The organism is Ruegeria sp. CDSC025 (assembly GCF_059610805.1).
The window spans coordinates 114,609-170,478 of record NZ_JBXWOJ010000006.1 but is presented as its reverse complement, the minus strand read 5'-3'; the positions used below and the strand labels follow the sequence as shown (position 1 = coordinate 170,478).

The 55,870-nt window shown below is 57.3% G+C and carries 56 protein-coding genes, 1 tRNA gene and 2 pseudogenes (1 of these 59 running past the window's edge); 25 read left to right on the top strand and 34 right to left on the bottom strand.

Annotation, left to right across the window (positions count from 1 at the left end):
• The 5 genes and pseudogenes from AC2FH8_RS11195 to AC2FH8_RS11175 form a co-directional block, all read left to right on the top strand.
• Positions 1–1,226: the 3' portion of a UxaA family hydrolase gene (locus tag AC2FH8_RS11195; protein WP_496689783.1), read on the top strand. The gene continues 277 nt to the left of window position 1, outside the view; only the last 1,226 of its 1,503 coding nucleotides appear in the window; its start codon lies off the left edge, out of view; the stop codon is at positions 1,224–1,226.
• Complete coding sequence (locus tag AC2FH8_RS11190; RefSeq protein ID WP_142634776.1) at positions 1,223–2,227, top strand: Gfo/Idh/MocA family protein; 1,005 nt, start codon at positions 1,223–1,225, stop codon at positions 2,225–2,227. Before AC2FH8_RS11195 ends, AC2FH8_RS11190 begins: the two co-directional genes overlap by 4 nt.
• Before the next feature lie 98 nt (positions 2,228–2,325).
• Positions 2,326–3,255: pseudogene (locus AC2FH8_RS11185) on the top strand (NAD(P)-dependent oxidoreductase); the annotation flags it as partial.
• A gap of 3 nt (positions 3,256–3,258) precedes the next feature.
• Positions 3,259–4,140, top strand: a complete 882-nt coding sequence (locus AC2FH8_RS11180; protein ID WP_142634780.1) for a DMT family transporter — start codon at positions 3,259–3,261, stop codon at positions 4,138–4,140.
• Positions 4,137–5,000: a sugar kinase gene (locus AC2FH8_RS11175; RefSeq protein WP_142634782.1), complete on the top strand. Its 864-nt coding sequence runs from the start codon at positions 4,137–4,139 to the stop codon at positions 4,998–5,000. Before AC2FH8_RS11180 ends, AC2FH8_RS11175 begins: the two co-directional genes overlap by 4 nt.
• On the opposite strand, the gene AC2FH8_RS11170 is transcribed toward AC2FH8_RS11175, so the two are convergent.
• Positions 4,987–6,183 (bottom strand): mannitol dehydrogenase family protein, encoded by a 1,197-nt coding sequence (locus AC2FH8_RS11170; RefSeq protein ID WP_496689782.1) that lies wholly within the window; start codon positions 6,181–6,183, stop codon positions 4,987–4,989. The two genes, AC2FH8_RS11175 and AC2FH8_RS11170, sit on opposite strands and share 14 nt — an antisense overlap.
• On the bottom strand, positions 6,184–7,527 hold the full coding sequence (gene uxaC, locus AC2FH8_RS11165; protein ID WP_496689811.1) for a glucuronate isomerase: 1,344 nt from the start codon (positions 7,525–7,527) through the stop codon (positions 6,184–6,186).
• Between the two features lie 123 nt (positions 7,528–7,650).
• On the opposite strand from uxaC, the gene AC2FH8_RS11160 reads away from it, so the two are divergent.
• The 7 genes from AC2FH8_RS11160 to AC2FH8_RS11130 all read left to right on the top strand — a co-directional run bounded on the left by AC2FH8_RS11160 (position 7,651) and on the right by AC2FH8_RS11130 (position 14,415).
• Positions 7,651–8,667, top strand: a complete 1,017-nt coding sequence (locus AC2FH8_RS11160) for a Gfo/Idh/MocA family protein (protein WP_496689781.1) — start codon at positions 7,651–7,653, stop codon at positions 8,665–8,667.
• Complete coding sequence (locus AC2FH8_RS11155) at positions 8,664–9,665, top strand: Gfo/Idh/MocA family protein (RefSeq protein ID WP_271946125.1); 1,002 nt, start codon at positions 8,664–8,666, stop codon at positions 9,663–9,665. The genes AC2FH8_RS11160 and AC2FH8_RS11155 overlap by 4 nt, the downstream gene beginning before the upstream one ends.
• A complete protein-coding gene (locus AC2FH8_RS11150) occupies positions 9,662–10,714 on the top strand; it encodes a Gfo/Idh/MocA family protein (protein ID WP_496689780.1) in 1,053 nt (350 codons plus the stop codon). The genes AC2FH8_RS11155 and AC2FH8_RS11150 overlap by 4 nt, the downstream gene beginning before the upstream one ends.
• Positions 10,711–11,892: a mannonate dehydratase gene (gene uxuA / locus AC2FH8_RS11145; RefSeq protein ID WP_496689779.1), complete on the top strand. Its 1,182-nt coding sequence runs from the start codon at positions 10,711–10,713 to the stop codon at positions 11,890–11,892. Before AC2FH8_RS11150 ends, uxuA begins: the two co-directional genes overlap by 4 nt.
• Before the next feature lie 225 nt (positions 11,893–12,117).
• Positions 12,118–13,008: an NAD(P)-dependent oxidoreductase gene (locus AC2FH8_RS11140; protein WP_496689778.1), complete on the top strand. Its 891-nt coding sequence runs from the start codon at positions 12,118–12,120 to the stop codon at positions 13,006–13,008.
• Between the two features lie 12 nt (positions 13,009–13,020).
• Positions 13,021–13,884: a sugar phosphate isomerase/epimerase family protein gene (locus AC2FH8_RS11135; protein ID WP_496689777.1), complete on the top strand. Its 864-nt coding sequence runs from the start codon at positions 13,021–13,023 to the stop codon at positions 13,882–13,884.
• Positions 13,885–13,995: 111 nt separating this feature from the next.
• A complete protein-coding gene (locus AC2FH8_RS11130; protein ID WP_496689776.1) occupies positions 13,996–14,415 on the top strand; it encodes a secondary thiamine-phosphate synthase enzyme YjbQ in 420 nt (139 codons plus the stop codon).
• A gap of 30 nt (positions 14,416–14,445) precedes the next feature.
• Here AC2FH8_RS11130 and AC2FH8_RS11125 read toward each other — a convergent pair whose 3' ends face one another.
• The 8 genes from AC2FH8_RS11125 to AC2FH8_RS11090 form a co-directional block, all read right to left on the bottom strand.
• Entirely contained in the window at positions 14,446–15,216 is a 771-nt protein-coding gene (locus tag AC2FH8_RS11125) for an SDR family oxidoreductase (protein WP_496689775.1), read from the bottom strand.
• Entirely contained in the window at positions 15,213–16,253 is a 1,041-nt protein-coding gene (locus AC2FH8_RS11120) for a zinc-dependent alcohol dehydrogenase (RefSeq protein ID WP_496689774.1), read from the bottom strand. The genes AC2FH8_RS11125 and AC2FH8_RS11120 overlap by 4 nt, the downstream gene beginning before the upstream one ends.
• Positions 16,250–17,350 (bottom strand): mandelate racemase/muconate lactonizing enzyme family protein, encoded by a 1,101-nt coding sequence (locus tag AC2FH8_RS11115; RefSeq protein ID WP_496689773.1) that lies wholly within the window; start codon positions 17,348–17,350, stop codon positions 16,250–16,252. The genes AC2FH8_RS11120 and AC2FH8_RS11115 overlap by 4 nt, the downstream gene beginning before the upstream one ends.
• The gene (locus AC2FH8_RS11110; protein ID WP_142634806.1) at positions 17,347–18,345 is read right to left on the bottom strand and encodes an ABC transporter permease; all 999 of its coding nucleotides are present in this window, start codon (positions 18,343–18,345) and stop codon (positions 17,347–17,349) included. Before AC2FH8_RS11110 ends, AC2FH8_RS11115 begins: the two co-directional genes overlap by 4 nt.
• Before the next feature lie 3 nt (positions 18,346–18,348).
• A complete protein-coding gene (locus tag AC2FH8_RS11105) occupies positions 18,349–19,326 on the bottom strand; it encodes an ABC transporter permease (protein ID WP_271946110.1) in 978 nt (325 codons plus the stop codon).
• Complete coding sequence (locus AC2FH8_RS11100; RefSeq protein WP_271946108.1) at positions 19,311–20,843, bottom strand: sugar ABC transporter ATP-binding protein; 1,533 nt, start codon at positions 20,841–20,843, stop codon at positions 19,311–19,313. Before AC2FH8_RS11100 ends, AC2FH8_RS11105 begins: the two co-directional genes overlap by 16 nt.
• 67 nt (positions 20,844–20,910) lie before the next feature.
• On the bottom strand, positions 20,911–21,885 hold the full coding sequence (locus tag AC2FH8_RS11095) for an ABC transporter substrate-binding protein (protein ID WP_271946106.1): 975 nt from the start codon (positions 21,883–21,885) through the stop codon (positions 20,911–20,913).
• A gap of 54 nt (positions 21,886–21,939) precedes the next feature.
• Positions 21,940–23,406, bottom strand: a complete 1,467-nt coding sequence (locus AC2FH8_RS11090; RefSeq protein ID WP_221929474.1) for an aldehyde dehydrogenase family protein — start codon at positions 23,404–23,406, stop codon at positions 21,940–21,942.
• 166 nt (positions 23,407–23,572) lie between these two features.
• Here AC2FH8_RS11090 and AC2FH8_RS11085 point away from each other — a divergent pair, with 166 nt between their 5' ends.
• Together AC2FH8_RS11085 and AC2FH8_RS11080 are read left to right on the top strand one after the other, a co-directional pair.
• A complete protein-coding gene (locus AC2FH8_RS11085) occupies positions 23,573–24,673 on the top strand; it encodes a LacI family DNA-binding transcriptional regulator (RefSeq protein ID WP_246097150.1) in 1,101 nt (366 codons plus the stop codon).
• Between the two features lie 10 nt (positions 24,674–24,683).
• On the top strand, positions 24,684–26,336 hold the full coding sequence (locus tag AC2FH8_RS11080) for a GMC family oxidoreductase (RefSeq protein WP_496689772.1): 1,653 nt from the start codon (positions 24,684–24,686) through the stop codon (positions 26,334–26,336).
• Here the strand turns inward: AC2FH8_RS11080 and AC2FH8_RS11075 are convergent.
• From AC2FH8_RS11075 to AC2FH8_RS11060, 4 genes and pseudogenes are all read right to left on the bottom strand, one after another.
• Positions 26,318–26,512, bottom strand: a pseudogene (locus AC2FH8_RS11075) (IS6 family transposase); the annotation flags it as partial. The gene AC2FH8_RS11080 and the pseudogene AC2FH8_RS11075 overlap by 19 nt on opposite strands.
• Before the next feature lie 142 nt (positions 26,513–26,654).
• Positions 26,655–27,251 (bottom strand): DUF3604 domain-containing protein, encoded by a 597-nt coding sequence (locus tag AC2FH8_RS11070; RefSeq protein ID WP_496689810.1) that lies wholly within the window; start codon positions 27,249–27,251, stop codon positions 26,655–26,657.
• Positions 27,146–28,045 (bottom strand): DUF3604 domain-containing protein, encoded by a 900-nt coding sequence (locus tag AC2FH8_RS11065; protein WP_496689771.1) that lies wholly within the window; start codon positions 28,043–28,045, stop codon positions 27,146–27,148. The genes AC2FH8_RS11070 and AC2FH8_RS11065 overlap by 106 nt, the downstream gene beginning before the upstream one ends.
• Before the next feature lie 434 nt (positions 28,046–28,479).
• Positions 28,480–28,569 (bottom strand) — tRNA-Ser (locus AC2FH8_RS11060).
• Between the two features lie 204 nt (positions 28,570–28,773).
• On the opposite strand from AC2FH8_RS11060, the gene AC2FH8_RS11055 reads away from it, so the two are divergent.
• The 8 genes from AC2FH8_RS11055 to AC2FH8_RS11020 all read left to right on the top strand — a co-directional run bounded on the left by AC2FH8_RS11055 (position 28,774) and on the right by AC2FH8_RS11020 (position 36,256).
• The gene (locus tag AC2FH8_RS11055; protein ID WP_496689770.1) at positions 28,774–29,958 is read left to right on the top strand and encodes an SPOR domain-containing protein; all 1,185 of its coding nucleotides are present in this window, start codon (positions 28,774–28,776) and stop codon (positions 29,956–29,958) included.
• A 64-nt stretch (positions 29,959–30,022) separates the two neighbouring features.
• Positions 30,023–31,144, top strand: a complete 1,122-nt coding sequence (locus AC2FH8_RS11050) for a D-alanyl-D-alanine carboxypeptidase family protein (RefSeq protein WP_271950137.1) — start codon at positions 30,023–30,025, stop codon at positions 31,142–31,144.
• A complete protein-coding gene (gene tmk, locus AC2FH8_RS11045) occupies positions 31,141–31,764 on the top strand; it encodes a dTMP kinase (RefSeq protein ID WP_271950139.1) in 624 nt (207 codons plus the stop codon). The genes AC2FH8_RS11050 and tmk overlap by 4 nt, the downstream gene beginning before the upstream one ends.
• Before the next feature lie 10 nt (positions 31,765–31,774).
• Positions 31,775–32,896, top strand: coding sequence for a DNA polymerase III subunit delta' (locus tag AC2FH8_RS11040; RefSeq protein WP_271950141.1), 1,122 nt, complete (start codon positions 31,775–31,777; stop codon positions 32,894–32,896).
• Positions 32,893–33,699, top strand: a complete 807-nt coding sequence (locus AC2FH8_RS11035) for a TatD family hydrolase (RefSeq protein ID WP_496689769.1) — start codon at positions 32,893–32,895, stop codon at positions 33,697–33,699. The genes AC2FH8_RS11040 and AC2FH8_RS11035 overlap by 4 nt, the downstream gene beginning before the upstream one ends.
• A complete protein-coding gene (locus AC2FH8_RS11030; RefSeq protein WP_142634836.1) occupies positions 33,696–34,493 on the top strand; it encodes an MBL fold metallo-hydrolase in 798 nt (265 codons plus the stop codon). Before AC2FH8_RS11035 ends, AC2FH8_RS11030 begins: the two co-directional genes overlap by 4 nt.
• Positions 34,494–34,555: 62 nt before the next feature.
• Positions 34,556–35,488, top strand: coding sequence for an AEC family transporter (locus AC2FH8_RS11025; protein ID WP_496689768.1), 933 nt, complete (start codon positions 34,556–34,558; stop codon positions 35,486–35,488).
• Between the two features lie 69 nt (positions 35,489–35,557).
• Positions 35,558–36,256 (top strand): CbiX/SirB N-terminal domain-containing protein, encoded by a 699-nt coding sequence (locus AC2FH8_RS11020; protein WP_496689767.1) that lies wholly within the window; start codon positions 35,558–35,560, stop codon positions 36,254–36,256.
• Positions 36,257–36,301: 45 nt separating this feature from the next.
• Here the strand turns inward: AC2FH8_RS11020 and AC2FH8_RS11015 are convergent, their stop codons facing one another.
• The 5 genes from AC2FH8_RS11015 to AC2FH8_RS10995 all read right to left on the bottom strand — a co-directional run bounded on the left by AC2FH8_RS11015 (position 36,302) and on the right by AC2FH8_RS10995 (position 40,686).
• The gene (locus AC2FH8_RS11015; protein WP_281994860.1) at positions 36,302–37,297 is read right to left on the bottom strand and encodes a diguanylate cyclase domain-containing protein; all 996 of its coding nucleotides are present in this window, start codon (positions 37,295–37,297) and stop codon (positions 36,302–36,304) included.
• Complete coding sequence (locus tag AC2FH8_RS11010) at positions 37,294–37,881, bottom strand: heme NO-binding domain-containing protein (RefSeq protein WP_271950151.1); 588 nt, start codon at positions 37,879–37,881, stop codon at positions 37,294–37,296. Before AC2FH8_RS11010 ends, AC2FH8_RS11015 begins: the two co-directional genes overlap by 4 nt.
• Before the next feature lie 121 nt (positions 37,882–38,002).
• The gene (locus AC2FH8_RS11005) at positions 38,003–39,562 is read right to left on the bottom strand and encodes a trimethylamine methyltransferase family protein (RefSeq protein WP_281994861.1); all 1,560 of its coding nucleotides are present in this window, start codon (positions 39,560–39,562) and stop codon (positions 38,003–38,005) included.
• Between the two features lie 118 nt (positions 39,563–39,680).
• On the bottom strand, positions 39,681–40,376 hold the full coding sequence (locus AC2FH8_RS11000) for an HAD family hydrolase (RefSeq protein ID WP_271950155.1): 696 nt from the start codon (positions 40,374–40,376) through the stop codon (positions 39,681–39,683).
• Positions 40,377–40,401: 25 nt separating this feature from the next.
• The gene (locus AC2FH8_RS10995; protein WP_142634849.1) at positions 40,402–40,686 is read right to left on the bottom strand and encodes a DUF3572 domain-containing protein; all 285 of its coding nucleotides are present in this window, start codon (positions 40,684–40,686) and stop codon (positions 40,402–40,404) included.
• Positions 40,687–40,752: 66 nt separating this feature from the next.
• Between AC2FH8_RS10995 and AC2FH8_RS10990 the strand changes: the two genes are divergently transcribed.
• Positions 40,753–42,174 (top strand): diguanylate cyclase, encoded by a 1,422-nt coding sequence (locus tag AC2FH8_RS10990; protein WP_496689766.1) that lies wholly within the window; start codon positions 40,753–40,755, stop codon positions 42,172–42,174.
• A gap of 5 nt (positions 42,175–42,179) precedes the next feature.
• Here the strand turns inward: AC2FH8_RS10990 and AC2FH8_RS10985 are convergent, their stop codons facing one another.
• Genes AC2FH8_RS10985 through AC2FH8_RS10970 form a run of 4 tightly spaced genes read right to left on the bottom strand, consistent with a single transcriptional unit; the run spans position 42,180 to position 44,072 of the window.
• Positions 42,180–42,653 (bottom strand): periplasmic heavy metal sensor, encoded by a 474-nt coding sequence (locus tag AC2FH8_RS10985; protein WP_271950157.1) that lies wholly within the window; start codon positions 42,651–42,653, stop codon positions 42,180–42,182.
• Positions 42,650–42,991 (bottom strand): hypothetical protein, encoded by a 342-nt coding sequence (locus AC2FH8_RS10980; RefSeq protein ID WP_496689765.1) that lies wholly within the window; start codon positions 42,989–42,991, stop codon positions 42,650–42,652. The genes AC2FH8_RS10985 and AC2FH8_RS10980 overlap by 4 nt, the downstream gene beginning before the upstream one ends.
• Positions 42,984–43,598, bottom strand: coding sequence for an RNA polymerase sigma factor (locus AC2FH8_RS10975; RefSeq protein WP_271950161.1), 615 nt, complete (start codon positions 43,596–43,598; stop codon positions 42,984–42,986). Before AC2FH8_RS10975 ends, AC2FH8_RS10980 begins: the two co-directional genes overlap by 8 nt.
• A 6-nt stretch (positions 43,599–43,604) precedes the next feature.
• Complete coding sequence (locus AC2FH8_RS10970) at positions 43,605–44,072, bottom strand: EF-hand domain-containing protein (RefSeq protein WP_496689764.1); 468 nt, start codon at positions 44,070–44,072, stop codon at positions 43,605–43,607.
• Positions 44,073–44,294: 222 nt separating this feature from the next.
• Here AC2FH8_RS10970 and AC2FH8_RS10965 point away from each other — a divergent pair, with 222 nt between their 5' ends.
• Together AC2FH8_RS10965 and AC2FH8_RS10960 are read left to right on the top strand one after the other, a co-directional pair.
• Positions 44,295–44,693 carry a DUF983 domain-containing protein gene (locus AC2FH8_RS10965; protein WP_142634860.1) on the top strand — a complete coding sequence of 133 codons (399 nt, stop codon included), beginning with the start codon at positions 44,295–44,297 and terminating at the stop codon, positions 44,691–44,693.
• Between the two features lie 25 nt (positions 44,694–44,718).
• A complete protein-coding gene (locus AC2FH8_RS10960) occupies positions 44,719–45,423 on the top strand; it encodes an NUDIX hydrolase (protein ID WP_282021545.1) in 705 nt (234 codons plus the stop codon).
• 6 nt (positions 45,424–45,429) lie between these two features.
• Here AC2FH8_RS10960 and AC2FH8_RS10955 read toward each other — a convergent pair whose 3' ends face one another.
• From AC2FH8_RS10955 to AC2FH8_RS10905, 11 genes are all read right to left on the bottom strand, one after another.
• Positions 45,430–47,097, bottom strand: coding sequence for a ribonuclease J (locus tag AC2FH8_RS10955; RefSeq protein ID WP_496689763.1), 1,668 nt, complete (start codon positions 47,095–47,097; stop codon positions 45,430–45,432).
• Positions 47,094–47,873 carry a type III pantothenate kinase gene (locus tag AC2FH8_RS10950; RefSeq protein ID WP_142634866.1) on the bottom strand — a complete coding sequence of 260 codons (780 nt, stop codon included), beginning with the start codon at positions 47,871–47,873 and terminating at the stop codon, positions 47,094–47,096. Before AC2FH8_RS10950 ends, AC2FH8_RS10955 begins: the two co-directional genes overlap by 4 nt.
• Before the next feature lie 11 nt (positions 47,874–47,884).
• A complete protein-coding gene (locus AC2FH8_RS10945; protein ID WP_281972819.1) occupies positions 47,885–48,634 on the bottom strand; it encodes a biotin--[acetyl-CoA-carboxylase] ligase in 750 nt (249 codons plus the stop codon).
• Between the two features lie 36 nt (positions 48,635–48,670).
• The gene (gene nuoN / locus AC2FH8_RS10940) at positions 48,671–50,113 is read right to left on the bottom strand and encodes an NADH-quinone oxidoreductase subunit NuoN (protein ID WP_496689762.1); all 1,443 of its coding nucleotides are present in this window, start codon (positions 50,111–50,113) and stop codon (positions 48,671–48,673) included.
• Between the two features lie 15 nt (positions 50,114–50,128).
• On the bottom strand, positions 50,129–51,673 hold the full coding sequence (locus tag AC2FH8_RS10935; RefSeq protein WP_496689761.1) for an NADH-quinone oxidoreductase subunit M: 1,545 nt from the start codon (positions 51,671–51,673) through the stop codon (positions 50,129–50,131).
• Positions 51,673–53,823, bottom strand: a complete 2,151-nt coding sequence (gene nuoL, locus AC2FH8_RS10930; protein ID WP_496689760.1) for an NADH-quinone oxidoreductase subunit L — start codon at positions 53,821–53,823, stop codon at positions 51,673–51,675. Before nuoL ends, AC2FH8_RS10935 begins: the two co-directional genes overlap by 1 nt.
• 6 nt (positions 53,824–53,829) lie before the next feature.
• Entirely contained in the window at positions 53,830–54,135 is a 306-nt protein-coding gene (nuoK, locus tag AC2FH8_RS10925) for an NADH-quinone oxidoreductase subunit NuoK (protein WP_050602759.1), read from the bottom strand.
• A 4-nt stretch (positions 54,136–54,139) separates the two neighbouring features.
• Complete coding sequence (locus AC2FH8_RS10920) at positions 54,140–54,499, bottom strand: hypothetical protein (RefSeq protein ID WP_496689759.1); 360 nt, start codon at positions 54,497–54,499, stop codon at positions 54,140–54,142.
• A 125-nt stretch (positions 54,500–54,624) separates the two neighbouring features.
• A complete protein-coding gene (locus AC2FH8_RS10915) occupies positions 54,625–55,227 on the bottom strand; it encodes an NADH-quinone oxidoreductase subunit J (RefSeq protein ID WP_480636068.1) in 603 nt (200 codons plus the stop codon).
• Positions 55,224–55,634: a carboxymuconolactone decarboxylase family protein gene (locus AC2FH8_RS10910; RefSeq protein ID WP_496689758.1), complete on the bottom strand. Its 411-nt coding sequence runs from the start codon at positions 55,632–55,634 to the stop codon at positions 55,224–55,226. The genes AC2FH8_RS10915 and AC2FH8_RS10910 overlap by 4 nt, the downstream gene beginning before the upstream one ends.
• Positions 55,627–55,863 (bottom strand): hypothetical protein, encoded by a 237-nt coding sequence (locus AC2FH8_RS10905; protein WP_496689757.1) that lies wholly within the window; start codon positions 55,861–55,863, stop codon positions 55,627–55,629. The genes AC2FH8_RS10910 and AC2FH8_RS10905 overlap by 8 nt, the downstream gene beginning before the upstream one ends.
• Between the last annotated feature and the right edge of the window lie 7 nt (positions 55,864–55,870).

Genomic DNA, 55,870 nt, shown 5'->3' with positions numbered 1-55,870 from the left:
CCATGAAACCCGCCACCTCGGTCGATACGTTCATGGGCTACCACCGGGACAACGGTCGGTTCGGTACGCGCAATTACATCGCGGTTCTGACCACCGTGAACTGTTCGGCGACTGCGGCCCGCATGATTGCCAACCACTTCACACCGGACAAGCTGGCAGAGTTTCCGAACGTCGACGGCGTGGTTGCCTTTGTCCACGGAACGGGCTGCGGAATGGCCGACTCTGGCGACGGTTTCGAAGCTCTTCAACGGGTCATGTGGGGGTTTGCGAAACATCCCAACCACGCTGCTGTTCTGATGGTCGGTCTGGGCTGCGAGATGAACCAGATCGACTGGCTGTTGGACGCGTATGGGCTGAAGCAGAGCCCCACCTTCCATACGATGAACATCCAGAACGTCGCCGGATTGCGCCGGACCGTGGAAATGGGCATCAGCAAGATCAACCAGATGCTGCCCCTTGCCAATGAAGCGCGGCGCAGCGAAGCCCCGGCGTCCGAACTGATGGTTGCGCTGCAATGCGGTGGATCGGACGCTTGGTCAGGTGTGACCGCGAACCCTGCGCTCGGACATGCCTGCGACCTGTTGATTGCCCAAGGAGGCACAGGAGTCCTTGCGGAAACGCCCGAAATCTATGGAGCCGAACACCTTTTAACCCGCCGCGCCCTTGGTCGTGCAACTGGGGACAAACTGATCGGACTGATCGATTGGTGGCAGGACTATACCGCTCGCAATCACGGTTCGATGGACAACAACCCAAGCCCCGGCAACAAGCAAGGCGGTCTGACGACCATCCTTGAGAAATCGCTGGGGGCAGCGGCGAAGGGCGGAACCACCCCTTTGACCGGTGTATTCAAATACGCCGAACCCATCACCGCCAAAGGCTTCACCTTCATGGACAGCCCCGGATATGACCCAGCCTCGGTGACTGGGCAGATTGCGGCCGGGTGCAACCTTGTGTGCTTCACCACGGGACGCGGCTCTGCATTTGGGTCCAAACCGGCACCCACGCTGAAAATCGCTACTAACTCTGAGTTGGCAGCGCGCATGCCCGAAGACATGGACGTGGATGCGGGCGACATTCTGACCAAAGGTACCAGCGTCGAAGAAAAAGGACGGGAAATATACCAACTGCTGCTCCAAGTCGCCTCGGGCGCGCGGACCAAGTCCGAGGCGCAGGGCTTGGGTGACTACGAATTCGTTCCCTGGCAAATCGGAGCGGTGATGTGAAAAGGATCCTTGTAGCCGGCGGTGGATTGATCGGTATCCGCCACGTCCGCGCCGTGATTGAGCATCCCGGCTGTATGTTGGTCGGGTTGGCCGATCCAGATGGCTCGATCAAGATAGACGTGCCGCGTTTTGCTAGTGTGGACGAGGTGCAGGACCCGGTGGATGGCGTCATCATTGCGACGCCGACCCGCCTGCATGCAGAACACGGCATTCTGGCCGCATCCCGCGGTTGGCACATGCTAATCGAAAAGCCGGTTGCCGCATCAGTCGATGATGCCCTGCGCCTGAGGACGGCCGTTCGCCAGGCTAATGTCCGCAGCCTTGTAGGCCACCATCGGCGTTATCACACAACCTTGCAGCAACTGAAAGAGGTGATCGCGCAAGGTACGATCGGACAAGTTATCAACGTCTCGTTGCTGTGGGCCATGCGCAAACCCGAGAGTTATTTTGAACAGAACTGGCGGACTTTCGATGGCAGCCCAGTCATGATCAACCTGGTGCATGATATCGATGTCATGCGCTTTGTGATCGGAGAAATCTCAGATGTCGTCGCCCTGCCTGGCGCGTCGATCCGCGGATCAGATCGGATAGAAAGCGGGGCTATCGCGATCGCGTTCGAAAACGGCGCAACGGGCACTATCAGCTTTGCCGACACCGCACCCAGCCCTTGGGGGTTTGAGGCCGGAACCGGCGAAAACCCGAACATCGGCACAACCCGACAGGACATGATGTGGATCACTGGAACCAAGGGCGCTGTAAGTTTTCCTTCCATGACCCTGTGGCGTGGTAAGGATTGGGGCACTGCGGCCCAAAAAGACCAACTTCTACGACCGAAACAGAAACGCGAGCCGCTGGAGGCCCAGTTGGATCACTTCCTTGACGTGATCGACGGCGCCTCACCGTTGATCGACGTCGAGGATGCGGCCCGGACGCTCGAGGTCACATCACGGATAGAACAGGGGCTAAAAGCGCGGTCAGCTCGAGCGCGGGCACCGACCTGAAGGAAATCCGGCCCCGGCGAAGAACCGGGCCACCCAAAAACCTATGATTACACGCCGGGCAATATGAGCATCCGAACTTCAAAACCGCCCGCGCCAGACACAAGAATGAAAACCAGAGACATTTACGGAAAGGGAAACCAATGAGCAAACCATCAATCGGGTTTATCGGCTTGGGACTAATGGGCGGAGCCATGGTGAACCGACTGTTGGACCAAGGATACTCGGTCACGGTATTGGGAAACCGCGACCGCACATACCTGGACGCCGCGATTGACCGAGGCGCCCGCGAGATGGAAAACGCCCACGAGCTGGCTCAGGCCAGTGACATCGTGATGCTGTGCATGGGTACCTCCGAACAGGTCGAGGGCCGTATGCGCGGTGCAGATGGAGTGATTTCGGGATTGAAACCCGGGGCGATCGTCATCGACTTTGGCACCTCGCTTCCAGGCAGCACACGCGCCTTGGCCGAGGAGGTTGCCGCAGCCGGCGGAAGCTATCTTGATGCGCCGCTTGGCCGTACGCCTTCGCACGCGCTAGAGGGCAAGCTCAACATTATGACTTCCGGCGACAAGGCTGCCTTTGACAAGGCCGAGCCGACACTGAAAGACTTGGGCGAAAACGTTTTTTACCTTGGCCCCGTTGGGTCCGGACACACGATCAAGCTGATCAACAACTTCTTCGGAATGACCGTCGCGAACGCAATGGCCGAAGCTTTTGCCATGGCAGATATTACCGGTGTTGACCGCAAGCAGGTGTATGACGTTATGGCCGCAGGGCCGCTGTATTCCGGAATGATGGATTTCGTCAAAGCCTACGGCGTCGAGGATGACCCAAATCAGCTGGCCTTTGCCATCAAGAACGCGGCAAAAGATCTTGGGTATTATGACCGCATGGCACGCGAGGCAGGCGTTACCAGCGTGATGTCGCAGGGCGCGCTTTCGGCGCTGATTGACGCGCGCGACCACGGTCAGGCGGACGACATGGTCAGCCAGATGGTTGACTACTACGTCAAGCGTTTCAACACCTGATCGATGGCCGTCACCGCCAGCCCCACTGCGGACCTGCCGCGCCTTGGCATCGTGCTGATGTTGACGGCGTGGCTATTCTTTTCGCTGGTGGATCTTGGGGCCAAGTGGTTGGCGTTGGCGGGCGTGCCGGCATTTCAGTTGGCATTCATGCGCTATGCGGGGCACTTTGTGATCTCTGTGGGCGTGATCGCCAAGGGCGGGATTGAGGCCAGCAGGTTCAAGACCGACCATCCATGGCAGGTCATTAGCCGGGCCTTGCTGCTGATCTCGGCGACCGTTTTCAATTTTTATGCCCTGCGGTTTTTGCCTCTGACCGTCGTGTCAGCAATCATGTTCTCAAGCCCGGTCATCGTGTGTTTTCTGTCCGTCTTCGTTTTGAAAGAACGCGTGGGTCCATGGCGTTGGGCGGCTATTACCCTGGGCTTTCTGGGGGTGTTGGTTGTCGTGCGGCCGTTTGGTTCAGCCTTTCATCCGACCATGCTGTTGATCGTCTACAATGCCACCGCTTTGGCCTTGTACTCGATCATGACGCGCAAGCTGTCCGGGGTTGTTGCCGTGGACACCATGCAATTCTACCTTGGGCTTACCGGGACGGTGGTTCTGCTGCCGTTCGCCATATGGTTTTGGGTCCAGCCAGAAAACACTTGGAGCCTGATTGTACTGATCGGCCTTGGCGTCTTTGGCTGGTGCGGGCATCAACTATTGACGAACGCGCATCGGTTCGGAACGGCGAACCAGTTGATGCCATTCACCTATTCGTTCCTGATCTACGTTGCGATTTGGGGCTATTTGTTCTTTGACACGGTACCGGGCGCATTCACTTTGGCAGGGGCTGTTCTAATCATGACTGCCGGTCTCATCATCTGGAAGAGAGAAAAGAAATGACGCGAATTGCCTGCATCGGCGAAGCAATGATCGAATTGTCCATGCTGGAAACCGGTGCAAAGGTGGGCGTCGCGGGGGATACGCTGAACACGGCCATCTACATGCACCGCGCCGCTCCTGATCTGCAGGTGGAGTATATGACATGTCTGGGCGACGACCCGTTCTCAGGGCGCATCGCCGGCTTTATCGCCAGTCATGGAATCGGGACATCCGGCATCCGCATCATTCCCAACGCTTCTCCGGGACTATACGCGATCACGACCTCTGCGGACGGTGAACGCAGCTTTACCTATTGGCGCAGCGAGGCGGCCGCCCGCCAGCTTTTTGCCGATCATGACTTCAGCTCGCTGAAAGGTTACGACGTGCTGTACTTGTCAGGGATTTCCGTGGCCATTCTTCCGCATTCGGTGAGGCTTGCGCTTCTGGACTGGCTAGAAGGCTCTTCAGTTCGGTTGGTCTATGACAGCAATTTTCGTCCGCGTCTCTGGGACAGCGTCGAACACGCCCGGCAGATCAACCAACGGCTTTGGCAGCGTGCAGATATTGCCCTACCATCCATCGACGACGAGATGGCACTGTTCGGGGAAAGCGCGGATCAAGTGGCGGCACGCTTTGCCGATCATCACGGTGTCGGTGCATTGAAACGCGGAGAGGATGGCCCTCTGCCCATTGGTCAGAACATTGACCAAACCTATGAGCCTGCCAAAAACGTGCTGGATACCACAGCGGCGGGCGACAGTTTCAACGGTGGCTACCTCGCTGCCTTGCTGACAGGAAAATCGCAGGCCAAGGCCCTGATGGCCGGACACAATCTGGCGTCCACCGTTGTTCAGTTCCGCGGCGCGATCATTCCCGGATAAGTGACGCGAGATCCTCAGCGCCAACAAGGTCCAAAAGTGGCACTACCGGATCTGGCTGTTTGACAGCCGAGGCGATTTCCAACGCGCAAGGATCGTTCAGCGTCCTGCCCTTGGCGGTCTCGGACATGCAAAAGGAGATCCAGGCCCGCATCCCTGCAATCACCGCCTGAGAGCCGGTCTCACGGAGTGTGGGAACAAAGCGATACGGCAGCTTTTGGCTGCCATCCATCGCGATTTGGTCCAGACGGTGCGCCAGCTCGAGGTTTTCAAAGCGGCGCAACAAAGCCTCGGCATAGTCCGGAACCTGTACTTGCAGTGCTGCGGGCAGCGTTGCGCCCGCATCCTTCATCAACTCGGAAACCAGCGGGCGCAAAACCGGGTCTCGAACCGCTTCGTGGACGTAGGTCAGGCCTCGCTCCAAGCCGCCATAAGCCAACAGGGAATGGGCACCGTTCAACATGCGCAGCTTTCGCATCTCGTGCGGGGCTACGTCATCGACCAGTTGCACGCCCGGCCAATCCGGGTGCGGACCGGCGAAACTGTCTTCGATAACCCACTCCGAAAACGCCTCGGTCGGAACAGCCATAGGATCGCCGCTGATTGCGCGAACGGCGTCCGTGGTAGCCGGGGTGATCCGGTCGACCATCGCGTTTGGAAAGCGAACGGCATTCCAATTCACGTCCAGGCCGGCTGCATTCGCAAAATCGGCAACTGCCATTTCGAGCGTTTTGCCGTTTTCCATGCGATTGTCACAGCTTAGCACCGTTACTGGCTTGCACCGTTCCGCAAGGCCATAAGCTAAAAAACCGATCAGCGTCACAGGCCATTGCCCTGCCAGATCGGCGGCAATCGCTGGGTCCTGAAGGTTCAGATTGCCCGCGGCGTCCAAGTGATAACCTTTCTCGGTAACGGTTGCCGAAATGATCTCGGCATCCGCCATCACATCAAAAATCTCTGCGCAATCCTTGGGCGCGACCAGAACATCCCGCAGAGCTTTGATGCGCCGGACGCCCTGCCCCTGTACGCACAAATCGTACTCGAAACCTTGTCGCGCCAATCCATCCCGAACCGAGGATGAACGCAGGCTGACGCCGACAACGCCCCATCCGCCCGCATGATCGGTGTAGTCCAGTAAATGCGCCCGGGCGAAGTTTCCAAGGCCGAAGTGAAGAATTGTACCCATCTAGCTTTGCAATCCGTAAACCTGTTTCGCCAGATCGACCGCTAACAACCGCGCCAGATGCTCGGCACTGTCCCGACCGAAATAGCCGCGCGCAACCTGCTGGGCCAGATGAATCGCCACCCCCCGTCGCCACAGGTCGTGACGTGCAGGAATGGACAGAAAAGCCCGCGTATCGTCATTGAATCCGGCCAAATTGTAATATCCGGCCGTTTCAACGACCTGATCGAAATACCGCGCAATCCCGGCTGGGCTGTCGTGGAACCACCAAGGCGGCCCTATCCTAAGGCACGGCCAATGTCCCGCCATAGGGGCCAATTCACGGGCATAGGTGCTTTCGTCCAATGTGAAGAGTATAATGCGCAGTTCCGCCGAGTTTCCAACCCTGTTCAACAGCGCCTCAAGGCCCGTGACCCAATCCATCGCGATTGGAATGTCGGCCCCCTTGTCCCGTCCGAAGTCCCGCATTACCGCGTGGTTCGTGTTGCGCTTGCTGCCAGCATGTATCTGCATGGTCAGACCATCATCGACAGACATCTGCGCCATTTCGATCAGCATATGCCCATAGAACCGGCGAGCATCTTGTTCGGTACCTTCCCGCCGTCTCAGCCGTTGGTACAGCGCATCCGGGTCTTCCAGCCACTCGATCTGCACACGTTCGATACCGTGGTCGGTGGCAGTACATCCCAGCTGGATGAAATAAGCCCGCCGCATTCGCAGCGCGTTGAGGTAGCCATCATAGCTGCCCAGATCGCAGCCTGTCAGCTCAGCCAACTTGTTCAGGTTGTGTACGAACTCCGGGTCCGCCCCATCCAAAACCCCGTCTGGGCGGAACGTCGGAACAACGCGCCCGCCCCAACCACTTGTATGAATCTCCCGATGCTCCGCGAGGCCGTCGAGAGCAGAATCCGTGGTGGCCAGAACCTCGATCCCAAACCTGTCGAACAAAGCCCTCGGACGAAATTCGGGTCGCACCAGCTTTTCTGAGATCTTATCATAAATCAGGTCAGCCGTGCGCGAAGACAACTCCTCAGACACGCCCAACGTTTCTTGCAGCACGTAGTACATCCATATCCGAGATGGCGTTCCCAGAAACAGATGCCAGTTCTCGGCAAAGGTGCGAAATACGGCGCGAGGATCCTTCTTTCGCCCCTCTTCCCCAACGCCAAGTTCGGACAAGGGAACGCCCTGCGAATAGAGCATACGAAACACGTAATGGTCGGGAACCACCAGCAGCTCGGCCGGGTTGGGAAACGGCTCATCGGCTGCAAACCACCCCGGATCGCAGTGACCATGCGGAGACACGATCGGCAGGTTCTTGATGCCCAAGTACAGGTCTTCCGCCATGCCATTCAAATTATCGGTCAATTCTTCCTCCGATACTGCTGCCCGCAATTGTTAACACAGTTTTTAATGGTTGCATCTTTCCCGTTCGAACCCGCAGACTGACCGGGTGATCCGGGGGAATGAATGAATATTGCGCTGATTGGTTTGGGGATGGTTTCGGGCACGCATGTGGCTGCCATTCGGGCATCGGACCAAGGCCTCAATCTTGCCGGCGTCCTCGGGCGCAATCCTGAAAAAGCAGCTGAGTTCGCGCAGCGAAACGACACCCGCACATTCAGCTCGGTCGAGGAAATCGCAAACGAACCAGACGTCGACTTTGCGATCATCGCAACCCCGCCTGATCAGCGCACAGAGTTGGTGCGGGTTCTTTCGACCGCTTCGAAACCGATCCTGATGGAAAAGCCCATCGAAAGAACGCTGGACGCCGCGACGGCCATTGTCGAGCAGTGCGAGGTGTCTGGTGTTCCGCTGGGCATAGTCTTTCAGCACCGCGCCCGCGCCGCTTCGCAGGCGCTGAAATCAGCCATTGAACAGGGTGAGCTGGGCGCGATCGCCACGGTGGAGATCCGTGTCCCCTGGTGGCGTGATCAGAGCTACTATGACGAGCCGGGTCGCGGCACTTACGCTCGCGACGGAGGCGGTGTCATGATCTCGCAGGCAATCCACACGCTTGACCTTGCGATGTGGCTGCTGGGGCCGATCTCGGGCATTCAAGCCATGATGAGAAAAACTCCGTTACACGATCTCGAGGCCGAGGATTGGGCAGGTGCAATCCTTGAAATGGATAACGGCGCGGTGGGAACGTTGATGGCAACTACTGCCGAATATCCTGGGGCCGCTGAATCTATCACGATCCAGGGCACGCGCGCCAAAGCGCATCTGGATTCAGGTGTCCTGACCTTGACCACTTTCGATGGACGGAAATCCACGGTTGGCGAAACGTCCGCCACAGGCGGAGGGGCCGATCCCATGGCGTTCACCCATGAATGGCACCAGACGGTTATCGAGGATTTCGCCAAGACCGTCGCCGGTGGAACGAGGCCGCTGGCCAGCGGACGCAGTGCCCTTTTGACTCACGCCGTCATAGACGCGATGCAGATCGCCAATCGAACCGGCCAGAAAACACGAGTCGCCTCATGAGCCTGACCTGCGTCGCCCTTGGTCTGGACCACCGCCATATCTATGGCATGACGGAAAACATGCGTAAAATCGGCGTGGACTGTGTCGGCTACTGGACACAAGGCGATCCAGAAACGCTACCGGGCTACGTCAAAAGGTTTCCCAATATTCCGCGGCTGGCCCGATTGGAAGACGCCCTAACCTGCGGGGCGGATCTAGCGCTGATTTCCGCAATTCCGGCAGATAGGGCCGCGTTGACGATTCGCGCTATGCAGAACGGCATGGATGTCATGAGCGACAAGCCGGGCTGCACGACGTTTGAGCAACTCGACCAGATCAAGCGAACGGTCGCGGACACCGGTCGAATCTGGTCGGTAAATTTTTCCGAACGATTTGAAACGCCGGTCAGCACCATGGCGACCGAGTTGGTCGAGGCCGGTGCCATAGGGCGCGTGATCCAAACGGTCGGACTTGGCCCGCACCGATTGAACCGGGCAACCCGGCCGGAGTGGTTTTTTAGGCGTGACCGCTATGGCGGAATTCTGACCGACATTGCCTCGCATCAGATCGATCAGTTCTTGCATTACACAGGTTCGGAAACCGCGGAAATCACAAACGCTTACGTGGCGAACTACGCAAACCCCAAGGATCCCGGGTTGCAGGATTTCGGAGAGCTCAATCTGCGCAGCGAGAATGGTACCGGGTATATCCGGGTTGACTGGTTTACGCCGGATGCCCTTCCGAACTGGGGGGATGGTCGTCTGACGATCCTAGGAACCGAAGGCTATATCGAGTTGCGAAAATATGTTGATGTGGGTGGGGCCTCAGGGACGGACCATCTGATCCTCGTGAATGGTGAAACCTGCCAAAAGATCGACGCATCTGACGACGGCCTTCCCTACTTTGCGCGCCTCGCCGATGACATCCGTAACCGGACCGAAACTGCAATGACGCAGACCCACTGCTTTAAGGTCATGGAACTGGCGCTACGTGCGCAGGAAATGGCGGAACGCAGATGATCAACGTTGCGATCCTTGGCGCTGGTATCGGTGCGCAACATCTGAGCGCACTGGAACGGCTTGACCGCGACTTCCGCGTAGCCGCCATGGTCGACCAGAATACGGACCGGATAGAACAGATTCGACAGAACTCGGATTTTCGCTCTCTGACCAATATTCAGGACGCGCTGGATGATCCGGCGATTGATGTCATCGACATCTGCCTACCGCCCCATCTGCATGTACCGACCACCCTTTCGGCACTGGCCGCAGGAAAACACGTTGTCTGCGAAAAGCCTCTTGCGACCTCGCTGCAGGATGTGGATCGGATCACCATAGCCGCACGCAGCGCGGGCAAGCAGGTGTTTCCGGTCTTTCAATACCGGTGGGGCCCGTCACTGGCCCAACTGCGCCACTTACAACGCGCAGGCCTGACCGGAGCGGTCCAAACTGCCGCGCTTGAAACCCATTGGTCCCGAGAGGCGGACTATTACGCGGTGCCGTGGCGAGGAACATGGGCCGGTGAACGCGGCGGCGCGGTTCTGGGCCATGCCATCCACAACCATGATCTGCTGACTCATATCGCGGGCGATATCGCCTGGGTGTCTGCAATGACAACGACGCGGGTCAACCCGATCGAGACGGAAGACTGCGCCGCGATCTGCTTCGGCATGACTTCCGGAGCCTTGTGCACAAGCAATATCACCCTGGGCGCCGCCACGGACGAAACCCGCCTGCGGTTCGTCTTTGAAAAGGTGACCGCCACCTCTGGCACAGAACCCTATGCCCCGGGCCAAACGCCTTGGACATTCGCCGCGCGGGATCCGGTGGATCAAGCCGCTATCGACGAGGCCCTTGCAGCAGCCGCTGCCGAACCAACAGGTTTCGAAGGGTTCTTTACCGAAGTCGGCAAGGCACTGCGGTCCGAGGCAAATTCGGCCGTTACGCTGAAGGATGGCGCTGCGTCCATCGGCCTTGTGACGGCGATTTATCACGCAGCGCGCACCGGGCAGCGCGTTGCCCTTCCCATCAGGCCCGATCACCCACTGTATGAAGGATGGCTGCCATGAAACAATGCTGGCGTTGGTTCGGACCCGAGGATCCGATCGCCCTGGCCGATCTCCATCAAGTCGGGGTTCAGGGAATCGTCACCGCGCTGCATCACATCCCACCCGGACAGCCTTGGGATGAACCGAGCATCGCCGACCGGCAGGCCGTTCTTGCCGCGGCCGGGTACAGTTGGGACGTTGTCGAAAGCCTGCCCGTATCGGAGGCTATCAAGACGCAGTCGGCAGACATGGCCGAGCATCTGCAGGCGTACAAGTCCAGCCTCAGGGCCCTGTCCGTCCGTGGCGTCAAAGTTGTTTGCTACAACTTCATGCCGATCCTGGATTGGACGCGCACCGCCCTTCGTGCCCCACAGCCGCATTGCGGAACGGCCATGCTGTTCGACCTGACCGATTTTGCTGTTTTCGACATACATATTCTCGAACGTCCGGGCGCGTCGGAAGACTATTCCAGCGTCGTCCAGCAAACGGCCAAGGATCGCTTTTCGCGCATGTCGGAGGAATCCAAGGCCCAGTTGCAGCACAATGTCACCGCGGGGCTGCCCGGCGCCAACGATCAGTGGAGCGTAGAGGACGTGCGCGGCTTGCTGCAGACATATGCCGAGATAGACCGTGACCGGCTGCGCGCAAACCTCATCGACTTCCTGTCTGAGGTCGCCCCGATAGCCCAAGAATTGGGGGTGCGCTTGTGCTGTCATCCCGATGATCCGCCCTTCTCGTTGCTCGGTCTGCCGCGGGTCATGTCCAGTACCGAGGACTACGGCGCCGTACTGGATGCGGTTGATATGCCCGCGAACGGCGCAACCTTGTGTACCGGATCGCTGGGTGTTTCCCCTGAATTCGATGGGCCGGAGTTCGTTCGCCGGCATGGCGACCGGATTCACTTTGTTCACTTGCGAAACACCCGACGCATCGCGGGGTCAGACAGCCAGAAACCCGATTTCTATGAGGCTCCGCATCTGGAGGGTGACACCGACATGATCGGAACCATTCGCGAGCTGATGAAAGAACAACGCCGCCGCAAATCTCAAGGGCGGGACGACTGGCAAATTCCGATGCGACCCGACCACGGACAAGAGCTGCTGAGCGATCTGGGCGGACACAGCACTCCCGGCTATCCGCTGATCGGACGAATGCGCGGGCTGGCAGAATTGCGCGGCATCATGGCGGCGTTTTCCTGACACGTCGGATCAGGCAGTTTCTTTCCGTCCGTAACACTTCTTTGCTTGCCTGTGCGCCGCATTCTTCGTTTACTTGCGGGACGTAAACGGGCAGCGGGGTGTCTTCCGGACTCGCCCGACGTCTGTTCAAGACGCGTGAAACTCCCGCGAAAACCGATGCCTTGGGGCATCATTTTTCGAAACGTCTGGCCAGACGGCAACGACGGAAGAACGGGAGGAGTCCAAATGAAAACCGCAGGCGTAATCGGTCTTGGCGACATGGGCAGCGGCCTTGCCAAGAACCTGATCAAGAATGGCTTTGAAACATCCGGTTTCGACCTGAGCATGACACGCATGACGGCATTTGCCGACATGGGCGGCCGGCCCAAGGACAGCGTGGGGCAAGTCGGTCGTCACGCCGCCACTGTGTTTGTCATGGTGATGAGCGGAGATCAGGCCCGCGATGTCATCTTGGGTGAAAACGGGCTGGTTCCGAACATGGCGAAAGGCGGAACGGTCATCCTGTCGGCGACCATTACCCCGGCCGAAGCCCGCGCCATCGGGCAGGATATGGAGGGCTCGGGCATCCACCTAATAGACACCCCTGTCTCGGGTGGGTTCCCCGGCGCGCAGAACGGCACATTGACGATGATGGCTGCCGGTGCTGCGGATGTGCTGGACAGAAATGCAGAAGTCATGCAGGCAGTGTCGGCAACCATTCATCGGGTCGGAGAAAACGCCGGCGACGGGCAAACCGTGAAAGCCTGCCTGCAATCTCTGATCGGATCGATCTTTTCCGCCACATTCGAGGCTGCGGCCCTGGCGGCCAAAGCCGGTGTCAGCGGTCAGGCATTACTTGATGTGTTCTCCTCATCCAGCGCGGGGTGCGGCGTCGTGAATACCGCCCTTGAAAACATCATTGATCGCAAGTTCGAGGCCACCGGTAGCCATATCGCAACCATGCACAAGGACCTGACTATCTCGCTGGCACTGGCCGGTTCGTTGGGCGTTCCAATGCACACAGCGTCATCCGCAATGCAGATCTTTCACGCAGGAAAAACCAAATACCCGAACGGCGACAACTGGGTGTGTACTCAGGTCATCGAAGAGATCGTTGGCGCAGAATTGCATCGCTGAGGGGGGACGAACATGAAACTTGGTGTGATTTGCGACGGCATTTCCCGCGAACTGCGGCATGCCGTGGACGTAATGGACGAATTCGGTCTGGACTATGCAGAGCTTCAGTTCGTTGGAGATACGGAGGTCGGGGACCATTCCCCGCAGGAAATTGCCGAGATCGACGCGCTTTTGCGCGACCGGGGCAAGCCTGTGTCATGTCTGTCACGCCATATCTTTGCGGGGATGACAGCTGCCAACAGGCCCGGCGACGACCTGCACACTCGGCACATGGACGCCTTGAAACGCGTAATCGACATGGCGCATGTTGTTGGGTCTCCGCTCGTTCGGATCATGACCCAACGAAAAGAGCAGATACTCTGGGGAAAAAACGGCGCCGAGAAATGGAACGTGGCGCATGGGGTGTGGGACTCGATGCCGCCTCTGATCGCGCCGGCGGTTGAACTGGCAAGAGCTGAGGGGGTGACGCTTGTCGTGGAAACCGGAAACGGCACGCTGGTCAATTCCAACTATACAGCCCGCAAACTGATCGACGAGTTGGATGCAAAGGATGCGTTGAAGGTACTTTGGGACCCCGGAAACAACTGCTGGTGCCATGAACTGGCATACCCGGACGGTTACGAAGAACTGCGCGGCGGCTATTTAGGTCACATTCACATCAAGGACGTAAAGGTCGACACGCCACGGGCAACGCTGGAAGTGCGCCGTATGGGGGAAGGTCAGCTCGCGCCCCTATTCCAACCCATCGCGGACGCGCTCCGATCCGATGGCTATGATGGCGTGATTTCCTTGGAAAGCGTTTATCATCCCGGCAACGAAAATTTCGAAGATGGGTTTCGTTTGTGCGTAGACAGGTTCAAAAGCCTGTTTGCATGAATGAAAGTCATAGAATGTTATAAATCAAATACTTAAGCCTCAAAGTTGAATGCCGAATGGGGTGCGGAAAGCTGGGCGCATTCGCGCAAGATCAAGGAAAGGATCTGATGGATGAAGCAAGAGTTTTTTGAGCTGTCCATTGAAACGCCCGGCAAATCCCTCGCCGACATCAGCGGGGTGGTTCAGGGTGCGGTGTCTGACCATGAACTTGGCTCGGGCCTGCTGACCCTTTGGTGCGTCCACACCGGTGCCGCGCTGTTGGTTCAGGCCAATGCCGATCCCGAGGTGGTCAAGGATATCGAGACGTTCTTCGAAGAACTGGTCCCCAAATCACCAGGCAAATATCACCATCGCCCGAGCGAAGACGACAACGCGCCATCGCATTTGCGGGCGCTGTTGACGCAAACGCAGGTGTCCATCCCGGTCGAACAGGGGCAGCTTCCGCTGGGCCGCGTACAAAGCCTGTATCTCTTCGAACATCGCGAGGCACCCAAGACACGACGATTGAAGGTGCACTACATCGGGACGTGATGCCTTAGGTCCCGTGGCGCGTTGACGGTGTTACCGCCCCATCCAGCCCCCGTCGACAACAAGGATTTCACCGTTGACGTAGTCCGACGCTGCAGAAGCCAAAAAGACTACAGGTCCGGCAAAATCACCAGGCGTACCCCAACGGCCTTGGGGTGTTCGTTCCAGAATCGACTTTGATCGGACCGGATCGTCCTGCAGGGCTTGGGTATTGTCGGTCGCGATGTAGCCGGGGGCGATTGCATTCACGTTCACACCCTGCCCGGCCCACTCATTGGCCAGGGCCTTCGTCAGCTGTCCAATCCCACCTTTCGAGGCCGCATATCCGGGAACGGTGATGCCGCCCTGAAATGTTAGCAGCGATGCAGTGAAGATGATCTTACCCTTGCCGCGCGCCAGCATGTCCTTGCCGATCTCGCGAGACAGAACGAACTGCGAGGACAGGTTCACCTCAATCACGTCGTCCCACCAGTCGTCCGGGTGTTCAGCGGCGGGTTTTCGTTTGATCGTGCCGGCATTGTTGACAAGGATATCAGGAGTTTGTCCGTCGTCCCTCAACTGATCAATGAACGCATGCAGCGCAGCGCGATCCGAGAAGTCGCATTGGTAAGCCCGGAAACTGCGTCCCATCGCTGTCACGGCTTTTTCGACATCCGCCCCGGACAGCTCAAGCGAGGCGGACACTCCGATTATATCGGCTCCAGCCGATGCCAATGCCTCGGCCATTCCGCGCCCGATACCGCGTTTGCACCCAGTCACAAGGGCCGTCTTTCCCGTCAGGTCGAAACTTTTCAAAACACTCATGAACGCGGTCCTACTTCGATCAGGCTTTTCATTGCGGTTGGGCTGCGATCCAGTGCTTCGAACGCGGCCTGGATGTCTGCCAAAGGGCTGACGTCAGTAATCACAACATCCGCGTCCACTCCGCCCGAGGCGACAACTGCAATGGCTTTCTCGTAATCCTCTGGCTCATAGACCCGAGCACCGATCAGTTGCAGCTCTCGCCAGAAGAATTGGAACAGGTCTATCTGGGGCTTTTGTGCATGGATCGCGACCATCACGATCCGGGCCCGAGTCGCGGCAACGGCGGTCATCGCATCAACTCCGGGCTGCGTTCCCGACACCTCGAAAACCACATCTGCGCCTTTGTCGCCCGTGCGCGCGTTGATTGTGGACACCAGGTCGGTTTCGATTGGGTTTATCGTGTCAAAGCCAAGTTTTTCAGCAATCGCAAGACGGTTCGGATTCACTTCAGAAATCACGACATTTCCACCCCCATCCCGCGCAACCATGGCAACCAGGATGCCGATCGGGCCGCCGCCGATGACGACAACGTCTTCGCCAGGTTGCAGGTCAGACAGCCGCACATCGTGGCAGGCAACGGCGATCGGCTCGATCAGCGCCGCGTGATCCATGCGCAAGTCATCCGGCAAAATGTGCAACGTATGGGCCGGAACGGTCCAGATCTCTTGCATGGCGCCATCGGTGTCGAGGCCGAGAAATTTGAGGTTCTGACAAATATGCTGATGCCCCCGTTTGCAAGCTGGGCATTCTCCGCAGTGATCAAGCGGTCGGACAACAACCTTCTGGCCGGGTTCGACCGTGTCGACGCCCTCGCCCACCGCTTCGACGACACCTGACATCTCATGCCCAATCACCCGGTTCAGGCCGACGCGGGCATCCATGTTGCCGTGGTAGACGTGCATATCCGTCCCGCAAATCCCGCAATAGGCAACGCGAATGGCGGCCTCGCCGGGGCCCGGTGCCGTCGCCTGAGCCTGTTCCACGGCAAAGCTCTTGTTGCCCCTGTAATACGCCGCAGAGATCGTCTGGGTCGTCATGTATGCATCTCCCTGTGTTCCGCATTCAGTTTGTCCCAGTCGAATTCCACTCCGGTCCCCGGCGTATCCGGGGCCACGGCCAGGCAGTCTTCCACGACCAGCGGACGGGTCGTGTACTGGTCTATCGGGAATGAGTGTACTTCCAGCCAACCCGCATTGGGCTGCGCAGAAACAAGGCTGACGTGCAGCTCCTGCATGCCATGGCTACAAACCGGAATGCCGTGCTGGGCGCTCAGCGCGGCCACGCGCAACCAGCCGGTAATCCCGCCACAGTTTGAGGCATCGGGCTGGATGAAACTCAGCTTCGCGTCATCAAAGGCGTACTCGAATTCGTGAATCGTGTGCAGGTTTTCACCCATAGCAAGGGGCACGCCCGTGGCTTCGGCAATTCGGCCATAGCCTTTGTAATCGTCTGGAATTGTCGGTTCCTCGAACCACAGGGTATCGCAGTCGGCGAACCCTCGGGCTGCCACGATGGCCTGCTCGACGCTCATTGAGTAATTCGCGTCGACCATGAAGAACCGGTCCGGCCCCAACATTTCGCGCACCGCCCGGGCCCGCGCCAGATCATCGGCCAGATCCGGTTGACCGACCTTGATCTTGACCGCGTTGAACCCACGCGCAAGGTAGCCTTCGGTCTGCAACAGCAGTTTCTCCAACGAGAAATTCAGGTCGATCCCGCCGGCGTAGGCCTTGCACCGTTTGGACGCTCCACCAGCCATTTGCCATAGTGGTGCATTCTGCGTTCGGCCGCGAATGTCCCAAAGGGCAATATCCACGGCCGAAATGGCGAACGAGGCGATCCCACCCCGTGCCACATAGTGCACATGCCATTGTATGGCATCGTACAGGCTTTCGATCTGTTCGGCGCCTTGTCCAACCAGGAACGGCGCTAGATCATGCTGGATCATCGCCAAGATGGCATGACCGCCCTTGCCGCCCGTATAGGTATACCCAACCCCCTCAACCCCATCCGACGTTTGAATGGTAACGGTGATCAATTGAAAGAACGTGTGATCGCCATGTTTGGCATCGACCAGGACTTCGGCGAGCGGGACGTTGAACAGCCGCGCTGAAACACTTTCTATGCGATTCACGAACCCAAGACCTTCTGCTGCCTGGCAATAACCCGAGACTGTAAGAGGATGACCACAAAAAGAAAGCCTCCACGTATGACCATCTGCCAATAGGCGCTGAAACTGATGGTCCCCTGACCGTTTTCAAAGTTCAGAACGTTGAACACCAGACCCAGCAAAAGCGCTCCGGCCACGGTCGCAGGGATCGAACCCATCCCACCTGTCAACAAGGTGCCGCCCACAACAACGGACGCGATGGCCGACAATTCCCATCCGATGCCCTCAAGGGGTTGTCCGGCTCCAAAACCCGAGGCCAGAAAGACGCCAGCCAGCCCTGCGCAGCCGCCCGAAAGCAGGTAGACGAAAGCCTTGGCGCGATTCACCTTCAGACCCATGAGGTTCGAGGCATCCTCGCTGCCACCGATCGCCAAGACGGTCCGCCCGATGGTTGTTCTTTCCAGCACCAGCCACAGTACCAGCGTCAGTCCGGCCACTATGACTATTGCCCATGGAAACAGACCAAACGCCTGCCCCATGCCAAGCTTGGTGAAGTTCGACCCCCAATCAACCGAAATTGTCTGGGCGCCCGAAATCACCAGTGCGCCGCCTTTTGCGGCCAGCATGGTGGCCAGCGTGGCGATGAAGGGCGGAATCCGAAGGATGATGATGCAAAAGGCGTTGATCGCTCCGAAGCCCACCCCGGCAAGCACGGCCCCCGGCAGCGCAACCTGAATCCCGTATGGGCTGAGATAGGCCGCAACAACCGACGTAAAGGCCGCAACGGATCCAACCGACAGATCAATCCCGCCGGTCATGATCACAAAACACATACCCAGCGCAATCGCGATGAACATCGCGTTGTAGTTCAGGAAAGACGAGAAATTGTAGGCGCTGCCAAAGTTGTCATAGCGCATCAGCCCAAACAGGATCAAAGCCAGCAGTGCGATCCACACCGTCACCGAAGCCGAATTGCGCCGAAGGTACTTTCGCAGGTCAAAAGCCGTTTCATCCAACATCGATCAAGCCCTCCGGAACTGCTGGACCCAGACGGCCAGGATAATAATGACCGCTTTGGCGATCAGTGCAACTTCGTCCTCTACCCCGTTGGCCAGCAATGTATATTTGACCAATTGGATGATGACGGCTCCCAGTATGGCACCAAAGATCGGCGCCCGTCCGCCTTGTAAAAGAGCCCCGCCAACGACAGCGGCCGCGATGGCGTCAAGCTCCATCAGATTGCCGTTGCGCGCGGCGTCCGAGGCCGAGTTGATCGCAACCACGATCAGACCAGCCAAGCCCGCAAGCACCGCGCAGATGACATAGGCCCCGATCTTGACCCGCCGGACGGGACCACCGGCCAGATAGGCCGCGCGTTCATTGCCGCCGATCGCCAGCAGGTAGCGGCCCCAAGTGGTTCTGGTGATCACCCAGAACAGCACACAGGCAATGGCCAGCGCCAGCCAACCCTGGAACGGCAAGCCAAGCACCTTGCCGGTTCCAAGATAACTGAATGAAGGGTTTGAAAATGTCTGCAGGTTGCCATTCGTTAAAACCTGGGCAATACCGCGACCCGAGATGAAAAGAATGAGCGTCGCAATAATGGGCTGCACGTTCAACACGGCAACCATCACGCCGTTGAATACCCCGCATAAACCCGCGACGAACAGTGGCAGGACAATGGCCAAAATGACGCCAAGCATCGGATTGGCGGCGCCCAGATCCGACAGAAAGATCAGCGGGGCCAACGCCCCCGCCAGAGCCATGACAGCGCCAACCGACAGATCAATTCCACCCGTGGCGATGACCAGCGTCATACCCATGGCCACGATGGCGATCGTGGCAACCTGGCTGATATTCACGAACAGGGTCTGCATCTGCAGGAAATTGGGGGTGAAAAACGCGTTGAACACCAGCAGGGCGACCAACGCGGCGATGCCGCCATGAAAGCGGAAGGGCATCGATGCGACCCGTTGCGGCAACTTCATTGCTCGGTCCATGAACCAGTTCCTCCTTCATGATGCGCAAGCGCGCGCACCAGTATGTTCTCGGTAATCCCGGGGTTGGTCAGTTCCTTGACCGAGCGCCCCTCGTGCATGACCACGATGCGGTCGGCGCCTTCCACCAGCTCTTCGAATTCCGAACTGATAAGAACGACGCCGAACCCCTTTTCGACATACGACCGAATGAACGATTGGATCTCTCGCTTGGCGCCGACATCCACGCCTCGGGTCGGCTCGTCGAGTATCAGGATGTCGGGCTGCGTCGCCAGCCAACGGGCAAGCAGCACCTTTTGCTGGTTGCCGCCAGACAGCTCACGAATGGGTTGGTCCATATGCGCCGCCTTGATGCCCAGATCGTCGATGAAGGCTTGAACGATCTCTCGCTCGCGGGCAAAATCGATCTGACCACGGCTGGCCAGTTTCGGCAGTAGGGCCAGCGTCATATTCTCGCGCACGGACATGTCTGGAATGATCCCTTCGGCCTTGCGATCTTCGGTCAGAAAGCCGACGCCGTTTGCGATTGCGTCACCCGGTCCGGATGGTTGTCCAACCGCGCCGTGCAACTCGATCGCACCGCTGCGGGCTCCGTCCACGCCGAACAAAGCGCGCGCCGCCTCAGTCCGGCCAGAGCCCAGCAACCCGCCCAACCCAACGATTTCCCCGCGGTGGAGTGTAAGGTCGAAATGCGTCAATCGCGGGCCTGTCGAAACAGAGTCGGCCCGCAAAACGATATCTCCTTTCTTAGCCTTCGCACCTGCAAAGTCCGTGAGTCCGTCTGCCGCGATCTCATCTTTGTTGCGGCCCAGCATGTCCGCGATCATTTCTAATTTGGTCGTGTCTTGGACGGTGCGCGTGCTGACGGTACGCCCGTCTCGCATCGTTGTGACCCGATCGCAGATTTGGAACAGCTCATCGAGGAAATGCGAGACATACAGAACAGACACGCCCTGTTTCTTCAACTCGCGCACCACACCGAACAAAACCTCGACCTCGCTGGCATCCAGCGATGACGTGGGTTCGTCCATGATGACAAGTTTCGCGTCAAGAGAAACAGCCCTCGCAATCGCAACCAACTGCTGGATCGCAGTCGAGAAATTTCCTAGCGGCTCAGTCACGTCAATTTCTATACCAAAGCGCGCAAGAACCTCGCGTGCGCGCCTGTTGCCCTCGCGCCAGTCGACCAAACCGAGACGTTTGGGCTCGTACCCCATGATAATGTTCTCGGTCACTGACCGCAGCGGAACCAGGTTGAGCTCCTGATAGATCGTGGCAATTCCGGATTCCTGCGCTTCGCGCGGGGTGGAAATGCGGCTAGGCCCACGCGCCAAATGGACGTCGCCGGCATCCCGATCGTAAACTCCGGTCAGAACCTTGATCATCGTCGATTTGCCGGCACCGTTCTGACCGATCAGCGCATGAACCTCGCCAAGTGCGATCTCCAGACTGGCCTGGCTCAGTGCCGGTACGCCGGCAAAGGACTTTTCAATTCCTGACATCGAGACGAGCGCATTCATAAGATGTCTTCCTCCGATTGCTTGCAGGCGGCACCGACCACAGGCCAGCACCACCCACCAGGGAGAATCAATAAGCTTCGTCGATGTGATCAGCCGCATTGTCTTTGGTAAAGATGCGATCTTCGACTTTCACCCATTCCGGGATCGTCTCGCCAGCCGCGTATTTCTTCATGATTTCACAAGCCAGAGGACCGAAGAAGGGCGAGCTTTCCACCGTGACCCCCATCTTGCCATCGATGATGGCCTGAAGAGCATCGCGTGTCCCGTCGATCGAAACGATGGTCACATCCTCGCCAGGCTTGCGGCCGGCCAGTTCCAGAGCCTGGATCGCGCCGATCGCCATTTCGTCATTGTGGGCGTAGACCACGTTCACATTGGGGTGCGCCTGCAGCAGGGTTTCCATCACCTGACGACCCAGGTCGCGCGCAAAGTCACCGGTCTGAGAAGCCACGATCTCAAAGCGGTCGTCCGCTGCGATCGCGTCGTCGAAACCCTTTTTACGGTCATTTGCAGGTGAAGAACCAGTTGTGCCTTCCAACTGGACGATGACGCCCTTGTCGCCGTCGAAATTTTCCATCAGCCATTGCGCGGCGCGGTTGCCCTGATCAATGAAGTCCGATCCCAGGAATGCTACGAAATGCTCGCCTGGCTTGGCGACGGCCGGATCAACCGAGCGGTCCACGAGAAAAGTCGGAATGCCGGCGGCGCGTGCTTTCATAACCGCCGGAATCAGTGGCTTTTCTTCCCTTGGAGGCAGAAACAGAACGTCGATGCCTTGTGCGATCATGCTGTCCACATCCGCAACCTGCTTGGCCGCAGATCCAGCTGCATCCGTCGCGATAAGGTCCCAGCCGCAGGCCTCGGCCGTGTCATGGAACGATTTGGTCTCGGCAATGCGCCACGGATTGTTCGACTCCATCTGCGCAAAGCCAACTTTGTAGCGCTCCTTCTGCTCAAGCTGTGGCAGATCCTGCGCAATCGCAGTCGTGCCCAACAGCGCACCCGCGACAACCGTCGAGATCAAAAGAGTTCTGCGTTTCATGGTTATTCCTCCTCCATTGGTGCGGTCGCCAACGTTTTGACCGCGAGTTTTAGGTCATGCCCAATTCATGTAAGTCGTCTGTTTCCTCAGATAGCCATCGAAGCCATATGCGCCGTCTTCACCCCCAACCCCGGACATACCCCAACCGGTATGAAATCCCTGCACGGCCTCGCCATTGGAGCGGTTCAGATACAGTTCGCCGAACTTCAAACGGCTCGGGGCCTCCATCAATCGCCGGTGCGATGCCGTAAAGAGATAGGCAGACAGCCCGAATGATGTGTCATTCGCTACGTCTATCGCCTGATCAAAATCATCTACTCGCATGGCTGTTGCCACGGGGCCAAAGACCTCCTCTTGCATCGCGGCATTGCTGTTGTCTGAGACCTCAAGAACCGTCGGGGACATCCAGTGCCCCTTATGGTGCGCCCCGTCCGTCAGGGGCCCACCTGCAAGATGAACCGTGGCGCCTTCGGCGATGCTGCGCTGGATGATCTCGGCGACCTTGGTCACTTCGGCCTTGCTGACTTTGGGACCCAAATCGCAGTCGTCCATCGGTTCCCCGATCGACAAAGCGCGGACCGCGGACACGAATTTTTCCAAGAACTGATCCGCAATGCCGCGATGCAGATACATACGCTCGTTGCAGGTGCAAATCTGGCCGCAATTGGCAAACCGGGCGGCAATGGCGGCCGAAACGGCGGCGTCAATATCCGCATCCTCCATCACGATGAACGGAGCCTTACCGCCAAGCTCGAGCCGGACAACCTTGATCCGGTTGGCCGCGGCGCGAAAAATCTCTTTCCCGGCGCGTGTGCTGCCGGTCATCGTGATCAGTGACGTATCGGGGTGTTCGACCAACCGCTGCCCTACCACCGGCCCCTTGCCTGTCAGAACATTAAGAACACCGGGCGGAAACCCGACCTTGTTGGCAAGCTCGGCGACCGCAAGACCGGATAGCGGCGTGATTTCGTGCCCCAACAGAACTACGGTGTTGCCCGCGACTAGCGCGGGTCCGACCTTCCTGGCGGCCAATGCCAACGGATAGTTCCAGGCCGTCAACGCAACAACAACGCCATAAGGATGACGCCGGATCTGGATTTCCTCGGACTCGTTGTCCGACGCAACTATGTCACCCGAAATCCTCCGGGCCTCTTCAGCCGCATGGCAAAGAAAGGTGACGGCAGCATCCACTTCACCTCGGGCTTGCGAGATCGGCTTGCCCTGCTCGGCGGTGATCAGAGCAGCCAAACGACCGGCGTCGATCCGGACGGCCTCAGCGAGCCTCAGGACCAGTCGAGCCCGCTCGATCGCCGGGCGCGAGGACCACGAGCCAAAAGCCCGATGGGCCGCTTCGACCGCCGCATCCGCGTGAGCGGCGGCGCCATCTGGAACTAGCGCAACGATCTCTTCATTCGCAGGGTTTTCGACAACAACCGTGTCCGCGTCAAGGTCGACAAAGCGGCCATCGATGAACATCGAATGCCGAACGACTTGACCCAACTCCCCCACTACAGACCGCAATTTCGCCTCCCGCGCTTGCTCGGTCAAACCACAATGGCGACCGCACCACCGATCAAAACACTAATATTATTATTTAGTCAACACTAATATTAATTACTATCCGCTAATATTAGTTGCACGTCCTCCGCATAATCGGTAAAAAGGATACGAACAAAAAGGTTGAGCGATGAACGATCAAGCGAACAAGGCCGGACAACACAGGGGTGTAGGACGAGTCGCGGGCCGACAGCGCATAACGATGCACGACATTGCACGCGTCGCTGGATGCTCACAAACGACAGTATCGCTGGTTCTGAACAAGAACGATTCCGTCAAAATCTCCGAGGACACAAAGCAACGAGTCCTGGATGCCGCCAATACGCTTGGATACGCCATGCCCTCTCAACTCAGGAAACCCCAAGACAGCGCGCGCCGACCCTCGGCACTAGACGACACCATCGCTTTTGTCGTGGACGATCTGGCGTCGAGCCCCGAAATGGTAAACGCGTTTAGCGGCGTGAAACAGGCCGTTCGGGACACCGGAAATCTTGTATTGCTGGCAGAAACCCAAAACGACCCAGAGGTCGAACCCAGAACGCTTAAGTATTTCCTCGACCAACAGGTTGCGGGCATCGTTTACGCAACTGTTTTCACCCGGCGGGTGGTCGTTCCGGAAATCCTCACGCAGGCCGCAACCCCGGTTCTGCTGCTAAACTGCTTTTGCGACGACCTCTCGTTTCCTGCGGTGATCCCCGGCGAAGTCGCTGCTGGACATACGGCGACCAACGCCCTGATCAAGGCCGGGCACAAACGAATCGCCACTATCACCGGCGAGCCGTTCATGGAATGCGCCGCGGGACGAACGACCGGGTATAGAAACGCCTTGGCTTCCGCCGACATTCCATTCGACGAGGACTTGGTTGTCGAAGGCAATTGGTTGCCCAGCGCCGGATATGCCGCCACGCGCGAATTGATGGACCTGCCCTCTCCGCCAACCGCCATTTTCTGTCAGAATGACCGCATGGCAATCGGTTGCTATGAGGCACTCAAGGAACTTGGCCTGTCCATCCCCGAGGACATCTCGGTCATCGGATTTGACGATGACGAAACCGCGCGACACCTTTCGCCGCCACTGACCTCGATGATTCTTCCCACCCGGGCGATGGGACGCTGGGTCGTCGAACAGCTATTCCACGGGCCGACGGATGGTCAGAGGCACCCACTCGTGAAGCTTGAATGCGAACTGGTCGAGCGCGACTCGATCAGAGAACCCAAACGCCGGACCTGAAGGCGACATCATGACGGAAACCTTCGATCACATCGTCATCGGCGGCGGCTCAGCCGGTGCCGCAGCCGCCGCCCGACTGGTCAACCAGGGCAAGTGCAGGGTTCTGGTGCTGGAGGCCGGGCATTCGCACCACCATCCATTGCTGGACATGCCGCCGGGTATTTTCAAGATGATCAACGGGTCCAAGTTCATGACCTACCACCAGACCGAACCGCAGGACCACCTGGACGGACGCGTGCATGAGATTCCGCAGGCCAACGTACTGGGCGGCGGGTCGTCAGTGAATGCGCAGGTCTATATGCGCGGCCGCCCTTCTGACTATGACGCGTGGAACGACCTGCTACGACAGACCAACGACGGGGTCAGCTGGGGATGGGATGATGTGCTGCCCTATTTCCGCAGGATTGAAGACAACAACAGGCTTCATAATTACCTGCATGGCAGCGATGGTCCGGTGCAGGTCTCTGATCCGGGGTATATCGACGACATGTCCCGTTGGTTCGTTCAGTCGGTGCAGGCCCTTGGTGAACCATTCAACACGGACTTCAACGGCGCAACACAGCGCGGTGTCGGGTTCTATCAGTTCACCAATCGCGCTGGAAAGCGCAGCTCGTCAGCCTATGCTTTCCTCGCCCCTCTCGAGACGAACCCGGACTTGACCATACGGCTTGGCGCCACGGTCAGAAAAGTCATCATCGAAAGCGACAAGGCCGTCGGGGTGCAGTATCGCGACAAAGGCGGGTTCCACACCGTCCGGTGTGATGGTGAGGTTATCCTTGCGGCGGGCGCTCTGGTCACGCCGAAAATCCTCATGCTTTCGGGTATCGGACCGGATGCACATCTTGCCGAACACGGTATTCCTGTGGTCTGCCCACTGCCTGGGGTCGGTCAGAACCTGATCGACCACCCCGAAGTTCCCATCACCGCCTTTGCCAACGGTCCATACGGATATTTTAAACAAGGTGATGGCTGGCGGATGCTTCGCAACGGCATACAGTTCAAACTTTTCGGCAGCGGCCCAGTGACTTCGGCCGGGGTCGAAGCTGGTGCCTTCGTCAATCCGTCGGTTCCTGATGGAGAACCGACCATTCAAGCCTTTTGCGTGCCCATCGTCTATCTGGATCGCGACGCGCTGGACGAGGTGCAGGATGACTTTGGCGTGACCGTTACGACCGTCGTGGTCAAACCGAAATCACGCGGAGAGGTTCGGCTTCGCTCGGCCGATCCTCAAGCTATGCCGGTGGTTTCGCCCAACCTTCTGAAGCATGAGGACGACATGCAAGAGATGATCCGGGGGCAGCGGTTCTTTCGTCGGGCATTCACGTCGGGCCCGCTTGCACAAAGGATCCGCGAAATCGTCATTCCGATAGCGGACGACGACCAGACGCTGCGAGCACATTGCAAGAGATTCGTAAAAACCAACTATCACCCGGCGGGCACTGCCAAAATGGGCCGGGACGGCGACGGAATGGCAGTGCTGGACGCCAGAATGCGCGTTCGCGGGATCGAGAGCTTACGGGTGTGCGACATGTCCGCAGTGCCCGACATCAACGCCGGCAACACAAACGCACCTGCCATGATGCTTGGCGAACGATGCGCCGACCTTATCCTTGGCATCGGATCAGTACGCGAGGGACGCAATTCTTATCCGGAACAAAGTTGACGCCACTCGCTAAGAGCGGCGGCGCGGGTCAGCTTGAAGGTGTCTCGGCTGGTGAGCGATCTTTCTTGGTTGAAGTGGTTTTAGACGGAAGAATGAACGGCAGCGAATTTCTGTAAACTTCGCATGCGCCTGAACCGTTGCGTCGCGCGTTCGCGTCGTCGAAACGGAAGAGCGGAAATCGAATATACAGCATCACAGCAAGGCGGATGATCTCGGGACTGGTCTTGAAGTTTTTAAAAGAGGCAGGTTTGGTCATGTGCAAAAACTACGCAACCGCCCTGCCCCGCTCAAGCAAAGTTCTTCTGACAAGACCGTGGGCTACTGCTCCGGTGAATACCAAATTGGCGAAATCCACGCTCGTTCGTATATCCACACCGCGACATCCTCAAGGAGCGGCAAGCCGTGGCGGACGGCGTCATACGTCGTCCAGCGTGGAGTTGGTATTTCGATGACGCGCATGTAGTACAGAGCATGTTGGCCAGGATCAAAATCGTCGTCTGTCCAATGACCAAACAACTCCGCAGCTCCGTTTGCGTTACTGTAAGTCGAAGTTTCAGGATCAACCGTATTGCCAATGGGCGGCAGCTTGCCATTCACGTCCGGCACGCGATCTCTTGACCACACTACATCAATGATACGTTCTTGCGGCGATCCGCCCACATCGACCCAACCCTTGATGATTTGTACGCGATCGAGGTTGGCTCCGATCGGATCTTTTAATGCGTGCACCGCGAAATTTGGTGGGCCGTTCAAAGCTGTCAGAGAACCGCCCATCGGCACGCCGTTGGCATAACCGTCCATTACAAGCTTCACGGGATCGTTGTTGCTTTGGAGTATTGCACCGCCAAAGAAACGCGGCTGTATCCTAGGGCCTGATGTGGCGAAGGTTTCGCGGCTTTGCATCGCGTCAAAAATCGCACCAAGTGTGTTCTTGGACGCCCAGACGCCTGCGAGCGAGCCCGGGTTGGCGTCGGGCCAAGCAACCAGCCGTCTATCTCGCCTTCGCGGCGTTGTTCGATAGTACCGTCGGCAACACCATGGCTGCCATTATAAGTCGCCTCATCGACATCACTTGGGGTACCGTTATGATTGTCGGTGCCTCCGATGAAACCAAGTTTCCAAGGGTTCGCACCTAGCTTCTGCTCATAGTCGAGCCCTTTAGTCGCAGCCCAACGGACGAAGCCATCGGTGCGGAAGAAACGTTCGCTGAATGCAGCGATACTCTCTGCATTCTCGAAGTTCGCAAATTCATCGTTAGGCGACACCCCGGGATGGGTTTCGGAATTGCCTTTGATCTGCATCATTTCGATCAACGGCTCCCACTTGGCGCGGCGCTCGGCATATTCGCGCGTGATTGGATTTCCGGCATTGTCGATCGGCTCAAACATCAAGCCTTTGCTTCCGTTGGAATTATGTGGGATGGCCAACAGTGTAGAGCCAGCAGCTTCTTGGTAATGCCCTGGAGCAGATGGGATCTGCGTTGAGAGCATCTCGCCAAGAAATTCTGCATGAACGGAAATGGCCGCAAAATCCAGAGGTCGACCGATTCTGCGCTGCACGTTGATTACCGAGACAGGTTGACCCTTCGCGAAGCGATACGCGTCCGAAGGTGTCAGGCGTGCACTTCCAATGTAGGCATCAAGTGAAAACGAAGTATGTACATGAGTTTCGCCGAAGTATGCGTTCTTGATCGGGTTCTCAGGCACCATGGCTGAGCAGCCTCATCTGACTGGTCAGCGTGACCCACGCACCTGATTGGTCCGAACAGGAACGCCTGTTCGGCTTCTGACATCTCCAAGTCCTTCGTCCCTGCTACAAGGTTCGCCCTCCCTGATCCGACGGAACAATTCCCTGCTCCACCTTTTTGGGAATTTGCAGCATAGACCTTTGAAAAACATGCATTTCTGAGAGGAGAAACTCTGGGTTCCAGACCCATCTCACGAAAATTCCCCGTAAATTGCCGAATATCAGGGAAATCCCTCCCAAAGCGACCCCGCCAAAATGCGCCATTGAGACTGAGGCCTGAATTGCGTTCTGAGTGTACGGTTTGCTCCGTCTCTGATTGAAAGCGCATGCGCCAACTCGCGGGAATTGCGGTGCAATTCCGGATCAGAAAACACAACTGAAGTGAAACAAGTATGAGTGGCGGGGAGACAGGGATTCGAACCCTGGGGACGCTCTCACGCCCAACGGTTTTCAAGACCGCCGCATTCGACCACTCTGCCACCTCCCCGCGTGGGGCCGGGTCTAAGGCTATCTTTAAACGGTGGCAAGACCAAATAGGGAAATCTTGCCGAAGCCTGTGCAGCAGACTTTCCATGGCCGAACGTGCAGGCTATGCTTTGCGTGAAAGACCGTGACAGGCTGGCAGTTCAGAACCAGCGATCGGCGGCGGGGTACGATGAAAGAGGCCCCTTACAGGCAAGGGATTGCAAATATGGATCGAGCGACCACGACACGCGCAAAACCGCGGGCACTGGCGGTTCTGGTAATAACAGTTGCTGCTCTGTCAGGGTGCGACGAGGCCCTGACATCGGGTGGAACATCCACCGAGCAGGCGGACGAAAGCGTGCAGGACGATGGCAAATTAGAGCTGTTTCCCAAAACGACAGGGAACGCGCGTGATGATGTTGAAGCTCCTGATGTCTTCAAGGTCACCGAAGCCGGTTTGTGGGATGGGCGCCCCTCGTTGGGCGGAATCTGGGTCGCGCACCCGGACGTTACACAGCCTGAACGTGTTCGGATAACGAATACAAAGAACAACAAATCCGTAACCGGCGCACTTTTCCGCCGCGAACGCAACTTGCCGGGCCCTGCGCTGCAACTGTCTTCGACTGCCGCCGCGAAACTGGGTATCCTCGCAGGCGCACCGACTCGGGTTGAAGTTGTTGCCCTGCGACGCAAGCCTGCCGAGAAAGTAGAAGAAAAAGCTCCTGAGCCCGAAGGGGTCGCTGAACCCGAAGAGACCCCAACGGCTGAGGCGGTTGAACCTCAGGAAAAGAAAACCGATAGCCAGACCACGGCAGATGTGTCCGAAGACGTTGATAAACCAGCCAAGCGTAAATGGTGGCAAAAGAAGGCTCCAGTTGCCGCAGCTGGTGCTGCGACAGCTGCAGCCGTGGCTGAAACCGCAGAAAAGGCCGATGAGGTGGCAACAGAGATTATCGAGGCGGCGCCTGAGCCAGCACCAACCGCAAATCTGACCGATCCCACTGTCACGCCGCCAGCCGAGGCTGCACCGAAGCGTAAATGGTGGCAAAAGAAGTCTGCCGACGAAATCACCGAAACACCTCTGGACCCGATAGAGGGCGCTGCAGCGGCCATCGAAGAGGCCGCCCCTACCCCGGCAGCAACCGCGGCCAGCACTGAGGCTGCCTCCGTTTCATCGCTTTCAAAACCGTTTATTCAGGTGGGCACCTTCACAGTTGAAGAAAATGCCGAAGGTGCTGCCGAGAAAATTCGGCGAAACGGGTTGCCTGCGAAAGTTCAAAAACTCGAAGCCAATGGCAAAACCGTTTGGAGGGTGATCGTTGGTCCTGCTTTGACGCGGGCGGAACGAAACGCAATGCAAAGCGACGTCAAAGATCTGGGCTTTTCTGACGCCTATACCGTGAAGAATTAAGCAAAAGGAGGTCCCCCTCGTGCTGTCCTCATTTCGATCATCTGTACTGACCCTCAGTTTGGCTATGTTTGCCCTGCCCGCACAAGCTTTCGATACGCAAGCCCGTGCTGCCTATGTCATGGACCAAACGACAGGAACCGTTCTTTTGTCCAAAGACGCAGACCAGCCGTTGCCGCCCGCCTCCATGTCCAAACTCATGACCCTGTTTGTAGCATTCGAAGCGCTGCGGGACGGTCGCCTGGAACTGAATGAGGAACTTCCGGTTTCCGAACATGCGACCAGCTATAAGGGCTCAAGTATGTTCTTGAACACGCAGGACCGTGTCCGGGTCGAAGACCTGCTGCGCGGGATCATAGTCCTGTCAGGAAATGACGCATGTGTTGTTATCGCCGAAGCCCTCAGCCCGGACGGAACCGAAGCTGGGTTTGCCCGGTTCATGACCCAACGCGCGCAACAGCTGGGCATGAATAATTCGAACTTTGCGAATTCGAACGGATGGCCAGCCGCAGGCCACATGATGTCTGTGCATGACCTCGCCATTCTGGCCGACCATCTGATTAGCGACTTTCCCGAATATTACCCTCTGTTCGCCGAGGAAGAGTTCGAATTCGACAACCGGGTGCCGTCAAATTCGCGTAACCGGAATCCCTTACTGAAACTTGGGATTGGTGCGGATGGGCTAAAGACTGGCCACACGCAAGAAGCGGGCTATGGCCTTGTAGGATCGGCACAGCAGGGGGATCGCAGGGTCATTTTCGTTTTGTCGGGGCTCGACAGCGTCGCCCGCCGCGCAGAGGAGGCTGAGGCCGTCGTTAACTGGTCGTTTCGCAATTTTGTCGAGAGGCAGCTTGCCGAAGCAGAAAAACCGATAGGACAAGCCGATATCTGGATGGGCACCGCGAAAACGGTTGATCTTGTCCCGCATGAGGATTTGACACTGCTGCTGCCTGTTCTCGGGGATAAGAATGTTGAGGCAGAAATAGTCTATGACGGTCCGCTTGAGGCCCCCATCGCCAAAGGACAGGAAATCGCTGAGCTTGTCATCAAACCCGATGGCCTGCCCGAGATCCGTAGGCCTCTGGTTGCAGCGGAAAGCGTCGAAAAGGGCGGTTTCTTCGTGCGGATTATGACAGTTGGCGGCATTGTCGCGAAAGATGTCATTGGCAACCCGTTGGGCGCGATGTGACGGCAGGCGGGTTATTTCTGACCTTCGAAGGCATCGACGGATCAGGCAAATCCTCGCAAGCGCGTATGCTGGCCGAGCATTTGCGCGAGCTCGGGCATGATGTCGTTCTGACGCGTGAACCTGGCGGCTCTGACGGGGCCGAGGAAATCCGCAGACTGGTTCTTGAAGGCGATCCCGATCGCTGGTCAGCTGAGACGGAAATCCTGCTGTTCACTGCTGCGCGGCGCGACCATCTGGAACGCACCATTGAACCCGCTTTGGCAGCGGGCAAGATCGTCATATGCGACCGTTTCGCCGATAGCACCCGCATGTATCAGGGCCTATCACGCGGCGACCTGCGTGGTTTGGTCGATCAGTTGCATAAGCTGATGATCAAACGTGAACCGGATCTGACCGTGTTGATCGACATGGATCCTGAAACCGGCCTCTCTCGGGCCAAGGGCCGGCAGGGCACTGAAGAACGGTTCGAGGATTTCGGCATTCACCTGCAACAGAAGATGCGGGCCGGTTTTTTGGAACTGGCGGATGAATTTTCCGACCGGTTTCGCCTGGTCGATGGCAATAGGGACATGGACAGCGTTGCCCGCGATGTGACAGATATCGTCATGCAAGCCTTGTGACAGACGATTGATGAACAACGACATCCCAATCCCGGACCAGGCACCCGGTGCCCTTCATCCGCGCGAAACGCCACATCTGTTTGGGCAGGCAGAGGCCGAGCAGGCCTTTCTTAGCGCTTATGCTTCTGATCGCCTGCACCATGGCTGGCTGCTGACCGGCCCCCGAGGTGTGGGCAAGGCGACGCTGGCCTGGCGGATCGCGCGGTTTCTGCTGGCGACCCCGGCTGTCGAAGAGGACGGGCTGTTTGGCGCGCCACCTCCCCCTGAAACGCTTGAGGTTCCACCAGATCACCCGGTTGTTCATCGTATTCTGGCTGGTGCCGAGCCTGGCCTGGCCGCCATCAAACGATCCGTGAACGATCAGGGCAGGTTGCGAAATGAAATCGTTGTGGACGACATTCGCAAACTTGGGAAGTTCTTCGGCCTGTCCTCGGCCGATGGGGGCCGCCGTGTCGTCATCGTAGATTCTGCGGATGAAATGAACATCAGCGCCGCCAACGCATTGCTGAAAATGCTCGAAGAACCGCCTGCGCGGACAACGCTGCTGTTGATTTCGCACCAACCGTCCCGCCTTTTGCCCACGATCCGATCCCGGTGCCGTACCTTGCGCCTTTCGCCGTTGAACGCGGAAGATATGAACGCCGCACTGACGCAGACCGGGGTTGAGCTGACTGGAAACCCCGACCATCTGGCCGCTCTGGCCAGCGGGTCCGTTGGGGACGCCGTCCGCCTGATAAACCTGAGCGGACTCGAAATATATGCCGAGCTCATCGCGATCCTGGGCACCCTGCCCCGGCTGGACAGACTACGCGCTCTGGCTCTGGCCGAGGCCGCCGCACAGCGCGGAGCAGCCGAACGGTTCGAGTTGCTGTTGACGCTGATCGACATTGCCTTGTCACGTCTTGCTGTGACCGGTGCGACTGGTGCTCCGCCATCGCCAGAGGCCGCGCCAAACGAAGGTGATATCCTGTCCCGTTTGTCCAGATCGCCGGAGCAGGCACGCCTTTGGGCGGAAACCGCAGCCCAGATCACCGCCCGCGCCCGCCACGGGCAGGCGGTGAACCTTGACCCTGCCGCTCTGGTCCTAGATACGGTGTTCAAGATACAGGAAACCGCCGGTCAGAACAGATGAGCGACACCCCCCAAATCACCGACAGCCATTGCCATCTGGACTTCCCCGATTTTGAAGGACAGTTGGACCTGATCGTCGCAAATGCGGCCGAAGCCGGTGTGACCCGGATGGTGACGATCTGCACCAGGCTGAGGAACGAGCCCACTGTGCGCGCCATCGCTGAGGCTCACGCGCCGGTATTCTACGCGGCAGGCACGCACCCGATGAGTGCAGCCGATGAACCGATGGCAACTGTGGACGAGCTGGTGGCACTGTCACAGCACCCCAAGTTTGTTGGTATCGGTGAAACCGGGCTGGATTATCACTATACCGCCGACAGTGCGCAGGTTCAGCAGCAATCCCTGCGCGTTCATATCGAGGCCGCTCAGCGTACCGGACTGCCTTTGATCATTCATGCGCGCGCGGCGGACGAAGACATGGCCCGCATTCTGGCCGAAGAACACGGCAATGCCCCCTATTCCTGTGTGATGCATTGTTTTTCGTCTTCGGCCGAGCTGGCACAGTCCGCCCTGGATCTTGGGTTTTACCTGTCCATGTCGGGCATCGCCGCTTTTCCCAAAAGCCAGAAATTGCGCGATATTTTCGCAAATGCGCCAGTAGACCGCATCCTGGTTGAAACCGATGCACCTTATCTGGCGCCCCCCCCGTATCGCGGCAAACGGAATGAACCGGCCTATACCGCCCATACCGCCCGCAAAGGCGCCGAGGTCTTTGGCATGGGCTATGCCGATTTCGCGGCGCAGACGCAGGCCAATTTCGAAAGACTTTTCACCAAGGTCGCCTCTTACAAGGCGGCGGCATGACCACGCTGCGCTGCACCATTTTGGGTTGCGGCTCGTCAGGTGGAGTGCCACGTCTTGGCGGTCACTGGGGCGACTGCGACCCCGAAAACCCCAGGAACATCCGCCGCCGCTGCTCGATGCTGGTCGAACGTGACGGGCCCGAAGGCACCACCTCGGTTCTGATCGACACAACGCCTGACATGCGCAGCCAGCTGCTGGACACCGGCACCGGGCGGTTGGACGGGGTGGTCTATACCCATTCCCATGCCGACCACGTCCATGGCATTGACGACTTGCGCATGATTGTCTTCAACATGCGCGAACGGGTGCCGGTCTGGGCTGATGGCGACACCCAGAATGATCTTTTGGGCCGATTTGGCTATGCCTTCATCCAACCCGAAAACTCACCCTACCCGCCGATCCTCAACCTCAAGACAATCGACGGCCCGTTCGAGATCACTGGCCCCGGAGGCCCTATCCCGTTTCACCCCTTCAAGGTGAACCACGGATCAATCGACGCGCTTGGTTTCAAAATGGGCAATCTGGCCTACCTGCCGGACGTGGCAGAGATATATGACGATGCCTGGACCACATTAGAGGGTCTGGACTGTCTGGTGATCGACGCGCTGCGCCGGTCCCCGCACCCGACCCATGCGCATCTGGAAAAGACCCTTGGCTGGATCGACCTGTTGCAACCAAAAACCGCGGTTCTGACCAACATGCATATCGATCTTGACTATGCCGCAGTCGACGCAGAAACCGCAGACAACATCACCCCTGCTTATGACGGCATGGTGATACATCAGGCTCTGTAGAGCCCTGGCCGAGATCATGCAGATATCCTTTCCCGCGCGAATAACTGTTGCGGAACGCTGACATGCTGCAAAATCTCATTGAAGTCATCCTTCCAGTTTTTCTTGTTATTGGAGCCGGTTACGTCTCCACTCTTCTTGGATACTTCAAGGAAAACCACATTGATGGCCTGATGAAGTTCACTCAGGGTTTTGCAATCCCCTGCCTTCTGTTTCTTGCGATTTCACATCTCGACCTCAGTGTCAGTTTTGATCCTAAGCTGTTGATCAGCTTTTACTTTGCTGCTGCGCTTTGCTTTTGTGCCGGCCTGTTCGGCGCGCGACTGATCTTCAACCGCGAATGGGAGGATTGCGTCGCAATCGGTTTTTGCTGCCTGTTCTCCAATTCCGTCCTGCTGGGATTGCCGATTACTGAACGGGCTTATGGCCCTGAAAGCCTTACGGGCAATTATGCCGTCATCGCCTTTCACTCGCCGTTTTGTTACGGCCTAGGCATCACGGTAATGGAGGTGATCCGGAACCGGGGCCACGGAGGATCGCGAATGGTTCGCTCGGTCCTGACCGCGATGTTTCGCAACGCTCTGATTGTCGGGATCTCACTGGGTTTCATCGTAAATCTGTCCGGGCTCGGCGTGCCAGCCGTTGTGGATGATGCCCTTGGCCTGGTGACCCGCGCGGCCCTTCCCGGCGCGCTGTTCGCGCTTGGGGGCGTTCTGGTTAAATACAGACCCGAAGGTGACCTAAGGGCGATCGCCTTTGTCTGCGGCGTTTCTCTGCTGCTGCACCCGAGCCTTTTCTGGCTTTTCGGATCCACCCTTGGACTGCCACAGGATCTATTCCGGTCCGGAGTGATGACAGCCGCCATGGCCCCTGGCTTCAACGCCTATATCTTTGCAAACATCTATGGCCGCGCCAAACGGGTTGCTGCATCCTCTGTTCTGTTGGGGACGGCAGTATCTATCCTGAGCGTCTGGTTTTGGCTGACCCTATTGGGCTGACGGTGCCGCAGGCGGATTGACTTTTACACGACGCGGCGCACCTATCGCTAAAGCGGACAGGACAGATTTATGACACACGCCCTTATCGTTACCCATGGCCAACCTTCTGACCCAGAACCAGCCGAAGCGGCCTTGGCGGCTTATGCGGCCGATGTAAATGCCCTGTGTGCCGGTGTTTCGGTTCATTCTGCAACGCTGGCAGCCCCCGGGGCACTTGACAGCACACTGGACAAGATTCCCGGCGACGCCGTCATCTATCCCCTATTCATGGCCAAAGGGTGGTTTGTCACAGATGTGCTGCCGAAACGTATTGGTGACCGCCGAAACCCTATTCTGGATCCCTTGGGCGCGGACCCGAAATTGCCCCAGTTGGTCGCGCAAACCCTTGAGGGAACGCTGCAGGACAAAGACTGGCGGTCACAAGAAACGGACCTTGTGATCGCTGCGCATGGATCGGGCCGCAGCAGAAACCCTTCCGCCGTTGCAACGGCATTCGGCGACGCTTTGTTGCAACTGATACCACTTGGATCCCTGCGCCTTGGGTTTGTCGAAGAGGCCCCTTCGATTTCTGTGGCCGCCGCAGGAACCGGCGCCCAAACCCTGTGTTTGCCATTTTTTGCCTGCGCGGGTGGCCATGTTCTTGAGGATGTGCCGCAAGAATTAAGCAAGGCCAAGTTCAAGGGACAGGTTTTACCGGTAGTGGGTGAACTGCCACTGGTGCAGCAACACATAGCGTCCGTTCTCAAAGCTTTTTCTTCATCGAAATAGAGTCATCTGACCACATACACTTTGCCGGTTCCTTTAGGGGGAAACCTATCTGTGTGAGTGATCCACAAGCTGCGAATATAGACAGTGGCGAGACCGGCCATTTCGCTTGGCCGCATACAGGGCAAGGTCTGCCGCATGCAAAATCTCAGCCGGTTTAAGCGATGGAAACTGGGTCGAAAGCGCCGTGCCTATACTGGCTGAAACCTGGCACGACACGTTGTCGAACATCATAGTTTCCCGCAGACGTTCGATCAGCCTGCTGGCGATTGCAGAGAGAACACCCTCGTCCGTCAATCCTTTGTATATAATTACAAATTCGTCCCCGCCGACACGCGCCACTGTATCGTCTCCGCGGGTTTCCTCACCCATGATCCGCGCCGCTTGTTGCAACACATAGTCGCCCGCGGCATGCCCGAATTGGTCATTGACCGATTTGAAAAAATCAAGATCCAGATGCATCAGCGCGAATGGAGATTTGGACGAGATCATGTGATCCAATAGAACATCCATCGCCCGGCGATTTTTCAGCCCCGTCAGTGTATCTGTAAATGCCTTTTCCTCGGCGGCAAGCATCGCCCCTTGAAGGCGCAGGTTCAGAGATCTGGACGCCTCCATCGCTGCCGATTTCGCCTCGACCAGATACAATAATTCGATCGCCAGATCAGTGCCCGAGAAATCCGCACTGGTCAGGGCATAGTCCCGGACCGCATCCAAAATCGATATTCCGAAAGACAGATTGATGACCGCCCCCTTACCTTCGGGCAGCGGAGCGATAAGGCCCTTCAATGCTGTGCGCGGGGCGTCATGGAACCTGAGCTGTAACTTGGTGCCGGCCTGGGACATCAAGCCTGAAACTGTGGTAACCGCCCTAGGGCGAAGCAGCTCAAAGATATCCAGAAAGCTCTGACCTTCCATCGGCTTTTCAGGGCGCAGCTTTTGCAAGGTTGATCCGACGCGGGTCACTTTCCCATCCTCGTTCACCAGCAAAAACATTGGGCACAGGGTTTGTAAAAGCTCTGTCAGATTATTCGTGTTCATCATGCTTTTCGCGCCCCTAAATCAAAATGCCGACCTTCTGAAAAAGCGCTTTCTACCAGAACGATTGAGATAAACTCGATCTCACCCTGCTGGCCCTCATGCGATAGCATAGCCAGAGCCCCGTAATCATCAGCCATCGCGCGCAATACACCAACCATGACGCTTGAAAAGCCAGGCAGGCCTGGATGGCAGGACAATCTGTATTCCGTCGGTGAAAGCTCGTGCAATTCAAGTGCCGGAAGATTTAGATCCGATACGGCCAATCTGACCCGGTCTGACAGATCATCAAGCGAATGGAGAAATTCCAGATAGCTGACACCGCCAAATCGCAACAGACGGCGCAGGTCTTCCATGTTGGGATGAGACACAAGGTACGTTCCCAGGTCTTCAAGAACGTCACTTCGTGAACGTTTCAGGACCGTGCATACCTTATCCAATACCTGCTCGGTAATATCATCGTCGTAAACAAGCATGGCCTCGAACTCGGCAAAGCCCAGTTCGGCTGAATCCATCACGCGCATCCAGCACGGCTGCCCGTAGGTCACCGCAACAAAGGATTGAATCGCCCGGTTGATCAGACCATGCATAAGAGACCTCAAATTGGTTTCTCACGCAGTGTGCTCTGAAATTTGTTAACAAACACCCAACACGCGGGCGTCACCACATAGAATTCACGCAAGTATCGAAGTGGAAGTGACTGAGATTACGCTAGAAATCTGTCGGCGCTCCGCCTTCGGTTTTGCGTCGTGCAACAAAGTCGGCAAGCTCTTCCCGGATGCCCTCATCCATTGCCGGAGCTTCAAAGCTGGTGATGATTTCCTTGAACATGTGATGCGCGCGCTCAGCGGTCCAGACGCCTCCTGCGACTTCCCAACCCTCATAGTTCTTCCAGTCACTCAGAAACGGCTGATAAAACGCGGTGGTATAGCGGTCCTGAGTGTGCTGAATGCCAAAGAAATGCCCGTCATTGCCGACTGACCGGATCGCATCCAGAGCAATCTCATCAGGGCCGGTTGCCGTCAATTCCGGCTGCATATACCGCTGAATTTGCTGCAATATCTCGCAATCCATAATGAACTTTTCAGGGCTTGCGATCAGGCCACCCTCAAGCCAACCTGCAGCGTGATAGACCATGTTGGTGCCCGATTGCACCGCCGCCCATAATGAGTTCGAGGTCTCCCACACAGATTGGCCATCCGGAACGTTTGCCGCGCAGACACCCGAAGACCGCAGGGGCAGGTCGTAAAATCGGGCCATCTGGCCGGTCATCTGTGTCGCCCGCATGTATTCCGGCGTTCCAAAAGCCGGAGCACCAGATTTCATATCCACATTCGAGGTGAACGTACCGATGACACAAGGAATCCCTGGTCGCACATATTGGAACAATGCAATCGCGCACAGAGCCTCAGCCAGGGATTGCGCTACTGCACCGGCCATTGTGACGGGGGCCATCGCCCCGGCCAAGGTGAACGGCGTCACAACAATCGCCTGCCCGCGCCGCGCCAACCTCAGGCAACCGTCGATCATGGGCTGATCGTGCTTCAACGGCGAGGTCGAGTTGATGTTGGTATACATCCTCGGCTTGGCTTCGAATTCTTCATGGCTCAGACCCCCTGCAATCCGCACCATTTCCATGACGTCTTCGACGCGTTCCTTGCCCAGCGAATAGGCATGCATCGCCTTATCGGTCAGAGTCAGCTTGTCGTAGAGAACATCCAGATGCCGGACGCTGGCATGTATATCCACTGGCTCGACCGGGTATCCGCCGGCAAAATGGATACAGTTGAAATACTGAGTCAGCTTCAACAGGTTCCGGCACATCTCGCGATTTCCCGGTACCTTGGTGCCAATCTCCATATCCCAGTAGTTCGGCGGGGACGACACATTTCCGAACAGCAGGTTTTTGCCCCCGATCTCGATTGCGCGGTCGGGATTACGCGGTGTGATGGTAAAGGTGGCTGGGGCTTTACGCACCATTTCCATGACAAAGTCCCGGCCCATTCGAACGTTGTCGCCGTTGATCGTACATCCGGCCTCACGCAGGATTCCGATTGCCTCTTCGTTGTAGAACTCGATCCCGATCTCTTCGAGAATCCGCATTGCGCCCTCATGGATCGCCGCAACGCCAATCTCGTCCAACGGTTCGGTTGGTTTGTCGGTGTTGATCGGAAGGCTCCACGGCATCTGATCAATAACCGCTGCGCCCCGTCTCTCGGCGGCACCGGCCCGTCCTCCGCTGCGACCTCTGCGTGCTTTCTTGTCGGCCATTGGACACTCCTCGGAACTTGGCTTTCTAGAAGCAAGCCCCGAACGCGTACTGTTGGCCGCTCTGTCTGCGACAGGCTATGTCGGTTTCGACGTCTGAACCGCCGAATTCACAGCCCGATCACGCATTTTCGTACAACCATGCAGGTATATGTCCGATGTTTGGCAAGACGACATCCGCCATCGCTTCGAGCGTTTCTGCACGCGCCAGACCCGTCAGAACCCCGATCGTCTTCATACCTGCTGCCCGTCCGGCCTGCAGATCATGCAGGCTGTCGCCCACCATTGCTATGTTTTCTGGGTTTACCCCCACATGCTGAGCAAAGGCGAAGAGTTGACCCGGGCCTGGCTTGAATCCGTGCCCACTGTCATAACCGGCGACAAAATCGAAATGTTCGCGGATTCCTGCAGACGAAAGATGCTCGGATGCGGGCATTTCTCCGTCATTGGTCGCAACACCCAGTTTCAGCCCTGCCTCACGCAGCCCCTCAAGGAACGGGATAAGCGGAACGGCCTGGGCTTGCGGAGATGAGGCCGATTCGGCATTCAACAGATCCACCAACTCTTCGCGCGGCATTTCCGGGAGGTGCGGCTCTAGAACCTCGGCAATTTCTTCGACGGTGCCCGCAATGACAACACTGTCCTCAGAATAGGCAACCTGTTCGAGGTCAAAGCCGATCACCTGCCCAAGCTCGGCCGCCCGGGCATGATCTCCGTTCGTCACTCGCAGTAAAAAATTGCGCCCGAACGTGCCCCAGGTTTCCGCGAAATCAAACAGGGTACCGTCTTTGTCGAACAGGATGGCTTGGATTGGCATTGTGAAACTCCTGCCCGGTAGGCTTTCAGGTCCAATGAACTTCCGCGCCACCAGACAACAAGGCGCGGGCCTGGCCCGGCTGATCATACGGCACAGAATTGACGTCACAAAACTCGACTACCCACGAATCGTCAAGCATTAGAAAATCCAGAACAGAGCCCAGAAACTCCGGCTCTGCTGCCCTGTCTTTTATGTCCTGCACCGAAGCCCCCGTCGAACCCAGAAATACAGGCAGCAGGTCATCATTGCCCACAAGCCAGGCAAGGGCATTCAGCGCCAGCGTTTCGGCGGATTGAGCGGAAATTGGCATAAAGAAGCCCCTGATCTGATATTGGAAAGGGTTTGTTAACCAGAGTCATAAACACTTTAGCAACGCATGCAATCAACGGTGACTGATATGTCGGTGCAAGGCACGATCCTTGTCCTGGACGGGACCTCAACCAATCGAATTATGCTGAAGGTACAGCTTACCGCGGCCTGGTATCACGTCGCACAGGGGGAAAATCTGCGGGGTCTTGATGGGCTGTTGAAACGTGTGCGCCCCGATTTGATCTTAACCGCGCAGTCATTGCCGGATGGAACGGCGGCAGATGTCAAGAAAGTGGTAATGGCCGACCCGGATCTGGCGGATATACCCATTGTCGCTATCGCGCCGCAAAACGACAAATCCGCAAGGTTGAGGGCATTGTCAGATGGGTTGGACGATGTATTGGCGCACCCGTTCAAGGACACGTTGTTGCTAGCTCGGGTTCGCAGCTTGCTAAGGGCACGCGCCGATACGCAGGAATTGCAAGACAATAGCGGATCGCCATGTTTGGGATTTGCTGAAGCGACAAGCGCCTTTGCTACGCCACCCAAAGCTGCGCGCGCCGCCCTACTGACGCAATCCGCTAAAACCGGGGCGCTTTGGCAGAAGGCGCTGTCCGAACATACGCATCACAGTCTGTCAATTCACACGATATCGAACCTTCACCGCCTGCTTTCCGGCCCCATCCCGGACGCGATTATTGTCGAAATTGATGGCGAATCTTCAGGCCTGAGTATTCTGGCGGATTTGAAATCGCGCGGGGCAACACGGCACACGGTGCTGATCGGCATCTTGAGAAAGGATGACGCGTCTCTGGCTGCCGAAGCGCTGGATCGTGGCGCGGATGCCATCTGTATGGCGGGGCTCTGCCCCCGTGAAACTCTGTTGCGGCTTGATAACCAGCTCGCCCGCAAAAGCCGAATTGACCAGATGCGGGATTCTTTGCGGCGTGGCATCGCGGAATCCTGGGTGGATCCACTGACCGGCCTGCATAACCGCCGCTATGCAATGCGAGCATTGAAGCAAATCGCCCGGCAGTCTGCGCAGACCGGGCTCGGGTTTACCGTGATGGTGGCCGATCTGGACCATTTCAAATCAATCAACGACAAGTTTGGCCATGCCGGAGGCGATCAGGTCTTGATCGAAACAGCCAGGCGCATGCGCAATTCCATTGGTTCTGACGGCTTTGTGGCACGGATCGGTGGCGAAGAATTCTTGATCGGTCTGCCTGAAACTACGGGGCCTCGAGCATTGGGGATCGCACGAACCGTCTGCGACGACATCTGCCAGTGTCCATTTGACCTATCCGAGGCCGCCGAACCAATCGCAGTGACAATCAGCATCGGCCTCATTACAGCTGATGACAACACGTTTCGCCGGGGCATCCCACCCGCACCATTGGACAACATGATAAAATCTGCGGATACAGCCCTGTATGCTGCGAAAAAGGCGGGACGCAATCAGGTCATGGTCCAGGATCACGCAGCCTGATCCGGTCAGTCGTGTTTTCTGCCCGCTTTCGATTTTCGGTGCACCACATCTTCCAGACGATCAGCGTATTCGACGCGTTCTTTCGGGCTCATGGCTGACACACGGATCAGCCACTGTTCCTGCAAAGCAGACTGCATCTCTGACATCACCTGCGCCTGCTGACCCAACAAAGCCTCTACAGCGTCAGCCGCAAAGGGTTCGGCGCGAAGTGCGTCGCCAAGGGCTTGAAAATCCGCCGCCCGATGATCGACACCTTGGCGGTGCAGGCCCGAAAGCTCGGCCCGCATCGCCTGGCGTTCATGCTTGGGAAGCGCGCGATAAAGCGCCGATCCAAATCCCGGAGGGGTTTTGACGTGGTCATTGTTTCTGACGCGCAGCGCCGTGCCAACAACCGCACCGACGACTAGCAGATTGATAGCAAGGGACACGATCAGCAGGACAGGCATCCACCGGCGTTTAGGTTTTGACTGTTCGCTCATTCGCCTTCCTCCAGGAAGATTGTATTCAGATCCATATCCGCAACCTCAAAGCCAGAGGATTGCGAATAAAGCAACGTCGCCGGATCAGGCAAAAAGGCCGGGGCAGTCAATCCAATCCAGATGCCAGCAATGCCCGCGGCCGCCAAACCTCCCATCCCCTGCCAGCCAAAGAAACTATCCAATGCCTGTGCCCAGAACCCTTGGGGTGATTTCTGAAGCCTTTGCAAACGAACGGTTTCCGCATCGGCCAGAATACGAAGGGCGAGAGCATCGGGTAACGGCTCATCTTCTTGACGAGCACGTAAAAACAGGTGATTCAGGTCGCTATTTTCATCCATCGGCATATCCCAACTCGTCTCTTCTTGTGGCTAACTGCTGTGCCAGTGCCCGCTTTCCCCGAGCTGTCAGACTCTCTACAGCTTCGACGGAAACATCCATGATTCCCGCGATTTCGGGATTGGGCAACTCTTCGATGTGGCGCAAGACAACAGCCTGACGTTGCCGGTCCGGAAGTTGCGCCAACGCGAACTGCAGTGCGTCCAACCTGGCGGCATCCTGAAGGTGTTCGGTTGCACTGATCGCATCGCTTTCAGGTTCGGCAACATCAGAAAGACTGTCCGCCGATTTCTTCCGCCGAATATCGACACACAGGTTCAGAGTGACCCGGTAAAGCCAAGTCGACACCTTTGCCTGTCCAGCAACCCAATCCGGCGCCATCTTCCATAGGCGCATCATGGCTTCCTGTGTGACATCTTCGGCTTCGGCCCGGTCGTTCAACAGCCTGAGCGCCACCGAAAAACTGCGCGGCCCAAGCCGATCGGTCAAAATGCGTGCCGCATCAGCGTCACCCTCGGCGAACCGCCGCAACAATGCATCGTCTCCGGGGTCGCCCGCAGCCTGACTTTGGCTGCGAGCCCCCGTTGATGAGGTACTCAGGTCCCGCATCCTTCATTAGCTGTCGTCGGTGCCAGCCTTGTCACGTTTTTTGTGATGCCAGCCCATCCGGTTTTTCGCATCGGCAAATTCCTGTTCCGAGATCGTGCCATTTTTGTCCGCGTCGATGCGGTCAAACATCTTGCCAGCACGGCGCGGCTTGGGCAACTCATCATCGGACAAGAGGCCATCTTGATTGGCGTCATGCTTTTCGAACATTTGATTCACACGCTCATTCGCCTTCTTCTGGCTAGCCGCTTGCATCTCGTCGACGCTCAACATGCCGTCGCCACTGGTGTCGGCATTGGTGAAACGCTGTTGCCTATAGGTTTGCATTTCTTCCTGCGTGACCTGACCATCATTGTTCAGGTCCAACTCTTGAAAGGTCACGTCCTCACGGCCTTTCGGACCGACAGCCAAGGCGGTTGTGCCTGTCAATGCTATGGCCGATACCAGAATGGCCGGGATAAGTTTCGCGCTTTTCATATCGTTTTCCTTTGTTTCTCGCGACCGGTTTGTCGCTGCTCACATAGGTTAAAACGGTGCAGTTTTCGGTTTCCGTCGCCCAATTTGAATTTTTTCTGTTGCTCACTGCCATCGACCTCATAATTTCCGGACATCTCATCGCGGCACAAAGCGACGCACCCCCCTTTTCTGTGGGGCAAAACAAGCGCAATATCAGGGCAATCTGAATGCGCGAGTTTCAAAATGACAGATCAAACGATCGACACAATATCCGAGAACGACCGTCCAACCCGGCCTGCGCTAATCAAAGGCTTCCGCTGCCGCTGCCCAAAATGCGGTGAAGGCAAGCTGTTGCACAGCTACCTGAAGGTGAATGACAGCTGCAGCAGCTGTGGTCAGGAACTGTTTCATCACCGTGCGGATGACGGTCCAGCCTATCTGACGATCCTGTTGGTCGGTCACCTGCTGGCGCCCGCTTTGCACATCTCTTATGTCCAGTGGCGCCCTGACCCGCTGAACATGTTCCTGATTTTTGCATTCGGATGTACAGCCTTGACACTGTTCCTGCTACCGCGAATGAAAGGGGCCGTTGTCGCCTATCAGTGGGCACGACGGATGCATGGGTTCGAAACGGACCGATGACTGGAATGATTGGGTCGGCCCTGAGATGAGTACAGACAAAACGGCTATACGGGACGCTGCAACAGTTATCGTGTTGCGGGACCGGATGACGAACCCTTCCATTTTGATGGGTCAAAGGGGCGCAAAAGCCGTTTTTATGCCGAACAAATTCGTGTTTCCAGGTGGCGCGGTAGACGCAGAGGACGCCCTTGTCCCGCTATCGGCTGACATGTCCCAGCTCTGCCGCGATCGGCTTACTGAACAGTCTCCGCCCGGGCTGCAGAATGCTTTGGCGGCCGCCGCAATCCGCGAGCTCTGGGAGGAAACCGGCCTGGTGCTTGGAGTTCCCGGCGCTTGGACAGGTGAGGTGCCGATTGACTGGCAAAGCTATGCAGAGGCAGGATTTCTGCCCTCTGCACAGGCATTGCAGTTTGTTTTTCGCGCCGTCACCCCGCCCGGCCGTACGCGCCGGTTCGATGCACGATTCTTTTTGGTAGATGCAGACGCCCTGCAAGGCGATCTGGATGACTTTGGCCGCGCTTCGGATGAGTTGTCTCACCTGCAATGGGTTCCGTTGAACAAGGCGCGCGAGCTTGATCTTCCCTTCATAACCGAAGTTGTTCTGGCCGAAGTCGCAGCCCGGGTCACACGACCCGAACCACCCCAAAGCGTTCCGTTCTTCCTCAATCAAGAAGAACAAAGCCTGTTCTTACAGATCAAAGGCTATCCAATGTCCGAACAGGACTTCTAGCCGAACCTACTTCATTCGGCTGATCACCGTGGTCACCTCGGGCTTTTTGCCGATCTCGGTCTTTGCTGTCTGACGCACGATCCGGCGCAGTGCCTCTTCCAGCTTGTCATCGTCGCGCCGGGTTTTGGCATCCGCCCGCATGAGGAACTGGTTCAGGTCCTCTTCCAGAACTTCGACCAGTGCTGCGCGCGATGTTCCGGTCTCGGCCAAGCCCATCGTATCGCACCAAGGTTCACCCAACGGTTCGTCTTCTTCGTCTAAAATAACCGTCACGGTTACATGCCCGTTCAAGGCCATGCGAATGCGGTCGCGGACAACTCCATCCAAGGCTCCGACCTTTACGGTTCCATCCAGATAAGTTCGGCCTGTCTCGACGTAGTCGACGACCTTGGGGGCATTGCCGGTGAGATCCAGCATCGTGCCATTGACTGCCACAACCCCGGTACGACCACCCGCTTCGGCCAGTTTAGCATGTTCGCGCAGATGTCGGTGTTCACCATGCATGGGAATAACCATCTGCGGGTTGACTATGGCGTGCACTTTTTCCAGATCAGGCCGGTTGGCATGGCCAGAGACGTGATACAGACCCGAGCTGTCATCCACCACATCAACGCCTTTTTCGCTGAGCTGGTTCATGATGAAGATTACGCCCTTCTCATTGCCCGGTATCGTCTTCGACGAGAACAGGAACAGATCGCCTTCCTTCAACTCGATCCCGCGGTATTTACCGCGTGCAAGCTGGGCACTGGCCGCACGGCGTTCGCCCTGGCTGCCGGTTACGATCAGCATCAGGTTCTGGCGCGGGATATCTACGGCCTCTTCGGCGCTGATAACCTTGGGAAAATCCGTGAGAATACCGGTTTCCGTCGCGGCCTCGATCATCCGCCGCATCGCACGACCCAACAGAACGACCGAGCGTCCCGCGCGCTGCCCAGCCTCGGCCAGCGTCTTCACCCGTGCGACATTCGAGGCAAAAGTCGTCGCAACCACCATTGATTTGGCATTTTCGACCAATTTGGTGATCTCGGGCCCTACCTCGGATTCCGAGCGGCCCGCATGCGTTGAAAACACATTTGTGCTGTCGCAGACCAATGCTTTCACACCGTCCTTTGAAATCTCTGCCCAAAGGTCCTGATCAAACGGTTCACCTACCACAGGGTTGGCATCCAGCTTGAAATCCCCTGTATGCACGATTCGCCCCGCAGGCGAGTCTATGACAAGCGCCGCACTTTCGGGGATCGAGTGCGATACCGGCAAAAACCCGACTGTAAACGGGCCAACCGTCACCTGTTCAGGCCAGGCTGACAGGGTCTGAACCGCGTCTGTCGGATGGGCTTTCTCTTCCATCTTGCGACGTGCGAGATTTGCGGTGAAAGCGCGTGCATAGATCGGGGCGCCCAAGTCGTCATAGCAATGCGCCACAGCGCCGACATGATCTTCGTGGGCATGGGTGACGAATACCGCCTCAAGCCGGTCGGCACGTTCTTTTAGCCAGTTGATATCGGCATGGATCAGGTCGACACCGGGTGTTGTGTCCATATCTGGGAAGGTTACACCAAGATCGACAAGGATCAGCTTCTCCTTTCCCGGCTTGCCATAGCCATAGACATAGGCATTCATCCCAATTTCGCCCGCCCCGCCCAGGGGCAGATAGATCAGTCGTTCACTGCTCATGTTGAGCCATTTTCCTTGTTATAGCGATGGATCACGGTCAGTCCGTGCATCGTCAAATCGTCTTCTATAGCGTCAAACCCAACATCTGCCTGATCGAACAGAGGCGCAAGCCCCCCGGTTCCCACGACTTTCATCGGCATGCCGTATTCCGTCTTGATCCGGGCAATCAGCCCTTCGATCAGACCGGAATAGCCCCAATACACGCCAGATTGAATGCAGCCAACCGTATTTGTTCCGATCACTTTTTCGGGACGTGTAATGTCGATATGCGGCAACGCGGCGGCCCCCTGGTGCAACGCTTCAAGGCTCAGGTTTACACCTGGGGCGATGATGCCGCCGACATATGCTCCATCCGAAGACACCACGTCAAAGTTGGTGGCCGTTCCAAAATCGACAACAACCACATCCCCGCCATGCCGTTCAAACGCCCCGGCAGCATTGGCCAGGCGATCCGGGCCAGGGACCGTACCCTCGTCTATGCGCGGGCTGACAGGCAGCAGACACTCTGGCTTGCCCACGACCAATGGGCGACAGCCAAAAAACCGGTCCGCAAAGACGCGCAGATTGAAAACCACACGCGGCACGGTCGAGGCGATAATCACATCGGTGATATCAGCTTCGATCTCATAATGTTTGACCAGCGTAGAGTACCAAGTGAAATAGGCATCCGCCGTTCGGGCATGGTGCGTAGACGTGCGCAGCGTGCAGACAAATTCCTCACCGTCCCAGATCGAGAAAACGGTATTGGTGTTGCCGCAGTCGATGGCTAGAAGCATTGTTGCCCCTTTCAGAAAAATACGTCTGCCGCAGGTATGCTGACGCGGCCCTTCGCGGTGTTTAGGACAAGGTTACCCCGTGCGTCCACCGTTTCGAAGGTCCCGACGGTCTCAGTGGTGACAGTACGCGCGGTGATGACCTCACCCAGCTTAGCTGCGCGGGACAACCAGGCAGCGCGGATGGGTTCGAACCCGTAGGTTACAAACTGGGCCTCGAAACGCGCATAGGCCGATGCAAGCTCGGTCAAAAAGTCTTCGGTGGTGACATCTGCCCCTGTCTCGGACAACAGCGAAACCGGCCTTAGCGCACCTGGTTCGACTTTATCTGCAGCCGGTGCCTGCGCGAGATTGACGCCGATGCCGATTGCCAAATGCGAGACGTCCCGCCCCTGCCCGGTACTTTCCAGCAGTATCCCCGCAAGCTTGCCACCGTTCAGCAACACATCATTGGGCCATTTTAGCGACAAACCCGATATGCGTCCGGTGACCGCCACACATGCATCAAACAGGGCCAAGGCGGCGACAAAACTGCGCAGAGCGGCCTGTTCCGGGCGTCCTGCGGGCCGCATCAGCAGCGTTGCGGCAAGATTTCCCTCGGGGTTGGTCCAGACCCGTCCGCGCCGACCGCGCGCCTGTGTCTGGCGGTGCGCCAGGATCCAGACCGGACCCTGAGCCATCGGCGCGATCCGGGCGGCTTCGTTCAGAGTGCTATCGACCTCTTGCAATACATGCAGGCCATATCCATCCGGCCAATCGCTCATGTCACAAGAACATTAGGCCGCGGGCAATGGTCGAAATCAGTTAACAAGCGTCGCCGCTGCAGCTGCCGCTGCGCCCTCAATCCCAAACTGATAGAATACGCCAACCAACATCAATGCAGCTGACCCCATCAGAGCAACCCACAGAACCGGAGACGAATTTGCGTCGATCGGGTCGTCATTCTCGGCACCGAAATACATATAGTATACGATCCGCAGGTAATAGAATGCACCGATCACCGAGGCGATGGCAGACATGATAACCAGACCGGTCAGGCCAGCCTCAATACCCGCTTGCCAGACGCCGAATTTCGCAAAGAACCCAAGCATCGGTGGAACACCGGCAAGGCTGAACATCAGGATCAGCACGGCCAGAGCCTTACCCGGATCGCGTTTGGAATACTGGCGCAAGGCGTCAATGTCGGTAACAGGTTTACCGTCCCGTTCCATCATCAGGATAAAGGCGAAAGTTCCGACATTCATGGTCACGTAAATCGCCAGATACATCAGCATCGCCTTGATACCCAGCTCGGTCCCAGCCGCCAGTCCGATCAGCGCATACCCCATATGGGCAATCGACGAAAACGCCATCAGCCGTTTAATGTCGCGTTGTCCGATGGCAGCCACGGCCCCCAACAGCATAGACAGAACAGACAAGAGTACGATCACCTGCTGCCAGTCCTTTACGACACCTCCAAATGCGTCGTGCAACACGCGGGCAAACAGGGCCATGGCGGCCACTTTGGGCGCCGTGGCGAAGAAGGCAGTGACTGGTGTGGGCGATCCTTCATAGACATCCGGCGTCCACATGTGGAACGGAACAGCCGAAACCTTGAACGCGAGCCCCGAGATCAGGAAGATCAACCCAAACAGCAACCCGAGGGTCACATCGCCGTGGTGAACGGTCTGAATGATGCCCGAGAACAACGTGGTACCCGTAAAGCCGTAGACAAGCGAAGCCCCATACAGCAGTAAGCCCGAGCTAAGCGCGCCCAGAACGAAATATTTCAGGCCAGCCTCGGTGGATTTGGCGCTGTCACGACGCAGCGCAGCCACAACGTATAGCGCCAGCGACTGCAGCTCGAGCCCCATATACAGAGACATCAGGTCACCCGCGCTGACCATCATCATCATGCCGACAGCGGCAAGCGCCACCAGCAAAGGGTATTCGAAACGCAACAACCCGCGGCGGGTCATATAGTCCTGGCTCATCATCAAAACGGCTGCGGCAGATAGCAGGATCGCCACTTTGGCAAAGCGCGCGAATCCGTCATCAACGAACATGCCGTTAAACGCGATGTTCGTTCCGTCGCCATTGGTGGCGATCCAGAACGCCAGCAGCGCCATCAGCCCTGCTGTCACCCAGACCAATGTCGGCGCAAGCCCGTCCTTGGTGGTGTAAACAGCCGCAAGCAATGCCGCCATCGCATATAGTGCCAGAACGATCTCTGGCAGGATAATTGTCAGATCAGCCTGGATCATGTCTCCAAAGCCTCCTTAATGCGAGGCGGCTGTCTGGGTCGCGGTCTCAGCCGCGGCCAGAGCCGTATCATAGTTCGAAATCAGCGCGGCAGTCGAGTTGCCAATCACATCTGTTACTAGCGACGGATACACACCCAACAGGATCGTCATGACGATCAGGGGGGCAAATATCAACCGCTCGCGCGAGCTCATATCAGTCATCGCCTTGAGGCTTTCTTTGATAAGATCCCCAAATACGACCCGACGATACAGCCACAAAGCATATCCCGCCGAGAAGATAACACCGGTCGCGGCCACAGCAGTCACCCAGGTATTGACCTGGAAAGCGCCCATCAGGGTCAGGAACTCTCCGATGAACCCACTGGTGCCCGGCAGGCCGACATTAGCCATGGTGAACAGCATGAAGACCAGCGCGTAGGCAGGCATCCGGATTACCAGACCGCCATAGGCCTCGATTTCGCGGGTGTGCATCCGGTCATAGATCACGCCGACACACAGGAAGAGCGCCGCCGAGATGAACCCGTGGCTGAGCATCTGGAAGATGGCTCCGTCGACACCCTGCTGGTTTGCCGCAAAGATGCCCATGGTGACAAAGCCCATATGTGCGACCGAGGAATAAGCGATCAGCTTTTTCATATCCTCCTGCACCAGAGCAACCAGCGATGTGTAAACCACAGCGATGGCCGACATCCACAGCACCAGATCGGTCATCACCGCCGACCCCACCGGGAACATCGGCAGGCTGAACCGCAGGAAGCCATAGCCACCCATCTTCAACAGGATCGCCGCCAGCACGACCGACCCTGCGGTCGGCGCCTGCACGTGTGCATCCGGCAGCCAGGTGTGGACCGGCCACATCGGCATCTTCACCGCAAATGAGGCAAAGAACGCCAGGAACATCAGCGTCTGCATACCGCCTACGATATGGATGCCCAGAACGGTAAAGCTGTCGGACGAGAAATGATGCGCCATCAGCGCTTCGATATCCGTCGTGCCTGCATCCGCATACATCGCAACCATAGCCACCAGCATCAGCACAGAGCCAAGGAACGTGTAGAGGAAGAACTTGAAGCTGGCATAGATGCGCTCTTTACCACCCCAGATGCCGATGATCAGGAACATCGGGATCAGACCCGCTTCGAAGAACAGGTAGAACAGCACCAGGTCCAGCGCCATGAACACGCCAAGCATCAGCGTTTCCAGCAGCAGGAAAGCAATCATGTATTCCTTGACGCGGTCTGTCACATTCCAGCTGGCCAGAATTGTCAGCGGCATAATGAAAGTGGTCAGCAACACGAACAGGACGCTGATGCCATCCACACCCATCTTGTATTTCAGACCCATCAGCCACTGGCCCTCTTCCACCATCTGGAAGCCGGTGTTTTCAGGATCAAAGCCGGTATAGATGCCAATCGAGACCAGGAAGGTCACCGTCGTCGCAACCATGGCCACCCATTTGGCATTGCGTTGCGCGGCTGCGTCGTCGCCCTGCAGAAACAGCCCCAGAATGGCGGCCGCCGCTGCGGGGATGAAGGTGACGATCGAGAGGATATTGTCCATTAGTGTGCGCCTCCGCCGATCGACATCCAGGTGACCAGGGCAGCAATTCCCAGGACCATCCAGAAGGCATAGGTAAATATGTAACCAGTCTGCGCCTTGCCTGCGAGGCGGGTTAAGAATGGCACGATGCCCATCGCTACCCCGTTCAGGAAACCGTCAATCGTGTTGCCGTCTCCGCGTTTCCACAGGAACCGCCCAAGTGCCAAGGCAGGTTTGACGAAGATCGCGTCATAGATCTCATCAAAGTACCATTTGTTCAGCAGGAACAGATAAAGCGGACGCTGGTTTGCTGCCAAGCGCGCGGGCAACGTCGTATTCACGATATAGAACCAATAGGCCACGATGAAACCAAGCAGCATCGCAACGAAGGGTGAGACCTTGACCCATTTCGGAACAGCATGCGCATCGTCCAGCACATGATTGTCCGGTGCGATGTAGAGCGCGCCTTCTCCGGGCGTTCCAACAAAGGCATAATGGTGATCGCCGCCCTGCGCGTCCTTCTCACCATGGCTGTCCTCCGCGTGACCAGCATCCGCATGCGTATCGTCGCCGTGATCATCTTCGGCATGGGTATCGTCCCCATGCGCGCCCTCTGCCGCGTGGCCATCCACCGAAGCCTCTGCAACCGGAATGCCATAGAACTGGCCGACCTTGTCGGTGTGGCCAAAAAAGTTGCCATACCAGATCATCCCGGCGAAAACCGCACCCAGCGAAAGAACGCCCAGCGGAACCAGCATGACCAACGGGCTTTCATGCGCATGGTCATGCGTGTGCTTGTCCCCGCGCGGCTCGCCATAGAAGGTCAGGAAAATCAGACGCCAGCTGTAGAATGACGTAAATACCGCCGCAATCACCAGCATCCAGAACGCATAGCCGGTGCCTCCGGCAAAGGCGCTTTCGATGATGGCATCCTTGGACAAGAACCCGGCAAAACCGAATGTGGTCAGCGGAATGCCAACCCCGGTAATAGCCAGCGTACCGATCATCATCGCCCAAAACGTGTAGGGGATTTTCTTCCGTAACCCGCCATATTCCGTCATCTCTTGCTCGTGATGCATCGCGTGGATCACAGAACCGGCCCCAAGGAACAGCAGCGCCTTGAAGAACGCATGGGTCAGCAGGTGGAACATCGCCGCCGAATACATGCCAACGCCTGCGGCCACGAACATGTAACCAAGCTGCGAACAGGTCGAATAGGCGATAACACGTTTGATATCGGTCTGAACCAATCCCACGGTCGCTGCAAAGAAAGCCGTCGAAGCGCCGAGGAAGGTGATGAACCCGGTCGCACCCGGCGCAAACTCCATCAGCGGAGACATGCGGCAGATCAAAAATACACCCGCAGTCACCATGGTCGCGGCGTGGATCAGGGCTGATACAGGCGTCGGACCTTCCATCGCATCCGGCAACCAGGTGTGCAGGAACAACTGTGCCGATTTGCCCATCGCACCGATGAACAGCAGAACGCAGATCACCTCGATCGCGGTCCATTCACCCCACAGGAAGTGCAGCTTCTCTTCGGCCAATGCCGGGGCAGAGGCGAAGATGTCCGAGAAATTGATGCTGTCGGTCAGCAGGAATAGCGCAAAGATACCAAGCGCAAAGCCAAAGTCCCCAACCCGGTTGACGATAAACGCCTTCATCGCCGCCGCATTGGCGCTTGGCTTGCGGTAATAGAACCCGATCAGCAGATAAGACGCGACGCCCACACCTTCCCAGCCAAAGAACATCTGAACCAGATTATCCGCCGTCACCAGCATCAGCATGGCAAAGGTAAAGAAGGACAGATAGGCAAAGAAGCGTGGCTTATAGCTTTCGCCTTCGCGCCATTGCGGATCGTGATCCATGTAGCCAAAGGAATACAGGTGCACCAGCGCCGAGACGGTCGTCACCACAATCAGCATGATCGCGGTCAACCGGTCCAGACGAATGGCCCAGCTTGTCGAGAGCGAGCCGCTTTCGATCCAGCGCATGATCTCGATCTGCTGGGTGTGGCCGTCGAATGTCAGGAACACGATCCACGACAGCAGACAGGCCAGAAACAGCAGGCCCGTGGCGGTCCACATGGCGGCTTTCTCGCCTATGAACTTCCAGCCGAACCCGCACAGGATCGCGCCCACCAGCGGGGCAAAGAGGATGGTGGTTTCCATGTGCCCTTACCCCTTCATCATATTGACGTCTTCAACCGCGATCGAGCCGCGGTTGCGGAAGAAGCAGACCAGAATGGCCAGCCCGATCGCCGCTTCGGCCGCCGCCACGGTCAGCACGAACAGCGTAAACACCTGCCCGACCAGATCGCCCAGGAAGCTGGAAAACGCCACGAGGTTGATATTCACCGCCAGCAGCATCAACTCGATGCTCATCAGCAGGATGATGACGTTCTTGCGGTTCAGGAAGAGACCGAAGATGCCGATGACGAACAGCGTCGCCGCGACCGTAAGATAGTGTTCAAGTCCGATCATCGTCTCATAGTCCCTCGAATTTCTCTTTCCCGTTTCGGAGCTCTGGAAAAGCCGCCGCACAGGCGCAGTTTTCATTCGTTTCCGTGATTTCGCTGACGTCGAAGGCTTTCTGATCGAATGTCTTTTTCACCGAATCCCACGAATGGCTTGCACCACCTTTGGCCAGTTTTTGTAGGGTTTCACTTGCCTCGTCAGTTCGATCCAGAAGGGTATTGTCGTATTCCCTGTTGAGTTGCGTCACGACATTAAGTGTTTGCCCAGTCTCGCAAGCTGAAATTTTTAGGAATGTCGATTCCGTGCATCCCAATTCTTCGTCGCAAAGACCGCCGGCTTCGTAGAAAGCTACAACTCCGTCACCGATCACTTGGTGCTCAGTTGCAATCCAATGATGGGACAACAACGGCAGGCCATCGCACTCCGTTATTGGAAACGCGACTACTGACAAAGGCATACTTGCCACAGCAAAACCAGATATGATGGCACCGAACCTCACAACCCCTGCCCCGGTTTCACGTCTTTCAGTTCCATCGCTTTGGCCGGGTCGCGCATCATCTGGCCGATGATGTCCTGACGCTTGATGTCCTGACGGTGGCGCAGCGTCAGCACGATGGCGCCGATCATGGCGACCAGCAGGATCAGGCCCGCCAGTTGGAAAAGAAGGAAGTATTGGTCGTAAAGGATGACACCCAGTGCCTCGGTATTGTGACGATCCACTGGAACCGGCTGTGCCAGATTGGCGGCAGCACCTTGCGCGCTATCCCAAGCCCCAAAGGCCATGACAAACTGCATCAGGATGACCAGACCGATCAGCAAGGCCAGCGGCATATAGCGTGCCATCTCGGCCTTGAGCTCAGCAAAATCCACGTCCAGCATCATCACGACGAACAGGAACAGAACCGCGACCGCGCCGACATAGACGATGATCAGCAGCATCGCCACGAACTCAGCCCCCAGCAGCACAAACAATCCTGCCGCGGACAGGAAGGACAGGATCAACCACAGCACGGAATGCACCGGCTGGCGGCTGATCACCGTGAACAGCCCGCCGGTGATGGCGCTGATGGCGAACAGATAGAAGGCAAAGACGGTCATTGATCCTCATCCTCGTTATCGCCCATGACCTCTTGCGCCAATTCCAGCGCGCGGGTCATGGCCGGGATGCCGGCAAAGACCGACATCTGACCGATCGTTTCCACGATCTCTTGTTTCTTGGCACCGGCTTCCACAGCGTGGCGCACGGTCTGACGCACCGCCGCATCCGCCTGCGCGCCCTGACAGGTCAGCCCGGCCAGTGTCAGCAACAGGCGAGTCTTGGCATCCAACCCGTCTTTGTTGACGGTGTTGCCGAACATCATCTCCATGACTTCTTTCGGCATGGTCGGCCATAGAGTTTCGAACCCTTTGGGCGAGAAGCTCTCCATCGCAGGGTTCATCGCCTTGGCCATGTCCTGCGCCTGCTTCATCATCAGCTCAAACGGATTTGTCGGGGCGTCATTCATTGATCAATTTCCCATCAACCTTGGGCCAGGGAGAGTTCGCAAAAACCCAAATGACAATGATGTTCACGAATGGGATACACATCAGAAGTGCCAGCCATTTCGATGAACCTGTTCTTTTCGCAATCTTTAGCGAGGGAATACCAACGGCCAAAAATGCTATGCCCAATATTAACAACAGCGCCGGCAGACCGGACACATGAAATTGGAAACTTTCTGTTGCGTCATTCATTAGTTTT

What these genes read in the sequence shown, in the direction of transcription:
- AC2FH8_RS11100 (WP_271946108.1), bottom strand. Translation starts at nt 20,843, where the DNA reads ATGAATGCGCTCGTCTCGATGTCAGGAATTGAAAAGTCCTTTGCCGGC.
- AC2FH8_RS11080 (WP_496689772.1), top strand. Translation starts at nt 24,684, where the DNA reads ATGACGGAAACCTTCGATCACATCGTCATCGGCGGCGGCTCAGCCGGT.
- AC2FH8_RS11125 (WP_496689775.1), bottom strand. Translation starts at nt 15,216, where the DNA reads ATGAGTGTTTTGAAAAGTTTCGACCTGACGGGAAAGACGGCCCTTGTG.
- AC2FH8_RS11150 (WP_496689780.1), top strand. Translation starts at nt 9,662, where the DNA reads ATGATCAACGTTGCGATCCTTGGCGCTGGTATCGGTGCGCAACATCTG.
- AC2FH8_RS11180 (WP_142634780.1), top strand. Translation starts at nt 3,259, where the DNA reads ATGGCCGTCACCGCCAGCCCCACTGCGGACCTGCCGCGCCTTGGCATC.
- AC2FH8_RS10975 (WP_271950161.1), bottom strand. Translation starts at nt 43,598, where the DNA reads ATGCGGGACCTGAGTACCTCATCAACGGGGGCTCGCAGCCAAAGTCAG.
- AC2FH8_RS10945 (WP_281972819.1), bottom strand. Translation starts at nt 48,634, where the DNA reads ATGAGCGATTGGCCGGATGGATATGGCCTGCATGTATTGCAAGAGGTC.
- AC2FH8_RS10935 (WP_496689761.1), bottom strand. Translation starts at nt 51,673, where the DNA reads ATGGACAATATCCTCTCGATCGTCACCTTCATCCCCGCAGCGGCGGCC.
- AC2FH8_RS11140 (WP_496689778.1), top strand. Translation starts at nt 12,118, where the DNA reads ATGAAAACCGCAGGCGTAATCGGTCTTGGCGACATGGGCAGCGGCCTT.
- AC2FH8_RS11135 (WP_496689777.1), top strand. Translation starts at nt 13,021, where the DNA reads ATGAAACTTGGTGTGATTTGCGACGGCATTTCCCGCGAACTGCGGCAT.
- AC2FH8_RS11155 (WP_271946125.1), top strand. Translation starts at nt 8,664, where the DNA reads ATGAGCCTGACCTGCGTCGCCCTTGGTCTGGACCACCGCCATATCTAT.
- nuoK (WP_050602759.1), bottom strand. Translation starts at nt 54,135, where the DNA reads ATGATCGGACTTGAACACTATCTTACGGTCGCGGCGACGCTGTTCGTC.
- AC2FH8_RS10985 (WP_271950157.1), bottom strand. Translation starts at nt 42,653, where the DNA reads ATGAGCGAACAGTCAAAACCTAAACGCCGGTGGATGCCTGTCCTGCTG.
- uxuA (WP_496689779.1), top strand. Translation starts at nt 10,711, where the DNA reads ATGAAACAATGCTGGCGTTGGTTCGGACCCGAGGATCCGATCGCCCTG.
- AC2FH8_RS11085 (WP_246097150.1), top strand. Translation starts at nt 23,573, where the DNA reads ATGAACGATCAAGCGAACAAGGCCGGACAACACAGGGGTGTAGGACGA.
- AC2FH8_RS11025 (WP_496689768.1), top strand. Translation starts at nt 34,556, where the DNA reads ATGCTGCAAAATCTCATTGAAGTCATCCTTCCAGTTTTTCTTGTTATT.
- AC2FH8_RS11040 (WP_271950141.1), top strand. Translation starts at nt 31,775, where the DNA reads ATGAACAACGACATCCCAATCCCGGACCAGGCACCCGGTGCCCTTCAT.
- AC2FH8_RS10950 (WP_142634866.1), bottom strand. Translation starts at nt 47,873, where the DNA reads ATGCTTCTAGCCATCGACTGCGGCAACACCAATACCGTTTTCTCGATC.
- nuoL (WP_496689760.1), bottom strand. Translation starts at nt 53,823, where the DNA reads ATGGAAACCACCATCCTCTTTGCCCCGCTGGTGGGCGCGATCCTGTGC.
- AC2FH8_RS11035 (WP_496689769.1), top strand. Translation starts at nt 32,893, where the DNA reads ATGAGCGACACCCCCCAAATCACCGACAGCCATTGCCATCTGGACTTC.
- uxaC (WP_496689811.1), bottom strand. Translation starts at nt 7,527, where the DNA reads ATGGCGGAAGACCTGTACTTGGGCATCAAGAACCTGCCGATCGTGTCT.
- AC2FH8_RS11120 (WP_496689774.1), bottom strand. Translation starts at nt 16,253, where the DNA reads ATGACGACCCAGACGATCTCTGCGGCGTATTACAGGGGCAACAAGAGC.
- nuoN (WP_496689762.1), bottom strand. Translation starts at nt 50,113, where the DNA reads ATGATCCAGGCTGATCTGACAATTATCCTGCCAGAGATCGTTCTGGCA.
- AC2FH8_RS11160 (WP_496689781.1), top strand. Translation starts at nt 7,651, where the DNA reads ATGAATATTGCGCTGATTGGTTTGGGGATGGTTTCGGGCACGCATGTG.
- AC2FH8_RS10990 (WP_496689766.1), top strand. Translation starts at nt 40,753, where the DNA reads ATGCAATCAACGGTGACTGATATGTCGGTGCAAGGCACGATCCTTGTC.
- AC2FH8_RS10960 (WP_282021545.1), top strand. Translation starts at nt 44,719, where the DNA reads ATGAGTACAGACAAAACGGCTATACGGGACGCTGCAACAGTTATCGTG.
- AC2FH8_RS11020 (WP_496689767.1), top strand. Translation starts at nt 35,558, where the DNA reads ATGACACACGCCCTTATCGTTACCCATGGCCAACCTTCTGACCCAGAA.
- AC2FH8_RS11130 (WP_496689776.1), top strand. Translation starts at nt 13,996, where the DNA reads ATGAAGCAAGAGTTTTTTGAGCTGTCCATTGAAACGCCCGGCAAATCC.
- AC2FH8_RS10995 (WP_142634849.1), bottom strand. Translation starts at nt 40,686, where the DNA reads ATGCCAATTTCCGCTCAATCCGCCGAAACGCTGGCGCTGAATGCCCTT.
- AC2FH8_RS10955 (WP_496689763.1), bottom strand. Translation starts at nt 47,097, where the DNA reads ATGAGCAGTGAACGACTGATCTATCTGCCCCTGGGCGGGGCGGGCGAA.
- AC2FH8_RS10970 (WP_496689764.1), bottom strand. Translation starts at nt 44,072, where the DNA reads ATGAAAAGCGCGAAACTTATCCCGGCCATTCTGGTATCGGCCATAGCA.
- AC2FH8_RS10915 (WP_480636068.1), bottom strand. Translation starts at nt 55,227, where the DNA reads ATGACCGTCTTTGCCTTCTATCTGTTCGCCATCAGCGCCATCACCGGC.
- AC2FH8_RS10980 (WP_496689765.1), bottom strand. Translation starts at nt 42,991, where the DNA reads ATGGATGAAAATAGCGACCTGAATCACCTGTTTTTACGTGCTCGTCAA.
- AC2FH8_RS11055 (WP_496689770.1), top strand. Translation starts at nt 28,774, where the DNA reads ATGGATCGAGCGACCACGACACGCGCAAAACCGCGGGCACTGGCGGTT.
- AC2FH8_RS10910 (WP_496689758.1), bottom strand. Translation starts at nt 55,634, where the DNA reads ATGAATGACGCCCCGACAAATCCGTTTGAGCTGATGATGAAGCAGGCG.
- AC2FH8_RS11030 (WP_142634836.1), top strand. Translation starts at nt 33,696, where the DNA reads ATGACCACGCTGCGCTGCACCATTTTGGGTTGCGGCTCGTCAGGTGGA.
- AC2FH8_RS11175 (WP_142634782.1), top strand. Translation starts at nt 4,137, where the DNA reads ATGACGCGAATTGCCTGCATCGGCGAAGCAATGATCGAATTGTCCATG.
- AC2FH8_RS11065 (WP_496689771.1), bottom strand. Translation starts at nt 28,045, where the DNA reads ATGGTGCCTGAGAACCCGATCAAGAACGCATACTTCGGCGAAACTCAT.
- AC2FH8_RS11015 (WP_281994860.1), bottom strand. Translation starts at nt 37,297, where the DNA reads ATGATGAACACGAATAATCTGACAGAGCTTTTACAAACCCTGTGCCCA.
- AC2FH8_RS10905 (WP_496689757.1), bottom strand. Translation starts at nt 55,863, where the DNA reads ATGAATGACGCAACAGAAAGTTTCCAATTTCATGTGTCCGGTCTGCCG.
- AC2FH8_RS11050 (WP_271950137.1), top strand. Translation starts at nt 30,023, where the DNA reads ATGTTTGCCCTGCCCGCACAAGCTTTCGATACGCAAGCCCGTGCTGCC.
- AC2FH8_RS11110 (WP_142634806.1), bottom strand. Translation starts at nt 18,345, where the DNA reads ATGTTGGATGAAACGGCTTTTGACCTGCGAAAGTACCTTCGGCGCAAT.
- AC2FH8_RS11095 (WP_271946106.1), bottom strand. Translation starts at nt 21,885, where the DNA reads ATGAAACGCAGAACTCTTTTGATCTCGACGGTTGTCGCGGGTGCGCTG.
- AC2FH8_RS11170 (WP_496689782.1), bottom strand. Translation starts at nt 6,183, where the DNA reads ATGGGTACAATTCTTCACTTCGGCCTTGGAAACTTCGCCCGGGCGCAT.
- AC2FH8_RS11000 (WP_271950155.1), bottom strand. Translation starts at nt 40,376, where the DNA reads ATGCCAATCCAAGCCATCCTGTTCGACAAAGACGGTACCCTGTTTGAT.
- AC2FH8_RS10965 (WP_142634860.1), top strand. Translation starts at nt 44,295, where the DNA reads ATGACAGATCAAACGATCGACACAATATCCGAGAACGACCGTCCAACC.
- AC2FH8_RS11105 (WP_271946110.1), bottom strand. Translation starts at nt 19,326, where the DNA reads ATGGACCGAGCAATGAAGTTGCCGCAACGGGTCGCATCGATGCCCTTC.
- AC2FH8_RS11005 (WP_281994861.1), bottom strand. Translation starts at nt 39,562, where the DNA reads ATGGCCGACAAGAAAGCACGCAGAGGTCGCAGCGGAGGACGGGCCGGT.
- AC2FH8_RS11010 (WP_271950151.1), bottom strand. Translation starts at nt 37,881, where the DNA reads ATGCATGGTCTGATCAACCGGGCGATTCAATCCTTTGTTGCGGTGACC.